This window comes from Allobosea sp. GW821-FHT03A12, assembly GCF_058986765.1.
In genome coordinates this window covers 1,014,811-1,071,015 of record NZ_JBYSVZ010000001.1, presented here as the reverse complement: position 1 = coordinate 1,071,015, position 56,205 = coordinate 1,014,811, and the positions used below count along the sequence as shown (strand labels likewise).

The 56,205-nt window shown below is 66.0% G+C and carries 50 protein-coding genes, 1 tRNA gene and 3 pseudogenes (1 of these 54 only partly in view); 16 read left to right on the top strand and 38 right to left on the bottom strand.

What is annotated here, in order from left to right; genetic code table 11:
- The first annotated feature begins 3 nt into the window (after positions 1–3).
- Positions 4–2,397 (top strand): thiamine pyrophosphate-binding protein, encoded by a 2,394-nt coding sequence (locus AC3WLC_RS05050; RefSeq protein ID WP_493682833.1) that lies wholly within the window; start codon positions 4–6, stop codon positions 2,395–2,397.
- 184 nt (positions 2,398–2,581) lie between these two features.
- Here AC3WLC_RS05050 and AC3WLC_RS05045 read toward each other — a convergent pair whose 3' ends face one another.
- The 4 genes from AC3WLC_RS05045 to AC3WLC_RS05030 all read right to left on the bottom strand — a co-directional run bounded on the left by AC3WLC_RS05045 (position 2,582) and on the right by AC3WLC_RS05030 (position 6,181).
- Complete coding sequence (locus AC3WLC_RS05045; protein WP_493682832.1) at positions 2,582–3,982, bottom strand: MFS transporter; 1,401 nt, start codon at positions 3,980–3,982, stop codon at positions 2,582–2,584.
- Positions 3,979–4,650, bottom strand: a complete 672-nt coding sequence (locus tag AC3WLC_RS05040; protein WP_346360186.1) for an LON peptidase substrate-binding domain-containing protein — start codon at positions 4,648–4,650, stop codon at positions 3,979–3,981. Before AC3WLC_RS05040 ends, AC3WLC_RS05045 begins: the two co-directional genes overlap by 4 nt.
- Before the next feature lie 16 nt (positions 4,651–4,666).
- Complete coding sequence (gene trxA / locus AC3WLC_RS05035; protein ID WP_493682831.1) at positions 4,667–5,566, bottom strand: thioredoxin; 900 nt, start codon at positions 5,564–5,566, stop codon at positions 4,667–4,669.
- An 87-nt stretch (positions 5,567–5,653) separates the two neighbouring features.
- Positions 5,654–6,181 (bottom strand): prolyl-tRNA synthetase associated domain-containing protein, encoded by a 528-nt coding sequence (locus AC3WLC_RS05030; protein ID WP_493682830.1) that lies wholly within the window; start codon positions 6,179–6,181, stop codon positions 5,654–5,656.
- A gap of 374 nt (positions 6,182–6,555) precedes the next feature.
- Between AC3WLC_RS05030 and AC3WLC_RS05025 the strand changes: the two genes are divergently transcribed.
- Positions 6,556–6,630: transfer RNA gene (locus AC3WLC_RS05025), tRNA-Gly, on the top strand.
- A 174-nt stretch (positions 6,631–6,804) separates the two neighbouring features.
- Here AC3WLC_RS05025 and AC3WLC_RS05020 read toward each other — a convergent pair.
- From AC3WLC_RS05020 to AC3WLC_RS04920, 21 genes and pseudogenes are all read right to left on the bottom strand, one after another.
- Positions 6,805–7,127: pseudogene (locus AC3WLC_RS05020) on the bottom strand (HNH endonuclease); the annotation flags it as partial.
- Between the two features lie 259 nt (positions 7,128–7,386).
- Positions 7,387–8,184, bottom strand: a complete 798-nt coding sequence (locus AC3WLC_RS05015; RefSeq protein ID WP_493682829.1) for a dienelactone hydrolase family protein — start codon at positions 8,182–8,184, stop codon at positions 7,387–7,389.
- 3 nt (positions 8,185–8,187) lie between these two features.
- A complete protein-coding gene (locus tag AC3WLC_RS05010; protein ID WP_493682828.1) occupies positions 8,188–9,069 on the bottom strand; it encodes an EamA family transporter in 882 nt (293 codons plus the stop codon).
- On the bottom strand, positions 9,066–9,680 hold the full coding sequence (locus AC3WLC_RS05005; RefSeq protein ID WP_493682827.1) for a nitroreductase family protein: 615 nt from the start codon (positions 9,678–9,680) through the stop codon (positions 9,066–9,068). The genes AC3WLC_RS05010 and AC3WLC_RS05005 overlap by 4 nt, the downstream gene beginning before the upstream one ends.
- Positions 9,681–9,886: 206 nt before the next feature.
- Positions 9,887–10,768 (bottom strand): LysR family transcriptional regulator, encoded by an 882-nt coding sequence (locus AC3WLC_RS05000; protein ID WP_493683131.1) that lies wholly within the window; start codon positions 10,766–10,768, stop codon positions 9,887–9,889.
- A gap of 145 nt (positions 10,769–10,913) precedes the next feature.
- Positions 10,914–12,224, bottom strand: coding sequence for an amidase (locus tag AC3WLC_RS04995; protein WP_493682826.1), 1,311 nt, complete (start codon positions 12,222–12,224; stop codon positions 10,914–10,916).
- A gap of 68 nt (positions 12,225–12,292) precedes the next feature.
- Positions 12,293–12,475, bottom strand: a complete 183-nt coding sequence (locus AC3WLC_RS04990) for a hypothetical protein (protein ID WP_493682825.1) — start codon at positions 12,473–12,475, stop codon at positions 12,293–12,295.
- Positions 12,476–12,503: 28 nt separating this feature from the next.
- Positions 12,504–13,760, bottom strand: a complete 1,257-nt coding sequence (locus AC3WLC_RS04985) for an ABC transporter substrate-binding protein (RefSeq protein WP_493682824.1) — start codon at positions 13,758–13,760, stop codon at positions 12,504–12,506.
- Entirely contained in the window at positions 13,709–14,659 is a 951-nt protein-coding gene (locus AC3WLC_RS04980) for a Bug family tripartite tricarboxylate transporter substrate binding protein (RefSeq protein WP_493682823.1), read from the bottom strand. Before AC3WLC_RS04980 ends, AC3WLC_RS04985 begins: the two co-directional genes overlap by 52 nt.
- A 59-nt stretch (positions 14,660–14,718) precedes the next feature.
- The gene (locus AC3WLC_RS04975; RefSeq protein WP_493682822.1) at positions 14,719–15,483 is read right to left on the bottom strand and encodes an ABC transporter substrate-binding protein; all 765 of its coding nucleotides are present in this window, start codon (positions 15,481–15,483) and stop codon (positions 14,719–14,721) included.
- Between the two features lie 131 nt (positions 15,484–15,614).
- A complete protein-coding gene (locus AC3WLC_RS04970) occupies positions 15,615–16,445 on the bottom strand; it encodes an MBL fold metallo-hydrolase (RefSeq protein ID WP_493682821.1) in 831 nt (276 codons plus the stop codon).
- 44 nt (positions 16,446–16,489) lie between these two features.
- A complete protein-coding gene (locus AC3WLC_RS04965) occupies positions 16,490–16,768 on the bottom strand; it encodes a tautomerase family protein (RefSeq protein WP_493682820.1) in 279 nt (92 codons plus the stop codon).
- A gap of 341 nt (positions 16,769–17,109) precedes the next feature.
- Entirely contained in the window at positions 17,110–18,504 is a 1,395-nt protein-coding gene (locus AC3WLC_RS04960) for an amidase (RefSeq protein WP_493682819.1), read from the bottom strand.
- Entirely contained in the window at positions 18,501–18,695 is a 195-nt protein-coding gene (locus AC3WLC_RS04955) for a hypothetical protein (RefSeq protein WP_493682818.1), read from the bottom strand. Before AC3WLC_RS04955 ends, AC3WLC_RS04960 begins: the two co-directional genes overlap by 4 nt.
- Before the next feature lie 2 nt (positions 18,696–18,697).
- Positions 18,698–20,866: a xanthine dehydrogenase family protein molybdopterin-binding subunit gene (locus AC3WLC_RS04950; protein WP_493682817.1), complete on the bottom strand. Its 2,169-nt coding sequence runs from the start codon at positions 20,864–20,866 to the stop codon at positions 18,698–18,700.
- 10 nt (positions 20,867–20,876) lie between these two features.
- The gene (locus tag AC3WLC_RS04945) at positions 20,877–21,323 is read right to left on the bottom strand and encodes a (2Fe-2S)-binding protein (protein ID WP_493683130.1); all 447 of its coding nucleotides are present in this window, start codon (positions 21,321–21,323) and stop codon (positions 20,877–20,879) included.
- A complete protein-coding gene (locus AC3WLC_RS04940) occupies positions 21,323–22,051 on the bottom strand; it encodes an isochorismatase family protein (protein ID WP_493682816.1) in 729 nt (242 codons plus the stop codon). Before AC3WLC_RS04940 ends, AC3WLC_RS04945 begins: the two co-directional genes overlap by 1 nt.
- 28 nt (positions 22,052–22,079) lie before the next feature.
- Entirely contained in the window at positions 22,080–23,696 is a 1,617-nt protein-coding gene (locus AC3WLC_RS04935; protein WP_493682815.1) for an OPT/YSL family transporter, read from the bottom strand.
- Positions 23,697–23,744: 48 nt separating this feature from the next.
- Entirely contained in the window at positions 23,745–24,080 is a 336-nt protein-coding gene (locus AC3WLC_RS04930; protein WP_493682814.1) for a tautomerase family protein, read from the bottom strand.
- A 113-nt stretch (positions 24,081–24,193) separates the two neighbouring features.
- Positions 24,194–24,874: a substrate binding domain-containing protein gene (locus AC3WLC_RS04925; RefSeq protein ID WP_493683129.1), complete on the bottom strand. Its 681-nt coding sequence runs from the start codon at positions 24,872–24,874 to the stop codon at positions 24,194–24,196.
- Between the two features lie 81 nt (positions 24,875–24,955).
- A pseudogene (locus tag AC3WLC_RS04920) lies at positions 24,956–25,081 on the bottom strand (helix-turn-helix domain-containing protein); the annotation flags it as partial.
- A gap of 112 nt (positions 25,082–25,193) precedes the next feature.
- On the opposite strand from AC3WLC_RS04920, the gene AC3WLC_RS04915 reads away from it, so the two are divergent.
- Both AC3WLC_RS04915 and AC3WLC_RS04910 read left to right on the top strand, forming a co-directional pair.
- Positions 25,194–26,027, top strand: coding sequence for an MBL fold metallo-hydrolase (locus tag AC3WLC_RS04915; RefSeq protein WP_493682813.1), 834 nt, complete (start codon positions 25,194–25,196; stop codon positions 26,025–26,027).
- Positions 26,028–26,044: 17 nt separating this feature from the next.
- On the top strand, positions 26,045–26,671 hold the full coding sequence (locus tag AC3WLC_RS04910) for a nitroreductase family protein (RefSeq protein ID WP_493683128.1): 627 nt from the start codon (positions 26,045–26,047) through the stop codon (positions 26,669–26,671).
- A 49-nt stretch (positions 26,672–26,720) separates the two neighbouring features.
- On the opposite strand, the pseudogene AC3WLC_RS04905 reads toward AC3WLC_RS04910, so the two are convergent.
- Together AC3WLC_RS04905 and AC3WLC_RS04900 are read right to left on the bottom strand one after the other, a co-directional pair.
- Positions 26,721–27,121: pseudogene (locus tag AC3WLC_RS04905) on the bottom strand (IS110 family RNA-guided transposase); the annotation flags it as partial.
- A gap of 159 nt (positions 27,122–27,280) precedes the next feature.
- Positions 27,281–27,940: a DUF1684 domain-containing protein gene (locus AC3WLC_RS04900; RefSeq protein WP_493682812.1), complete on the bottom strand. Its 660-nt coding sequence runs from the start codon at positions 27,938–27,940 to the stop codon at positions 27,281–27,283.
- Between the two features lie 402 nt (positions 27,941–28,342).
- Between AC3WLC_RS04900 and AC3WLC_RS04895 the strand changes: the two genes are divergently transcribed.
- From AC3WLC_RS04895 to AC3WLC_RS04870, 6 genes are all read left to right on the top strand, one after another.
- Positions 28,343–29,995 carry an ABC transporter substrate-binding protein gene (locus AC3WLC_RS04895; RefSeq protein WP_493682811.1) on the top strand — a complete coding sequence of 551 codons (1,653 nt, stop codon included), beginning with the start codon at positions 28,343–28,345 and terminating at the stop codon, positions 29,993–29,995.
- A gap of 208 nt (positions 29,996–30,203) precedes the next feature.
- Positions 30,204–31,802 carry an ABC transporter substrate-binding protein gene (locus AC3WLC_RS04890; protein ID WP_493682810.1) on the top strand — a complete coding sequence of 533 codons (1,599 nt, stop codon included), beginning with the start codon at positions 30,204–30,206 and terminating at the stop codon, positions 31,800–31,802.
- 24 nt (positions 31,803–31,826) lie between these two features.
- Positions 31,827–32,780: an ABC transporter permease gene (locus tag AC3WLC_RS04885; protein ID WP_493682809.1), complete on the top strand. Its 954-nt coding sequence runs from the start codon at positions 31,827–31,829 to the stop codon at positions 32,778–32,780.
- Position 32,781: 1 nt separating this feature from the next.
- A complete protein-coding gene (locus AC3WLC_RS04880) occupies positions 32,782–33,681 on the top strand; it encodes an ABC transporter permease (protein WP_493682808.1) in 900 nt (299 codons plus the stop codon).
- Between the two features lie 3 nt (positions 33,682–33,684).
- A complete protein-coding gene (locus tag AC3WLC_RS04875; protein WP_493682807.1) occupies positions 33,685–34,725 on the top strand; it encodes an ABC transporter ATP-binding protein in 1,041 nt (346 codons plus the stop codon).
- Entirely contained in the window at positions 34,722–35,702 is a 981-nt protein-coding gene (locus AC3WLC_RS04870) for an ABC transporter ATP-binding protein (RefSeq protein ID WP_493682806.1), read from the top strand. The genes AC3WLC_RS04875 and AC3WLC_RS04870 overlap by 4 nt, the downstream gene beginning before the upstream one ends.
- Positions 35,703–35,726: 24 nt before the next feature.
- Here AC3WLC_RS04870 and AC3WLC_RS04865 read toward each other — a convergent pair whose 3' ends face one another.
- The 3 genes from AC3WLC_RS04865 to AC3WLC_RS04855 all read right to left on the bottom strand — a co-directional run bounded on the left by AC3WLC_RS04865 (position 35,727) and on the right by AC3WLC_RS04855 (position 39,226).
- Positions 35,727–36,659 (bottom strand): LamG domain-containing protein, encoded by a 933-nt coding sequence (locus AC3WLC_RS04865; protein ID WP_493682805.1) that lies wholly within the window; start codon positions 36,657–36,659, stop codon positions 35,727–35,729.
- A gap of 46 nt (positions 36,660–36,705) precedes the next feature.
- Positions 36,706–37,800, bottom strand: coding sequence for a glycosyltransferase family 4 protein (locus AC3WLC_RS04860; RefSeq protein ID WP_493682804.1), 1,095 nt, complete (start codon positions 37,798–37,800; stop codon positions 36,706–36,708).
- Positions 37,801–37,876: 76 nt separating this feature from the next.
- Positions 37,877–39,226 (bottom strand): FAD-dependent oxidoreductase, encoded by a 1,350-nt coding sequence (locus AC3WLC_RS04855; RefSeq protein WP_493682803.1) that lies wholly within the window; start codon positions 39,224–39,226, stop codon positions 37,877–37,879.
- Positions 39,227–39,488: 262 nt separating this feature from the next.
- Between AC3WLC_RS04855 and AC3WLC_RS04850 the strand changes: the two genes are divergently transcribed.
- From AC3WLC_RS04850 to AC3WLC_RS04840, 3 genes are all read left to right on the top strand, one after another.
- Positions 39,489–41,465 (top strand): hydrolase, encoded by a 1,977-nt coding sequence (locus AC3WLC_RS04850; protein WP_493682802.1) that lies wholly within the window; start codon positions 39,489–39,491, stop codon positions 41,463–41,465.
- 94 nt (positions 41,466–41,559) lie between these two features.
- Positions 41,560–43,041 (top strand): oligosaccharide flippase family protein, encoded by a 1,482-nt coding sequence (locus AC3WLC_RS04845; protein WP_493682801.1) that lies wholly within the window; start codon positions 41,560–41,562, stop codon positions 43,039–43,041.
- Positions 43,038–44,180: an acyltransferase family protein gene (locus AC3WLC_RS04840; RefSeq protein WP_493682800.1), complete on the top strand. Its 1,143-nt coding sequence runs from the start codon at positions 43,038–43,040 to the stop codon at positions 44,178–44,180. The genes AC3WLC_RS04845 and AC3WLC_RS04840 overlap by 4 nt, the downstream gene beginning before the upstream one ends.
- A gap of 5 nt (positions 44,181–44,185) precedes the next feature.
- Here AC3WLC_RS04840 and AC3WLC_RS04835 read toward each other — a convergent pair whose 3' ends face one another.
- The 8 genes from AC3WLC_RS04835 to AC3WLC_RS04800 form a co-directional block, all read right to left on the bottom strand.
- The gene (locus AC3WLC_RS04835; protein WP_493682799.1) at positions 44,186–45,862 is read right to left on the bottom strand and encodes a Wzz/FepE/Etk N-terminal domain-containing protein; all 1,677 of its coding nucleotides are present in this window, start codon (positions 45,860–45,862) and stop codon (positions 44,186–44,188) included.
- The gene (locus AC3WLC_RS04830) at positions 45,859–47,862 is read right to left on the bottom strand and encodes a glycosyltransferase (RefSeq protein WP_493682798.1); all 2,004 of its coding nucleotides are present in this window, start codon (positions 47,860–47,862) and stop codon (positions 45,859–45,861) included. Before AC3WLC_RS04830 ends, AC3WLC_RS04835 begins: the two co-directional genes overlap by 4 nt.
- Entirely contained in the window at positions 47,859–49,262 is a 1,404-nt protein-coding gene (locus AC3WLC_RS04825; RefSeq protein WP_493682797.1) for a hypothetical protein, read from the bottom strand. The genes AC3WLC_RS04830 and AC3WLC_RS04825 overlap by 4 nt, the downstream gene beginning before the upstream one ends.
- 64 nt (positions 49,263–49,326) lie before the next feature.
- Positions 49,327–50,019, bottom strand: coding sequence for a class I SAM-dependent methyltransferase (locus tag AC3WLC_RS04820; RefSeq protein WP_493682796.1), 693 nt, complete (start codon positions 50,017–50,019; stop codon positions 49,327–49,329).
- 37 nt (positions 50,020–50,056) lie between these two features.
- A complete protein-coding gene (locus tag AC3WLC_RS04815; RefSeq protein WP_493682795.1) occupies positions 50,057–51,214 on the bottom strand; it encodes a glycosyltransferase in 1,158 nt (385 codons plus the stop codon).
- A 73-nt stretch (positions 51,215–51,287) separates the two neighbouring features.
- Positions 51,288–51,953, bottom strand: a complete 666-nt coding sequence (locus tag AC3WLC_RS04810; RefSeq protein WP_493682794.1) for a sugar transferase — start codon at positions 51,951–51,953, stop codon at positions 51,288–51,290.
- Between the two features lie 323 nt (positions 51,954–52,276).
- Positions 52,277–52,900, bottom strand: a complete 624-nt coding sequence (locus AC3WLC_RS04805; protein ID WP_493682793.1) for a LuxR C-terminal-related transcriptional regulator — start codon at positions 52,898–52,900, stop codon at positions 52,277–52,279.
- Positions 52,901–52,970: 70 nt separating this feature from the next.
- Positions 52,971–54,314, bottom strand: a complete 1,344-nt coding sequence (locus AC3WLC_RS04800) for a polysaccharide biosynthesis/export family protein (protein ID WP_493682792.1) — start codon at positions 54,312–54,314, stop codon at positions 52,971–52,973.
- Between the two features lie 190 nt (positions 54,315–54,504).
- Here AC3WLC_RS04800 and AC3WLC_RS04795 point away from each other — a divergent pair, with 190 nt between their 5' ends.
- The 3 genes from AC3WLC_RS04795 to AC3WLC_RS04785 all read left to right on the top strand — a co-directional run.
- Positions 54,505–54,732: a hypothetical protein gene (locus AC3WLC_RS04795; RefSeq protein ID WP_493682791.1), complete on the top strand. Its 228-nt coding sequence runs from the start codon at positions 54,505–54,507 to the stop codon at positions 54,730–54,732.
- A gap of 111 nt (positions 54,733–54,843) precedes the next feature.
- Complete coding sequence (locus AC3WLC_RS04790) at positions 54,844–55,608, top strand: hypothetical protein (protein ID WP_493682790.1); 765 nt, start codon at positions 54,844–54,846, stop codon at positions 55,606–55,608.
- An 11-nt stretch (positions 55,609–55,619) separates the two neighbouring features.
- Positions 55,620–56,205, top strand: the beginning of a protein-coding gene (locus AC3WLC_RS04785) for a mannose-1-phosphate guanylyltransferase/mannose-6-phosphate isomerase (RefSeq protein ID WP_493683127.1). 866 nt of this gene lie beyond the right edge of the window; only the first 586 of its 1,452 coding nucleotides appear in the window; it begins with the start codon at positions 55,620–55,622; its stop codon lies off the right edge, out of view.

Below are 56,205 nucleotides of genomic sequence, written 5' to 3'. Positions count from 1 at the left end.
ATCATGTCCGATCCCCGTCTGCCCATCCTCGCCGAGCTTGAGAAGAAGATCCTCTGGCTGGCTTCGTGGACGATCCACAACGCCAACCACATCCGCGCCAACGAGGACGGGATGAAGGTCGGCGGCCATCAGGCCTCGTCGGCCTCGCTGGCGACGATCATGACGGCGCTCTACATGGCCGCGCTGAAGCCGCAGGACCGGGTGGCGGTGAAGCCGCACGCCTCGCCGATCTTCCACGCCATCAACTATCTGATGGGCCTGCAGACGCAGGAGAAGCTCGAGAATTTCCGCGGCTACAAGGGCGCGCAGAGCTATCCCTCGCGCACCAAGGACATCGACGACGTCGATTTCTCGACCGGCTCGGTCGGCCTCGGCGTCGCCCAGACGCTCTTCTCCTCCCTGGTCCAGGACTATGTGAAGGCGCATGGCTGGGGCAGCGACACGCCGGAAGGGCGCATGGTCGCGCTGATCGGCGACGCCGAGCTCGACGAGGGCAACATCTTCGAAGCCCTGATGGAGGGCTGGAAGCACGGCGTGCGCAACACCTGGTGGGTGATCGACTATAACCGCCAGTCGCTCGACGCCGTCGTCCGCGAAGGCCTCTACGACCGGATCGAGCAGATGTTCCGCGCCTTCGGCTGGGACGTCGTCACCCTGAAATACGGCTCGCTCCAGCAGGCGGCGTTCAAGGAGAAGGGCGGCGAGCGCCTGAAGGCCTGGATCGATTCCTGCCCAAACCAGCTCTATTCGGCCCTGACATTCCAGGGCGGTGCCGCCTGGCGCAAGCGCCTGATGGACGATCTGGGCGATCAGGGCCCGGTCACCAAGCTGATCGAGAAGCGCTCCGACGCCGAGCTCTCGGCGCTGATGTGCAACCTCGGCGGCCACGATCTGCCCTCGCTGCTCGAAGCCTTCGAGGGCATCAGGCATGACCGGCCAGTCTGCTTCCTCGCCTATACCGTCAAGGGCTTCGGCCTGCCGCTCGCCGGCCACAAGGACAACCATGCCGGCCTGATGACCAAGGAGCAGATGGAAGGCTTCAAGGCCGCCAACAAGGTCCGCTCCGGCCATGAATGGGACCTGTTCGAGGGGCTGACGCTGCCGGAGAAGGACATCCGCGCCTTCCTCGACAAGGTGCCGTTCTTCGCCAAGGGACGCCGGCGCCATTCCGCCCCTGCTTTGCCGGTTCCGGCCAAGCTCGAGGCCGGCATCCAGGCGACGATGTCGACGCAGATGGGCTTCGGCAAGGTGCTCGACGAGCTCGCCAAGCTCGGCGGCCCGCTCGCCGACCGCATCGTCACCACGGCGCCCGACGTCACCGTCTCGACCAATCTCGGCCCCTGGGTCAACCGGCGCGGCCTGTTCGCGCGGGCCTCGATGGCCGACACCTTCAAGGACGAGCGCATCCCCTCGATGCAGAAATGGGAGTTCTCGCCGAAGGGCCAGCATATCGAGCTGGGCATCGCCGAGATGAACCTGTTCATCAACCTCTCGGCGCTCGGCCTGTCGCATTCGATCTTCGGCGAGCGGCTGATCCCGATCGGCACGCTCTACGATCCCTTCATCTCGCGCGGTCTCGATGCGCTGAACTATGCCTGCTACCAGGACGCCCGCTTCATGGTTGTTGCGACGCCGGCTGGCGTCACGCTGGCGCCCGAGGGCGGGGCGCACCAGTCGATTGCGACGCCCCTGATCGGCATGAGCCAGGACGGGCTCTGCGCCTTCGAGCCGGCCTTCGTCGACGAGCTCGCCGTGATGATGCGCTGGTCGTTCGAATACCTGCAGAAGGATGGCGAGGGCGATCCGGACGAGCGCACCTGGCTGCGCGACGAGACCGGCGGCTCGGTCTATCTGCGTCTCTCGACTCGCCAGGTCGAGCAGCCCAAGCGCGCCATGACGCCGGAGCTGGAACGCGACATCATCGACGGCGCCTATTGGCTGAGGAAACCCGGCCCGAACGCCTCCGTCGTCATCGCCTATACCGGCGCCGTCGCACCCGAAGCAATCGAGGCCGTCGGCCTGCTCGGCGAGGATCGCCGTGATGTCGGGCTGCTCGCGATCACCTCGGCCGACCGGCTCAATGCCGGCTGGCAGGCGGCCGAGCGGGCACGCCAGCGCGGCAACCATGCCGCGACGAGCCATGTCGAGCGCCTGCTCGGCGAGCTCTCGCGCGATTGCGGCATCGTCTCGGTTCTGGACGGGCATCCGGCGACTTTGGCCTGGCTCGGCAGCGTCCATGGCCACAGGCAGAAGGCGCTCGGCGTCGAGCATTTCGGCCAGACCGGCACGGTCGCCGACCTCTACCGCCATTTCGGCATCGACGCGAACGCGATCGTCCACGCGGCGAACGCCGCGGCGCCGGGCCGGCCGGTGCGGTATCTGAAAGCTCTGCCGTAGGGCGTCGGCTGAGCTGGAAAGGCGCGGGATCCCCTCTCCTGGAAGGAGAGGGGTAGGGGTGAGGTGTTTGGAGCGGAATCGTTGACCTGAACTCAACCTCGCGGTGAGCGCTCGCGGAACTGGTCGGGCGGCCTACACCTCACCCTACCCTCTCCTTCCAGGAGAGGGTTCCCCGTGCCTTGAATCAGCCGCCCCGCTTCGCCTTCACGCCCGCAATCAGCCACGCCCCGGTCAGGAAGAAGCCGATCAGCACCGCCAGGCCCGCACGCTGGCTAGCGAACAGGCTCGTCGCCAGCGCGACCAGCGTCGGCCCCATGAAGGACGTCACCTTTCCCGCCAGCGCGAACAGGCCGAAGAACTCGCCGATCCGTGCCGGCGGCGCGATGCGGGCGAGCAGGCTGCGCGAGGACGCCTGCAACGGCCCGGCGACGAGGCCGATCAGCAAGCCGAGGCCGAGATAGACCTTCTCCGGCAGCGAGGCGAAGAGGCCGTCGCCCGGCACTGCCGGCGCCGCCTCGATGAAAAAGGCGACCTGTCCCGGCCCGAGCGAGAGGATGCCGATGCAGGCGAAGAGCAGGCAGGCGATGGCGCCGAGGATCACCGGCTTGCCGCCGATCGCATCGTCGAGCTTGCCGCCGGCCCAGGCCCCGAGCGTGCCGGTGATGGTGAGCAGAATGCCGAAGACGCCGAGCTCGATCGTCTGCCAGCCGAAGACCCCGGCGCCGTAGATGCCGCCGAAGGCGAAGAGCGCGACCAGCCCGTCCTGATAGATCATGTTGGCGAGCAGGAAGCGGCCGAGCCCGGGCAGCGAGGGCAGTTCGGCGATCGTCGCCTTGAGATGCGAGAAGCCGCCGGCCGCCGCCTCCTTGAGCGGGATACCCGTCCGTGGCGAATCCGGCGTCAGCAGGAACATCGGGGTGACGAAGATCACAAACCAGAGCGCCGTCAGCGGCCCCGAAAAGCGGTCGCCCTCGCGCGCAGCCGCATCGAGCCCGAACAGCGGCGACAGGCCCGCCAGGGTCTTCCCGGTCTGCGGATCGGCAGCGAGGAAGCCGAGCGTCAATGCCAGCGAGATCAGCCCGCCGAGATAGCCGACCGCCCAACCGGTGCCGGAGAGCCGCCCGAGCCGCTCCGGCGGCACCAGCCGCGTCATCATCGCATTGTTGAAGATCGTCGCGAACTCGGCCCCGATCGTGCCGATGACGAAGCCGCAGAGCGCGATCGGCACCGCCCAGGGCGATCCCGGCTTGGCGTACCAGAGCATCGCCGAACCCGCGACGAGCATCGCGCCGAACACGGCGATCCATGGCTTGCGCGGTCCGGTCCGGTCGGCGATGCCGCCCAGCAGCGGCGAGAGCAGCGCGATGGCGAGCCCGGCAAGGCCCGTCGCATAGCCCCAGAGCGCTTGGCCTTCGGCCGGATCGCTCGCCAGCGCCGAGGCGAAGAAGGGCGCGAAGACGAAGGTGGTGACGAGGGTGAAGAAGGGCTGCGCCGCCCAGTCGAAGAAGATCCAGGCGACGACAGAGCGCCGCGGCGGATAGGTGGTGGGCCGGTCGCCGGCGGCAGGCAGGGAAGTGGCCGTCACTGCAGCGTCGTGTCCGGGTCGGAGCCGCCGCGCGCCAGCTCGATCTCGGTAATCGCGACCAGCACCTCGGCCCGGCTCTTCAGGCTGGGCGCTTCCAATAGCGCCTGCTTCTCGCGCGGCCCGAACGGGCACATCATCGAGAGCGCATTGACCAGCGCCTCGTTCGGCGCCTCGTTGACGCCCTTCCAGTCGATCTTGAGCTCGTTCGCCTTGGCGAAGCTGCGCAGCGCCTTGATGAGCCCGGCGCGGTCGACCTCGTCCTCGCCGGCACGCGCCTCGAAGTCGACGGCGAAATCGCCATAGGACACCCGGCCCTGGCGATAGGGCGTGGTGACCGAGAGCTCCTCCTCCAGCCGGAAGCGCGAGATGCCGGTCAGGGTGATGATATAGCGGTCGTCGCCCGTCTCGGCGAACTGGGTGATCCGGCCGATGCAGCCGACCTGGAGCAGCGGCGGCACCTGCGCCTGCCGTCCGTTCTCCGGCTCGGGCTGGATCATGCCGATGACGCGGTGCGTGCGCAGCGCGTCATCGATCATGGCGAGATAGCGCGGCTCGAAGATGTTGAGCGGCATCTGCCCGCGCGGCAGCAGCAGCGCGCCGGCGAGCGGGAAGAGCGGGATCACGGCCGGGCAATCGTCCGGCCCGGAATAGACCGCGTTCATGCCCATGCGCGCCCTCCCCTTCTCACGAGAACAAGAGGCCCGACAGTTTACGCCGCCCGGCGACGCTGTGCTCGTCCATCGGCCCCCAGGCCTCGAAGAACTGCAGCAGCTGCTTGCGGGCACCGTCATCGTTCCATGTGCGATCGGCCTTGATGATCGCGATCAGATGATCGACCGCCTCCTCGCGCTTGTCGCGGGCGTTCAGCGCCAGAGCGAGCTCGAAACGGGCCTGATGATCTTTCGGATTGGCCGTGACCTTGGCCTCGAGTTCGGCGGTGTCTCCGAGCGAGGCGGCCTGCTCGGCGAGATCGACCGCGGCCCGGACCGCAGCCACCGCCGGATCCTGCGCCTTCGCTTCCGGCACCATGGCCAGGAAGCCCTTGGCGCCCTCGATGTCGCCGGCGTCGAGATGCAGGCGCGCCATGCCGGCGATCGCCGTGATGTTTTCCGGCTCGGCCGCCAGCACCTCGGCATAGAGTTCGCTCGCGCCGGCGGCGTCGCCCGCCTCCAGCGCCTGTGCCGCCGCGGCCAGCACCTCCTCGACGGGCCCCGGCCCCATCGGCCCGACCAGGCGCTCGATGAAGGCCTTCACCTGGCTCTCCGGCTGCGCGCCCATGAAACCGTCGACCGGCTGGCCGCGCTGGAAGGCGATCACCGCGGGGATCGACTGGATGCCGAGCTGGCCGGGGATCGCCGGGTGCTCGTCGATGTTCATCTTGACCAGCTTGACCTTGCCGCCGGCCTCGTTGACGACCTTCTCGATCACCGGGGTCAATTGCTTGCATGGGCCGCACCAGGGCGCCCAGAAGTCGACCAGCACCGGCTGGTTCATCGATTCGGCGATGACGTCCTGGCGGAAGCCCTGCGTCGTCGTGTCCTTGATCGTCCCCTTGGCCGGGGCCGCATCGCCATTGACCAGCATGGCTCGTCCTTCACCTAGCAATCTGTCGACGTGAAATTCGGAAAACCGGATGCCCGCCATGGCGAGCCACCCCATAGATGGGTGGCTTCAGCCGTTCTGTCCATCGTCCGGCGGCGTCGGAAGGTCAATGATCATCGGCTCGTGTCCGACCGCGCGCAGGAAGGCGAGCATGTCGTCTCTGGAGATGCCGAGCGTCGCCGTGTTGACCAGCGGATGGAAATTCAGGCGCTCGCCATCCATCAGGGCGGCATCGAGCACCATGGTGACGTCGCCCGCGTGATCGTTGACCACGGCGAAGGCGGTGACCGAGCCTGGCGTGACGCCGAGCTTCTCCATCAGCAGCTCGGCGGAACCGAAGGAGAGCCGCCCGCTGGCGCCGAGCCGCTCGTGCAGCCGCTTCAGGTCGATCCGCGTGCTCTCCAGCGCCGAGACCAGGAAGATCCGTCCCTTCTTGTCCTTCAGGAACAGGTTCTTGGTGTGGTGCCCGGGAACCTTGCCGCGCAGTTCCTTCGATTCGGCGACGGTGAAGACCGCGACATGGTCGATGCGCTCGGTCTTGATGCCGAGCTCGTCGAGCTTGGCGATGAGATCGTCGGGAGAGAGCGGCGTGGGCATGATCGGCCAGCAAGGACTAGGGACGCTGCGCGATGCCTAAGGCCGCAGGCCGGCGCAGGCAAGCGACACGGAGGACGAGAGCAGCAGTTCGATCTCGTCACCGCGATACGCAGGCGGGACGCGATCGCCTTTTGCGGGCCTGTGCATGACCGCATGTCGCCCCTGCGATTGGCGATTCTCGTCCGCCGCATCGCCTGCCGGGACGATCCGGCTGCCGGCGCAGCCGAAACATCTCTCGAAAAGAGGCGGTTTTCCCAACGGTTTTGCCGGATTGTCACGTGACGATCAGAAAGTTGCAACAAGGCGCTTGCGCTTCCCGCCGCTTTGGGGCAATAACCCGGCCGCGCCGCCAACACGGCGCGACTGTCTCGGATGCGGGTGTAGCTCAGGGGTAGAGCACAACCTTGCCAAGGTTGGGGTCGAGGGTTCGAATCCCTTCGCCCGCTCCAGACAATCTCAAGGCTTGAGAAGCACGTAAGCGTCGGGTTTACCGGCGCTTTTTGCTTTTCTGGCCTGAGCATTTTGAGAGCATTTCCGAAGGGCCCCGAAAGCCCGTGGTTACCTCGCGGTTACAAGTCCGATCTGGAGCCGCGCAGGGCCTCTCGCCCCGCTCCCGCTAACCCTCACTGTTTGAAGCAATTTTCCCGATGCCACTGCAGGAAATGCGGATGCGGCGGTCGTGGGCTCGCAGCGGCGGTAGTGCTCGACCTGTCCTGTTGATGAAACTGCGTATCCCGTCCGCATCGTTGGCCCGCCGCGAGACCAGGATGTCGAGGTCGTCCGACAAGCTGATCAAGCCGCGATCGAACATCCAGTGAGCTGTGCCCGACAGGGCGATGCCGTTGTTGACGATGTCCGGCCCCTTCGCCTCGACGGGACGAATGTGGGCCGCAGCGACCTCGGCCCGGCCGCCACCATTGATCAGCTTGAGACCTGTGATTGCGCAGAGCAGCGGAAACATTTGCTGCAGCTGATCTCGGCGCAAGACGACACCGAAGTTCAGCGAGGAAGAAACATCCTGATGGCGGCGCTGGCAGCACTTAACAAGCTGGGCATCGATCACGGTGAGCTACAGCCCTAGCAACTCCGGCCAAGTCTCCTACGCGCCCGCGCGTAGTCGCCGCCGCTTCCTAGTTCACAGCAGGCGCAGCATGGCATGCACGTGACCGCATGGCAGCGGCGCCGCGAAGGCGTACAGATTGTGGTTACTGCCGCATGTTCTCGAAGCTCTCCTGAAGCCAGCCGCGCATCAAAGCGTATGCACGATCGGCGACCTTTGCATCGTAGCGGCAATTGCCTGCCGTGCTGGTCGCCTCGGTCTCGGTGAAGCAGTGCACCGCTCCGCCCATCTCGACGAACTGCCAATCCGCGCTGCTCGCCCGCATTTCGTCCTTGAAGCTCGGCACATCGGGCAGCGTGCCAACATCGTCTGCGCCGTTGATGACGAGTACGCGTGCCTTTATCGCCTTGGCGAGGTCGGGAGCATCGGTCTTGAGGCCGCCATGGAAGGCGATCACGGCTCTGACCTCCGAACCGCTGCGCGCCAGATCGAGCACGGCGCTGCCGCCGAAGCAGAAGCCGATGGCGGCCAGACGCGTCGGATCGATGGGAGCCACCGAGCCGGCTGCCTTGAGTTCGGCGAAAGCCTTGCCGATGCGTCGGCGCATCAGGCTGCGGTCGCTATAAAGTGGTGCAGTGGCGGCTCTCGCTTCGGCCTCGCTGAGCGGCCTCACAGCCTGCCCATACATATCGGCAAGCAGGATCACGTAATCCTTGCCCGCGATCGACTTCGCCTTCTCGATGGCGATGTCACTGATCCCGTACCAATTCGGGACCATGACGAGGCCCGGCCGCCTGGAGTTGGAGGCATCGTCGTAGACGAGCATGCTCCTGAAGGTGGTGCCGTCCAGTGTCCAGCCGAGGGGTTTGGCGACCATCTTGGCAGAAGCGATGGAGGCGGGCAGCAGGGCCAACAAGGCCAAGGCAAGATGGATCAATCGCATGGCTCATCCCTTCGGCTGTTGAGGCGGTGCGGCAGAATTCCGGAACGCGTACTGGCCGAGCCAGATGCTGCCGACCACAAGCAGACCTCCGACGATCTGAAGCGTCGTCAGCGTCTGCCCGAGGAAAAGCCAGCCGAGCAGGACAGCCGTTACAGGGCTGAGCAAGAGCAACGATGATGCGGCGGACGAGCCAAGGCGAGCGATCCCGCGCAGCCAGAGCACGAACGTCAAGGCCATGCCGATCAGACCGAGCCAGCCGAGCGCGAGAAGGTTGGAAAGACTCGGCAATGGGATGGCGGGCTCGAAGACGAGGCAGAGCGGGACCAGCAGCAAACCGCCGGCCGTCATCTGCCAGGCCGTGAAGGTCACCAGCGACACGGGCGGCGGCCATTTGCGAACGAGGACCGTTCCGCAGGCCATGGAACCGGCTGCAGTCAGGCCTGCGAGGATGCCGACGGGATCGAGCGTCGCGCTGGGTGCCAGGACCAGCAGGGCAACGCCGGCGATCCCGATGAGAGCGGCAGCGACCGACAGACGCCGGATCGGGATCGCAAGGACGAGATTGGCCAGCACGATCACGAACAGCGGCTGGATCGAGGCCACGGTACCAGCAACCCCGCCCGGCAACCGGTAGGCCGAGACGAAGAGCAGGCTCAGGAAGACCGAGAAGTTCAGGGCTCCCAGCAGAAGAACCCGGCCCCACCATAGGCCGCGGGGCAGTTCCCTCACGATCATAAGCAGCAGCAATCCGGCCGGCAGAGCGCGCAGCATTGCCACCGTGATCGGCGAGAAATTGGGCAGGAACTGAGTGGTGACGATGTAGGTCGTGCCCCAGACGATGGGTGCTACCGCCGTGAGCAGAAGATCGAAAGGACGCTGGCTCATGAGATCTGCAGGACCTCGGCGAGCGGGCGCCGCGGCTTCTGCGGCCAGTTCCCGGGCGCGGCGCGGCCGATCGTGACGAGCATCACCGGGATTTCGTTCGGCGCGAGCTCGAATTCGCGCACAACACCCTCGGCATCGAAGCCGACCATCGGACCGGACACCAGGCCCGACGCCTCGGCCGCAAACATCAGGGTCGCGGCGCCGAGGGTGGCTGATCGAAGGGCCTCGTCCCGTGCTGTCTGAGGATGAGCGTATTTCGTGCGGACGCTCTCCTGCCAGCCAGCCGCCATTGCGGCCGGCATGTACCCTGCCGCGACGCTTGGGCCCAGCCTGTCAGCAAGCGTCACATGATCGGGCAGCACACCGCAGACGATGAACGTGACCGCCGCATCCGAGACTTTGGCCTGGCCGAAGGCGACGTCGCGCAGCCGAGCCTTGGCCTCCGGCGACCGCACCGCGATGAACCGCCAGTTCTGCAGATTGTAAGCTGTCGGCGCCCGGGTCGCGAGGCGCGTCAGCTCCTCGATGTCGGCATCTGCGAGCCTATAGTCGGCATCGAACAGGCTTGCCGAAAAGCGCTGCTCGATCAGGTCCACCACGCTGATATTCATTGCTTAGCCCCACTCATAGGATTGCGAATGAGGTAGGGAGCTGATCGACGCAGAAAATGAGCGGAACTAGGAAGACACCGTTCACTCTCGGTGGATGGTGGCTTGCGTGGAAGTCTGCCCAAAAGAAAAACTGCCAAAAGCAGTGCGGAAGGCCATTGTAGCCCACATCGCTTCCGCTGCTTCGCTAGGCGAAGCGCCAGCTTCGATCATGTCGCTGACCAGCCTCGAAATTCATCCGAGAGGAAATCCAGGAAGGCCCGCACCTTCGGCACGAGATGCTGGCGCGAGGGATAGATGGCGTAGAGCGTGGTCACGACGGTGCCCCAGTCTTCAAGCGCGCGCTGCAGGCGCCCTTCCCGCAAATCGTTTTCGACGTAGGGGTACGGAATCAAGCTGAGACCGAAGCCTCCGAGGACCGCATCGCGCACCGCTAGGCTCGACGAGATCGAATACCTGGCGTGGATGGCGACGCGTTCTGTGCTTTCGCCTCGGCTGAATTCCCAGAAGTCTGCATGTCCCGACAGACTGAAGCGGATGCAGCTGTGCTGGGCCAGCTCGGAAGGCACTGTCGGCTTGCCGAAGGCCTCGAAATAGGACGGCGAAGCGCAGATGACATGCGGCATGACCGCGAGCTTCTTGGCGATGAGACTGGTGTCGCCAAGATTGTCGCTGGCGCGGATGACGAGGTCGAAACCCTCCTCGATGATGTTGACCCGTCGGTCATCGAGGTGAACGTCGAGGGCCAGCTTGGGGTGACGCGCGAGGAAGCGCGGAAGTGCTGCCGACAGCCGGATCAGCGTCACCGTCATCGGCGCACCGACCTTCAGGACCCCGCTCGGCTCGGCCTTGATCGAGCCGAGCGCCTGGTCCGCCTCCGACAGCGCATCCAGGCCGCGCACGATGTGCTCGAGATAGATCCGCCCCTCCTCCGTCAGCGCCATGCGCCTGGTAGTGCGGTTGATCAGGCGAGCGCCGAGATGGGCTTCCAATTCGGCGATGTTCTTGCTCACCGCAGCCGGCGACAGCCCGAGCCGGCGCCCGGCTTCGGCGAAGCTGTTGAGCTGCGCGACCTGGCGAAAGACCTGCATGGCTGTGAAGCGATCCATCGCGACCTCCTTCGCCGACGGCCCCGACAATTTCTGCCGCGGTCGCTAGGCTCGGCGGCACGCAGGCGGCACGTCAAGCCCACGCAGATCCGGCCATATCAGTATCCGGCTTACCAACTCCGACTGTTCAAACCCGGCTCGATCCTGCGAATACCTTAGGGCGCGCGACCGGCGCGAGTGCAGTCTCGATGGCATGTGCAACGCGCAGCAGGGTCCGCTCACGATAGGGAGCGGCGGCAAGCTGCACGCCGAGAGGCAATCCGTTGGACGACAGGCCGACCGGCAAGGACAGGGCCGGATCACCGGTTACATTGGACGGTGCCCGTGCATGGCGTTCGTAGGTCGCGGCAATCGCTGCGGGATCATCGAGCCGACATGGCAGGGTGAACGACGAGAGAGAGATGACGGCGTCGACATCCCTCGTTGCTTCGCGATAGCGCCGGATCAGGGCACGTCGCTCCTGTTGGGCGACGATATAGTCCGAAGCGCCTAAGAACGCCCCGGCGGCGAGCTTGCGCCGGCTGATCTCGCAATACTCGGCGGGTCGCTCCGCCAGCCAGCGACGATGCACCGTGTAGAATTCGGCCTGCTGGATCACCCGGCAGCAAGCCTGGAACTCGGCGAGGGATGGAGGGCTAACGGCTACCAGTTCCGCACCGAGCTCCGTCAGGACCTCCAGCGCACGCGCGAATCCGTCGAGGACATCGCTGTCGATCTGCTGGCCCTCGTGGAACCTGTCGAGCACGCCGATCCTGAGTCCTGCGCTGCCGTCGTCCAGCTCGGAAGCATAGCTTTGCTGCCCGGACACCCCTGCGATGACGTCGAGGACAAGGGCGCAGTCTTCCACCGAGCGGGTGAGCGGACCGACATGGTCGAGCGAGAACGCCAGCGGGAAGACCCCGTCGCGCGGAACGAGGTCATATGTCGGCTTCAGGCCGACGACGCCGCAGCAAGTCGCGGGATTGCGGATCGAGCCGACCGTGTCCGTGCCGATCGCCGCCATCGCAAGGCCGGCGGCCACTGCCGCCCCGCCACCGCTGCTTGAGCCGCCGGGATGGCGGTCCCGATCCCAGGGATTTCGTGCCGGCGGAAAGGGCAAATCGAATGCCGGACCGCCGACTGCGAATTCGTGCAGCGCATTCTTGCCGAGAAAGACGGCTCCTGCCTCAGACATTCGCGCGACGACGGCCGCGTCCGCCGAAGCAGGCTCACGGCTGGTCAATCTGGAATGACAGGTCGTCGCCAGCCCGGCGACATCGATGTTGTCCTTGACGGCGTAGGGAATGCCGAGCAGCGGGCTCTGGTCTTCGCCGCGGGCAAGCGCCGCATCGGCTTCCCTGGCGGCCTCCAATGCCTTGTCGGTAGCGACGTCGAGAAAGGCATCGATCGCGGGATTGAACTGCACGATGCGCTCGAGATGCGCCGTCGCCAGCTCCACGGCCGAAAAGCGCCGCTGGCGCAGCGCGCGCGCCGCCTCGGCGATCGAGAGATAGGCGAGATCGCCCGTCACCACGGACCGCCTGGAACGAAGCTGATCGCCGGTTCCTCGTCGACCGCGACATCAGCCGGGGCCGATCGGCGCTGCGCCACCACCCGCTCAATGATCGCCTGCCAGCTCTGCGGGCAGTCTCGCCGCAGCTTTGCCAGGGCGATTTCGGAGCGCTCGTCCGGGTCGCTGGAGATCTGCACGATCACATCCTGTGTCACGGCTCGCCCCTTAGTTCCGCCCTATGCCGGCAGCTCGCGCCTTGTCACGGAACCGGCCGATCGCCTCGTCGGAGCCTTCCGAATTCCAGTCGAACGGGATCACCCTGACGTCTTCGGCAGCCGGCATGAGCTCGGGATGCTTCAGCTTGATCCCGGGCCGGCCAAAGAACAGCAGCGCACCGGCCTGCGTTGCTATGGATTGCGCGCCCTGGGGTGAGCGCACGAAATCGATGAAGAGCCGTGCAGTGTTCGGGTGCGGCGCATCCTTGAGGATGATCGGCGTGAACGGGATCAGAACGACACCCTCGCTTGGGAAGACCTGCTTGACCTCGATCCCACGCGCAATCAGCGATATGGCATCCGCGGGCGTGCCGAGCATGGTCAACGCGATCTCGCCCGAGCCGACAGCATCCCTACCCTGCGCTCCCCTGACATGCAGCGCAGGCTTGTTGGCGCCAAGTTTGCTGAGCCAGCCGTCGCCCAGTGCCTTGGCGACTCCCGCCAGGACCGGCGCGGCTGACGCCGACACGAGGGGATCGATCATCGACGTGCTGCCGGCGAGGCGCGGATCGACGAAATCGGCCCAGCTCGTCGGCCGGAAATCCTTGATCCCACGCCGCTCCAGCGCCGCTGGATTGTAGAGCGGCGAGAAGGAGTAGGCATCAGAGACCCAATAGCCGGGCTCCGACATGCCGTTCCTCTCGGACAGGGTGTAGTCCCTGTAATGGGGTGACTCGTAGCGCAGGATTTCACCGCGCCTGAGCAGGTCCTTGTACCACGCCCAGGACGAAGACCAGACGATGTCGACGCTGTTGCGCTTCTCGCCGAGAAGCGTCTCGATCCGGTTCGTGATCTCGCCAGTCGGCGCGTAGACATAGCCCGCCCGAAGATTATCCAGCCCGTAATGGCGCTTGAATTCGGAGAGGATGATCTCGGCCCGGTTCGGCTCGAACTGCACCCCGATCCAGGACAGGGCGCCTTCCTTGCGGGCGCCTTCGATGAGCTCCCGAACACGCGCCTTCTCATCCAGATCGGTGATTGCGCCGAGCGCGGGAGGTTCCTGCGCCATCGCGGACATCGACGTCACCGTGCCGGCAGCAATCGCCAAGCCGGCCGATACGAATCCGAGCCATTTTGATCGCGCGCGTCTCACTGTCGCCCCCTCGGCAAATGCTGCTGGGACAGGCAGAACGATCTCCACCTGCGCAAAGCGGTTCATCTCAGCTTGATGTCGTGATCGCGGAGAACCTTCCCCCAGCGCTCCCATTCGGTCGCCAGCTTCCGCTCGAAATCCTGCGCACTACTGGGGACCGGCGGCAGCGACATCGCTTCGCCACGGGACTTGGCCAGCGGCTGCGCCAGAATCTCGGTGATCTCCTTGTTGAGCCTCGCGATGATCGCCGGAGGCGTGCCCGCAGGCGCCACCATGCCGAGCCAGAGATCGGCCGCGAGGGCCGGGTCGACGGTCTCGGACAGGAGCGCGACGTCGGGAAACAGTGGCGAGCGCCGGTCGCCGACCTGGGCGATGATGCGGGCCTTGCCGGCTTCGACGAGCGGCACTGCATTGCCGAGGTCCAGGATCATCACCTGGACATCGCCCCCGAGCAGGGCCGTCGTCAGTGTGCTGCCGCCGCTATGGGGGATGTGGACGATGTCGATGCCGGCAATGCCCTTGAACAGCTCGGTGGTCACATGGTTGAGCGAACCGATGCCATAGGAGCCGTAATTGAGCTTGCCGGGATTGGCCTTGGCATAGGCGATCAGCTCCTTGGCATCCTTGACCGGCAGGACCGGATCGACGATCAGCGCCTGCGGGCCGGAGAAGGTCGCGGTGATCGCCTTGAAGTCTTTCGGCGTCGTGTAGGTCGGAGGCTGACGCAGCTGCGGCGAGATGATCAGCCCACTGACATTGCCATGGAACAGGGTATAACCGTCCGGCTCTGCCCGCGCGGCTGCTCCTGCGCCGACGACCTGACCACCGCCCGGCCGGTTCTCGACCACCACCGGCTTTCCCAGTCTCATTTGGAGTTCGGCCGCGATCAACCTGGCGAACAGGTCGGTGGGGCTGCCCGGCGCCACCGCGACGATGATGGTGAGGTTGCGTGTCGGATAATCCGGCTGGGCCGAGGCCGAACCATTGGCCATGAGGGCCAGACCCGCGCTCATGAGCAGCCGCCTGGTCAGAGAGTTGCACGCCATGGCCATTTTTCCCCTTTTTGTGGCGATTAGCTCGCCTGCGTTTCGATGTCCGATCGCAGCGGCGCGATGAGCACGCCACGCTGGTTGCTGCGGGCCAGCGCCCTCTCGACGAAGCCGGACGCCTTCATCTCCTCGATGAATTCGGAAAGATGGGCCATCGCTTCGGTTCGGCGCTTCGGCATGCCCATGGCTTGCCGGATCTCCATGAAGCGGCCATCCATCACCCGCACCGTCGGATCGTTGTCCGCATAGGCCGCCAGCGCCTGTCTCACGCCCGCAACCGCTTCCAGCCGGTCCTGCAGGAAGAGATCGATCATGGCTCGTGCTCCGCCGGTCGCGGCGCGGACGATGGTGGCGTGTCGGAGAGCCCGCGTCAGGAAGAGGTCGTAGGCCGAGCCTCTTCCAACCGCGATCCGAACACCCGGCTGGTCGACATCCTCGACTACTCGCAGCGGTGAGGCGGCCGGCACCATGTAGGTGCCTTCGATCAACAAATAGGGTGCGGTAAAATCGACCTCCGCGGCGCGCTCCGGCTCGATGCCGAAGAACGCCACGTCCCAGATGCCGGACCTGCCGGCTTCGAAGACCTTGCCCGCCGCCTCGAAGGCGACGAGTTCGACCGGCACACCCAGGCGGTAGCCGAGCTCATAGGAGAGATCGACGGCGACGCCAGCCAGCGTTCCGGCCGCCCCGAGCCGCTGCGCGAGCACCGGATTGCCGAAATTGATCGCCGCACGCAGCGTACCGGTGGGCGCGAACTGCCTGACGACTGCAGATGAGATTGGCCTCACGACACGGCCTCCTGTGAGCGATCAGCACGAGCGCCGAGCTCGCGCGGAACCTGCCGTTGCCCGCGCTTTCCGCGGCCAACGTGAAATTGGTGACGATCTTATAGAAGCGCGACTGAGCCGATCGCCCTGCCCTACTCGCCGTCGACCCTCGCCGTTCCCGCGAGTGCCGCGAGATAGCGCTCGATCGAAGCCTCGAAGATTTGCTTCGCCTGGGTCGGAATGACCCGGTCAAAGAAATGCCCGTAGGCGGCATCGAACGGATAGGGCGCGAGCGCTGCGCCGATTGCCTCGACTTCGCGCGGCGAGAGCGGGATGAAGTTGGGATAGGCGCGCATGAACGTGAAATACTTCCGATCCAGCGTGATCGTCGCGGTATCCGCGGTCAGCAGCACACCGCGCCCATTGGCGCCCCCGGCCCAGTGCAAGACCGATGCCCCAGGAAAATGCCCGCCTGTCCGAACGAGCGTCACACCAGGCAGTACTTCCTGCGTATCGCCCTCCCAGAATGTGATCGACGACTCTGGCCGCATGATCCATTTGCGGTCGGCGCCGTGGAGATAGATCGGGATGTCGCCGAAAGCCCGGCTCCAGTCGCCCATGCTGCTATAGAAATGCGGATGGGAGATCGCGATCGCCTTGAGGCCGCCGAGCCCCTTGATCAGGGTGATGGTCGCGGCATCGAGCAGGGAAATGCAGTCCCACAGGACGTTGCCGTGAGGCGTACAGACGAGGAGCGCGCGCTGGCCGATACCGAACTGAGGTCGCGAGCCGATGCCGATGATGCCGGGCTCGTATTCGCGGAAAGCGTTCAGATGGCGAGCAGCGAGCCCTTGCGCGGTCGTCCAGCTCTGGCCGGCTTCCGGAACGAGCTGCCGCTCTTCTTCGCAGATTGGGCAATCGGCCGGCGGCTTTTCGCTCAGCGGATAAGAGGTTCCGCAGGCGGTGCAGATAAAGGAAGGCATGGCGAACTCCAGCGGCGCGCCGCAGCGCGGCAAGGTTATTGTCGTCAGCGTCCGAGATTGCTCTTTGGAACATCCGTGACGATCATCTTCACCTCGTCATCGGAGAAACCGAACGCCTGCAGTGATCGGCAGATGTTGGAACGCAATTGCCGCTTCTGATCATCGGATCGCCCGACGAGCATCTTGATTTCGATACGGCAGAAGCGCTCGGATTTACCCGGCGCAATCAGACGCGTGTTCTCGTCGCGGCAGTTGATGACGATGTCGTTGTGCTCGGCCCGTACGCCCAAGGGCTCGAATGTCGCCTCGTTCACGGCCAGCATCAGCTCGCGCTCGCGGCCGCGCAGCCAGGCGCCGGCCTCGATCCGAATACTTGGCATTTGCTTCCTCGCCTTGAGTATTCTTTGTCTTGACTGATTATTTCGTAGATTGACGGTCGCAGCCTGACAATAGGTGGATCCGAGAGAAACTCTTCACCGTTAGAGAACAATGGTCTTCAGCGGCATCGGCCACATGTTCGAAGCCTTGAGTTCGTCGTGGAGGCGTGTCCGTGCAACCGGCCAAGCATTTCCTGGTCGCGCAGCACCATGACGAGAAACGGCCAGGCCGGAGGCCGGAATAGGGAAGTCGAGGCGGGAAGGCTTGGGCGCCTTACGGAAACCAATCAGGCGTGGGCGGCTTCCGCCCCGACCGACATCGCAAGCCCGCGTTCAAGCGCGGCGCCTACCTGTAGGACCGATGCCTCCGCGAAAGGCGAGCCGACGATCTGGAGGCCGAGTGGCAAGCCGTTCTCCGCTCGCCCGCAGGGCAGCGTCAAGGCCGGCTGCCCGGTGACGCTGAACGGCATGGTGAGGAAGGGCCGCCCGAAAAACGGAAAAGTCTCAGTCGACTCGTCGAAGCGCTCGGCCGGCCCATACTGGTTCGCGGTCACCAGCACGTCGCAGGACCGCATGACCGCGGCCATCTCGGCGATGAGCCTGCGCCGCAGCCGCTGCGCCTGCACATAGTCAGCCGCCGGGATGAAGCCGCCGAGCCGCATGCGGTCGCGCGTGAAGGCGCCGTAGTCGCGCGGGCGCCGCGCCAGCATCGCCGCGTGCACGGCATAGCCTTCGCTTAACAAGATGATCCGCCCGCACGCATTCATCAGCGAAAGATCCGGCAGCGCCAGCTCGACGATCACCGCGCCCTGGTCGCGCAATATCGCGAGAGTGGTCTCGACCGCAGCGCTCATTTCGGCGCATGCCTGCCCCTCGTACCAACTGCGATCGATACCAATGCGCAGGCCGGCGATCGGACAATCGAGAGCCGTGAGGAAATCTGGGACCGGTTGGTCGACCGAGCCGGGGTCGCCATCGTCATTCGCCGCGATCGCCTGCAGCAGCGCGGCGCAATCACCGACCGTCCGCGCCATCGGCCCGACATGGTCGAGCGAGAAGCTGAGAGGATAGACGCCGCGGCGGCTGACCCGTCCATAGCTCGGTTTGAGGCCGACCACACCGCAATGGCCGGCTGGCATGCGGATCGAGCCGCTGGTATCGGTGCCCAGCGAGCCGGCGCAGAGCCCTGCCGCCAGCGCCGCGCCCGAACCGCTCGACGAGCCGCCGGTGACATGGTCGAGCGCGAGCGGATTGCGCGCCGCTGGGAACGGCAGATCGTGCGAGGGCCCGCCAAAGGCGAATTCGTGCGTGGCGAGCTTGCCGAGCAGGATGGCCCCGGCCTCTCGCAGCCGCCGATAGCTGACCGCGTCCTCGCTCGGAATATTGTCGAGCAGCAGGCGCGAATGGCAGGTGGTGCGGATGCCCGCGGTCGCGATGACGTCCTTGAGCGCAATCGGAATGCCATGCAACGGCCCGAGGAAACGGCCCGTTGCGGCGGCACGATCGGCTGCCTCGGCCTGAGCCAAGGCGGTCTCTCCGGTAACGGTGACATAGGCGTTGAGCGTCGCATTGGCGTCGGCGATGCGCGCCAGATAGGCCTGCGTCAGGTCGCGCGCCGTCAGTTCGCGGCGGCGCAGTAGCGTCGCCGCCTCAGCGATAGCGAGCTCATGAAGCGCTGTCATCGCCAGCACTCCCAAACGGAAAAGACCGTGGCCGGCTCCTCGAAGACATCGAGATCGCGCGGCAGCAGCGTCAGCATCCGGCGCAGGCCGAGATATCCCTCGCGCATCGTCACGCGATCTTCTGCTGCAATCGGCACGCCCATGGCTTCAGCCAGCGCGGCGAAGGCCTCGAGCGGAAGCTCCTCGTCCATCCTCACCGCTCCGCCCGCAGGAAAGCGGTACCGATCGGCAGCTTGCGGATGCGCTTGCCCGTCGCGGCGAAGATGGCATTGGTCACGGCAGGTGCGACGATGGCGGTCGCGACCTCGCCGATCCCGCCCGGCCCCGCTCCACTGTCGATCAGGTGCGTCTCGACGCGCGGAACCTCGTCGATCCGCAGGGCCGGGTAGTCGTCGAAGTTTCCCTGTTCGACGCGGCCATCCCGGAAGGTGATCGCACCGTGCAGGGCCGCCGTCAGGCCATAGACAGCGCCGCCCTCGATCTGTGCCGCGGTAGTGTCGGGGTTGATCGCAACCCCGCAATCGACGGCGCAGACGAGCCGCCTGACCTTGACCGCGCCATCGGCGGCAACCTCGACCTCCGCCACCATGGCGAGATAGCTGCCGAAGGCGAACTGCACGGCAATGCCGCGGCCCTGGTGCGCTGGCAGGGCTGCCCCCCAACCGGCCTTGGCGGCAGCAAGGTCGAGCACGGCGCGTGCCCGCGCGTGCTGGCCGGGGATGAGCTGCCTGCGATAGGCGAGAGGATCGATGCCCGCAGCGGCTGCCAATTCGTCGATGAAGCTCTCGACCACGAAGACGTTATGCGTCGCACCGACGCCCCGCCACCATGAGGTCGGGACGCCGCGCGGTTCGACCCGGACATAGTCGACGAACAGATTGGGCACGCCGTAGATCATGTCGGCCGCGCCCTCGACCGCATCAGGGTCGACACCATTTTTCACCGCCGGCGGGAAATAGCGCGACAGGATCGAGGAGCCGGCGATGCGATGCGTCCAGGCTGTCGGCCGGCCGCCGGCATCAAGCCCGGCGGAGATGCGGTCATAGTAATAGGGCCGGTACATATCGTGCCGGACATCCTCGGACCGGCTCCAGACCACCTTGACCGGCCCTTCGACTTGCCCAGCGATCTTCACAGCCTGGGCGATGCCATCGACCTCGAGGCGCCGGCCGAAGCTACCGCCGAGGAGCTGGTTGTGGATATGGACCGCGCTCTTGGGCAGGCCGGTGATCGCGGCTGCCACCGCCTGCGCGATCGTCGGAACCTGCGTGCCGACCCAGATGTCGCAGCGCTCCTTGCCGACTTCGACGGTGCAGTTCATCGGCTCCATCGCCGTGTGGGCGAGGAATGGCATTTCGTAGATGGCTTCGAGCCGGCGCGCGGCCCGGGCGAGTGCGGCCCGCGCATTGCCTTCCTTACGCGCAATCGCGCCGGGATGGCGCGAAGCCTGCTCGAGCTCCCTGACGAGCATCGCGCTGTCGACATCGCCATTCACGCCGTCGTCCCAGCGGACCGCAGCGGCCTCCAGGCCCTTGTAGGCGGCGCCCGTATGCGCGGCGACAACGGCGACAGCCTCATCCGTCACCACGACCTGGCTCACGTCCTTGACCGCAAGCGCGGCGGCCCGGTCGAGCCCGCTCGGCTTGCCGCCGGAGACCGGCGAGATCGCGATCGCGGCGACACGCAGACCGGGCGGGCGGACATCTAGGCCGAAGACGGCACTGCCATCGACCTTCGCCGCACCTTCGATACGGCGCAGCGGCTTGCCGATCAGGCGATAGCTGGAGCTATCCTTGGGCTTGCTGCCAGCAGCGGCGGAAAGCGGCAGCTGCGAAGCCGCTTCGGCAAGATCGCCGTAGCCGAGACGCTGCCCGCTGGATGGATCGATGACGGCGCCAAGGCCCGCATGCAGTGTGGCGGGCTCGACCTGCCAGCGCTTAGCCGCCGCCGCAATCAGCAGGCCCCGCGCCGTCGAGCCCGCCTGCCGCAAGGGTTGCCAGAAGGCGCGGATAGACGCGGAGTTTCCGGTCGATTGCACACCGCCGAGCACCGCGTTGCCATAGAGCGCATCGTCCGCCGGGGCCTGTTCGAGGCGCACTGTCTCGAGACCGATCTCGAGTTCCTCGGCGAGCAGCATGGAGAGAGCGGTGTGGATGCCCTGGCCCATCTCGGCCATCGGCATCACCAACGTCACAAGCCCCCGCCGGTCGATGCGGATGAAGGCGTTCGGCGCGAAACCGACTGTGCTTGCAACATGCTGCCCGTCGGCATGCATCGGCAAGGCGACGGCGACAACAAGACCGCCGGCCAGTTTCAGCAGGTCGCGGCGGCTCAGGGCCGCCTCGGGAACAACCATGGTCATGTGGGACATATCATCCGGCTGCACAGTGGATCGCGGCGCGAATGCGCTGATAGGTGCCGCAGCGACAGATATTGCCGGTCATCGCCGCATCGATTTCGGCATCGTTCGGTCGCGGTATAGCCGCCAGCAGCGCGGTCGCCGACATGATCTGGCCGGGTTGGCAATAGCCGCATTGCACCACGTCGAGGTCGAGCCAGGCCTGGCGCAGCGCCTTGCCCTGAGGGGTCGAGAACACGCCTTCGATCGTCGTGATCTGCCGGCCTTCGGCCTCCTCGGCTGCCGTGATGCAGGCGCGCACCGGATTACCGTCGATATGAACGGTGCATGCGCCGCAAAGCCCCGCACCACAGCCGAACTTTGTGCCGGTCAGGCCGAGGACATCGCGCAGCAGCCAGAGCAGCGGGGTGTCGCCATCGACATCGGCGGCATGGGCTGCCCCGTTCACGGTTAGCCTGATCACGAAGCAGCTCCAGCCGCAGCCGCATCGCCTTGCGGCACGGCGGCGAGCATGGCGAGCCCCTCCGCGACCGGGACGACGTCCGCATATTTGGCATTCATGTCGAAGAGGTTGACCGCATGCGAGGTCGGGCTGCGGTCGAAGACGCAATCCTGCGGTACGACGACCCGGAAATTATAGGAGAAGGCGTCGACCACCGAGGCGCGGACGCAGCCGCTGGTGCTGCAGCCGGTGACGAACAGCGTGTCGACCCCAAGGTCGATCAGGTGGCTGAGCAACGGCGTGCCGAAGAAGGCGCTGGGATGCTTCTTCGGCAGCAGCAGGTCGCCCGCTTGCGGCGCGATCTCCGCGACGAAGTCGTAGCCTCGCGCATCGACCCCGAACATCGCCGGCACCTTGGCGGCGAGGCGGCCGGCATCGGTCTGCGCATCCTTGGGCGCGACATGGGGGTAGAGCACCGGCAGGCCGAGCCGGCGGAAGGCGCCAAGCAGCGGCTGGATCTGCCCGACCGCGTTCCAGGCGGCATCGCCGCAGGCGGTCGGGTATTCGCGCACCGCCTCATCGTAAGGCATCGGCACACTGCCGGTGGTGCGGTACTGCACGTCGATCACCAGCAGCGCTGGCTTGCGACCACAGCCGCCGCGCTGGCCAAAGCCGGCGGCGGCGTAGCGCCGCTCCTCCTCGGGGGGAACGACGCCCTGCCAGGGCAAGGCGGGTTGCTGAGTCATCGCAGATATCTCCGATCGTGCGGGCCACTCAACGCCGGAAGGCTTTGAGCAGCGCGTCGCAGAAGTTGAACAGGACGTCGCCGGCGATCGCGCCCGCGGCGAAGACCTGCATGTCGGCTTCGCTGCCCGGCCCACGCAGTCGGCCCCAGATCACGCGCAAGGCGATCGCGACCGCCACGGCCCAGCCGGCGAGCGGCGAGTTGATCAGGAGGCCCGTGGCGAGCAGCACGCCGAGCTGGCGCTTGGGCCCGCCGAGCAGTTGCAAGATCGCGCCGGGGATCGCCCAGATCAGCAGCGACCAGGCGACGCTCGCCGAGGCGCCGGCCTGAATCGTCGCGGCATAGACCTTATCGACCGGTGGGACGAGATTCTGGGCAAAGAAGCTCGGATAGAGCAGCGCGACGCAGGCGCCTGCGACGAGGAAGCCGAGCATGCCGGCAAAGAGCTGCTGGCGGCGGCCTTCCAGCTCGAAGGCCGGATCCTGGCCCTCGCCGCGCAGGATGTAGCCCGCCTTCAGGTTGAAGCCCATATCGGCGAAGGCCGGGCCGGTGGCAACCGAGAAGCCGGCGAGCAGCGCCAGGGCCGGCAGCGGAAAGCCGATCAGGATGCCGACGATCAGCGTGACAAGCGCCACCGCGAAAGCCGGGAAATAGCCGGAATGCATCGCCGCCAGGCCAACGATCAGCTCATGCACATAGGCGGCGAACGCGGCGTAGACGAGGAAAAGCAGCAGCATGCCGAGCGACATCTCGCTGATCAGGCCGCCGGCGAGCGCGATGATGAGCGCGATGACGAGATAGCAGGCGGTGCCAAAACCGAGCGAATGCTTCAGCGCCGTTGGCGAGACCTCAGTGGCGTCGACGACCCTGGCCGGCTCGCGCCGCAGCATCAGCCGGCTGATCTCGACGATGACGACGAGGCTCGCACCGATCAGCACGCCATGCGGCACATAGGCCGCCATCAGGTCGCCCTTGGGCACGATCGCCGACAGGCCCGGCAGATCGAAGATCACGCCGGCATAGCCACGAAGCAGCAGGCCGATGCCGAACATCGACAACGCCCAGATATTGCCGAGAAAGGCGAAGCCGAAGGCAGACATCGGCACCTTGAACAGCGCCCCAACGATACCGACGGCAAGGCCGACACCCATCAAGACGAGCTTGCTGCCGCCCTGATCGCCGGCCCTGATCGTCTCGGCAATGGCAACACCGAGCGGCCAGGCTCCGGAGGCGGGAAACAGGCGCGAATTGAACAGGCGATAGAGCAGATAGGCGTCGAGCAGCATCGCCAGGAAGGCGCCCGCCAGCATTGCCGGGATGAGATCGGGCCGGCCGAGCACGAAGGGCACGCCGATCGGCACCAGCAAGCAATTGGCGGCGCCGAAGGTCGCGGCCGCCGTGGCGCTCTGGGCTAGGTTCTGCACATGGACCGAGCGATAGCGCAGGAACAGGCCGACCGGCACGCGCGCCAGCGCCATCGCGACGAGTACGCCAATCAGGGAGGTGTTCGGGGTGACGCCTAGTGTGACGATCAGTTGCAGGCCGATCAACGCGCCGAAAAGGCTCAGCAGCAGGATCAGGATCAATGTCGACGGCGTCAGAACGCTCGGATGTCGCTCGGTCGCGACCTGGGTCCTGTCATGCATGCGCTTCCCCCGGATTTGTTGGTTTGTTGATCTGGCGCGCCGCGGTCGTCAGCGGCCGAGATTGGCCGGCGGGACGTCGGTCACGATGAGTTTGAGGTCGTCGTCGGCAATGCCGAATGGCGCCAGGCTCTGGACGATGGCGGAGCGCAGCTCGGTCTTTTGGGCCGAGTTACGGCCGGCCAGCATGTAGATCTCAATGCGGCAGAAGCTCTCGGAACGACCTTCGCCGACGAGACGTTCGCCGGGGCCATGACAAGTCATCACGACGTCGTTCTGGCCCGCATGAACGCCGAGCGGCGAAAGGCAGGCCTCGCTCACCGCCAGCATGACCGCCGAGCGCTGCGCCTGCAGCCCGGCCCCGGCTTCGATTCTGATACTGGGCATCGCACACTCCCGGAACACGTCACGGGAGTGTCATTCACGGGTCAACAAGCAACAATATCGCTGCTGGAAGCAGAACTAATTACTATTGGTAGCGAATGTGCACGTCGACCGGTCTAGTCGGCCAGCTCCCCGACGACGAAGTCGAGGAAGGCGCGCACTTTTCCCGGCACGTGACGGCGCGAAGGATAGACGGCGTAGACCGAGGATTGCACCGCGGTCCAATCGTCGAGCGTGGTCTGCAGGAGGCCCTGTTCGAGATCGTCGCGGATATAGATGCTCGGGAGCAGGGTCAGGCCGAAGCCGGCGCGGACCGCGTCGCGCACGGCGAGGCTGGAGGTCGCGCGATAGCGACCCGACACTGGCACGCGCACGTGGTCCGCTCCCTTACGAAACTCCCAATCGTCGACGTGGCCGGACAGCGAGAACTTGAGGCAGTTGTGTTTTTGCAGATCTGCCGGCCGTTCCGGCCGGCCATTGCGAGCAAAATAGGCCGGCGCGCCACAGACTACCTGCTGCATCGTCATCAGCTTGCGAGCGATCAGGCTGGAATCGAGGAGATTGTCGCTGGCCCGGATCGCGATGTCGAAGCCTTCCTCGACCAGGTTGATCCGGCGGCTGTCCATATGCAGATCGACGGATAGATCGGGATACTGCTCGAGGAAGCGCGGCATCGCCGCCGACAGCCGGATCAAGGTCAGCGTCGCCGGCGCGGCGACCCGCAGCAAGCCGCTCGGTCGGTGTTGCAGCGGTCCCAGCGCGGCGTCGGCTTCGGAGAGTTCGTCGAGGATGCGCACCACGGAGTCGTAGTAGTGCGAGCCAGCCTCGGTGCGACTGAGACGCCGTGTGGTTCGATTGAACAGGCGGGCCCCGAGATGCGCCTCGAGCTCGCCGATATTCTTGCTGATCGCAGCTGGCGAAAGACCGAGCTGGCGCGACGCCGCCGCGAAGCTGCCGGCTTCGACGACCTGGCGGAAAACCTTGAGTGCGGTAAAACGATCCACTTTGGACACCCAGAGTAATGAGTGATGCTTCCGAGGCAGGCATTCCCTACGGAATCAAAATAGATGACGGTTTGGGCTCACGGGCAATGCCTGTCACTCACGAGAGCCGACCATGCCGCACTATTTCTGCAAGGCCTGCGGAATCCGCTATCCAGACAGTGCCGCCCCGCCGAGCCACTGCCTGATCTGCGAGGACGACCGCCAGTTCGTCCCGAAAGCCGGCCAGGAATGGGTCACGCCGGCTGAGCTCGCCGTCGGCCGCTTCAACGCGTTTCGCGAGGTTTCGCCCGGCCTCTTCGGCCTCTGGACCATGCCGCAATTTTCCATCGGCCAGCGTGCCTTCCTGGTGATCACACCGGCCGGCAACGTGTTGTGGGACTGTGTCAGCTACCTCGATGCCGCGACGGTCGCGATCATCAATTCATTCGGCGGCCTGAAGGCGGTCGCCATGTCGCATCCGCACTTCTACAGCGCCATGGCGCAATGGGGCGCGGCCTTCAACTGTCCCGTCTTCGTCCATGAATCCGACCGGCAATGGGTGGTCGATCCCGATCCGCGCCTGACCTTCTGGCAAGGCGACAGGCATGAGCTTCTACCCGGCGCGAATCTGCATCGCTTCGGCGGGCATTTCCCGGGCAACAGCGTGCTGCATCTGCCCGAGCGCAGGACTTTGCTGGTGGGCGACACCGTCCTCGTCACCTGGGATCGCCGGCACGTCTCGTTCATGTGGTCCTACCCGAATTACGTACCGCTCCCGGCCGCCGAGGTCAGGCGCTTGGGCGCACGCTTCGACGAACTAGAGTTCGATTCGCTCCATTCGGCGTTCTGGGGCCGCGGCGACATCGAAACCGATGCCAAGGCGGCGGTCGCCCGCTCGGTAGAGCGACACATCCATGGGCCAGGAGTCGAGATGAACATCAGCACCGCTCAGGAAACCGCCCAATGACGAACGCTGCCGTGCAGATGCACAGTCCGACCACCACCCCTGCCCTGCCCGTCGCAAGCAACGGCCGTATTGCCGACCATGCCATCGACCCGCTGTTCCTGGAGCGGTGGTCGCCCCGGGCCTTTACGCCAGATGAGATCAGTGAAGCCGAATTGATGCGGTGTTTTGAGGCGGCGCGCTGGGCGCCCTCCTCCTACAATTCGCAGCCTTGGCGCTTCGTCTATGCCCGCCGCGGCAGCGAGGACTGGACGAACTTCCTCGCGCCGCTCAGCGAGTTCAACCAGAGTTGGGCCGGCGAGGCGGCTGCGCTCGTCACAGTCTTGTCGAAGACCAAGATGCTCCGCCCCGGCTCTACGGAGGAAACGCCCGCCTATAACCACTCCTTCGACGCAGGCGCGGCCTGGGCAAGCTTTGCGCTGCAGGCGGCGATGAATGGCTGGAACACACACTGCATGGCGATAACCGATCGCGATCTCTGCATTCAAAGACTGATGGTTCCCGAAGGTTACCGTGTCGAGGCGACGATCGCGATCGGAAGGATAGGAGACAAGGCGTCGCTGCCAGCAGCATTGCAGGCGCGGGAAACGCCAAGTTCTCGCGATCCCGTCTCGAAATTCGTATCGGCGGGGCGTTTCGGCGACTGACAGGCCACCGCCGGCCACGCCGCGTACTCCCCCGCCGCGTTTCATAAGCGGTTACCTCGCGGTTGAGCATCAGGCGAACCCGATGCAGCACCATGATGCTCTGCTGCTCGACGCTCTTCACCTCGACGAAGCGCATGGTCGGGCGGGTCACGGCCTCACAGATCGCCTCGGCATCGGCTGCGTCGTTCTTCTGCCGCTTGACGTAGGGCTTCACATAGCTCGGCGGCATCAGCCGGACCTGGTGGCCGAGGTTGGTCAACTCGCGCGCCCATGATGTCCCGTGGCGCAAGCTTCGATACCGACCAGGCAAGCCGGCAGCTTGGCGAAGAACGCAAGCAGCTGCACTCGCCGAAGCTGCCGCCGGACGACGACAACGCCACTCCGGTCGACCCCATGAACCTGAAAGACCGACTTCGCGATGTCCAACCCGATCGTGACTGCCTGATCCATGCTCTCCTCCATCTCTGCGAGAGCTTACGCTCCCGCGGGGCTGGAGAGCCGTCCACAGCATCAGAAGCCGACATTCCTTCTCAGCCGGAGAGCGGACGTCTCGATTTGTCATGGGCCCGCATCCGCCCTGGCGCCGAACAGAAGTTTGATCCTGAGAATTTATGGGGTGCGTTCGCCAGCGCGGATCGCAACCGGCAATCGGTTTTCGGGAGGCGAGAGTGGACATACCCACGCCTCCGAATAGGCGCAGGAAGGGTAATAGGCGAAATTGAAATCCAGGATCATTCGGCCGTCATCGGATGCGCCGAGATCCGCGCCCTTGATCGTGTCCAGCAAATAGCGTCCGCCGGGAAATGTCTCGTTCCTGTTCGTCGCATCGCCGAAAGGTAGGAATACCCCACCCCCATAACCCTCGATCCAATAGAGCGTCAGTTCGGCGCCGAGCGCCTCGCCGAGCCCGCGGGTCAAGGCATACGGCACAATCCTCATTCGGCCATCGTTGCCGACTTCGATATCGATCGTCTCGCGATGAGAAGCTGGCTCCAGCGTGACGGCGAAGCGCTGCGCCGGATCATAGGCGAAATAGTCCAGCGCCCGAAACGATGCGCGACGGTCCGACGTTAAAGGCGACTGCGCGTGCTCACGAAACAAGCCGTCCCGCACATTTCGCCAATGAGCCCAAGCTTGCTGGGCTGGCATTGTCCTCACCGATGCATAGAGATCAGCAATGCGTCGCCGCCAGTCATGCAGGCTCGATATTGCGCCGAGCCATTTTTCCGGCGAAGGCGTATCGGCAGATGGAAGAACGTCTTCGGTCATCAATGGCGCTCCGGGCTCCTGCTAGAACGGGAAACCTGTCGGCTGGTTCATGGGATTGAACGGATAATTTGCTGCGCTTGGGCTGATCAGAACCCAGAACGCCTTCTGAGCGCGAGCCTCAGCGTTTCGACGGAGCGAAACGAGCGAACAGTTGATACGAACCTCCAGAATGGGTGATCGCCACAGATGAACGCCGCAAGCCCGGACGCTGTTGCGGACAAGATGCGCCAGTAGCTGACTTCGGCACCACTCCAGATAGCGGAGATTCCGGAGAGGCGCTTCAAGCCGGTGTGGTGCTGCGGCAGATGCCTTCTCTTCGGCGGCCCGAGCTAATGGCATGTCCGTTGCTAGCTCACCCGCGATCCGCGCGAACCAACGCCGGGCTTCGAGGGGAGCACTGTCATGTCGTCCACACCCATCACTCGTGCCGCCGTGCTGGCGGTCGGCTTCTCGACCGCGCTCGCGGGCGCCGCGCTTGCGCAGGAGAAAGTCCTGCGCATCGGCATGACCGCCGCCGATATCCCGCGCACGCACGGCCAGCCCGACCAGGGTTTCGAAGGCAATCGCTTCACCGGCATCCCGATGTATGACGGGCTGACCAATTGGGACCTGTCCTCTGCCGACAAGGCCAGCGTCGTCATCCCCGGCCTCGCCACCGAATGGGCGGTCGACGCCAGCGATAAGACCAGATGGGTGTTCAAGCTGCGCCCGGGCGTCAAGTTCCAGGACGGTTCGGCCTTCGATGCCGCCGCGGTGGTCTGGAATGTCGAGAAAGTGCTCAACAAAGAGGCGGCTCACTTTGCTGCCGACCAAGTAGGCGTCACCGTCTCGCGCATGCCGACCTTGAAGTCGGCCAAGGCAATCGACCCGCTCACCGTCGAGCTGGCGACATCCGAGCCTGATGCTTTCCTGCCGATCAACCTGACCAATCTCTACATGGCCTCGCCCACGCATTGGGCCGCCAAGCTCGCTGCTGTCCCCGCGTCGGTGACCGACGCCGCCGAACGTTCGAAGCAGGCCTGGGCCTCCTTCTCGGCCGATCCGTCGGGCACCGGCCCGTTCAAGGGCGTGCGGCTCGTCCCACGCGAACGCTTCGAGATGGTCGCCAACAAGGCCTATTGGGATGAGAAGCGGATTCCGAAGGTCGACCGGGTCGTGCTGCTGCCGCTGCCGGAGGCGAACGCCCGCACCGCCGCCCTGCTCTCCGGCCAGGTCGACTGGATCGAGGCGCCGGCGCCCGACGCCGTGCCGCAGATCAAGCAGCGCGGGTTCTCGCTCTATACTAATGCCCAGCCGCATGTTTGGCCCTGGCAGCTCTCCTTCGCCGACGGCTCGGTCTGGCTCGACAAGAAGGTGCGTCACGCCGCCAATCTTTGCGTCAACCGCGAGGAGCTGAAGACGCTGCTCGGCGGACTGATGGAGGTGCCGAAGGGCACGGTGCCGCCCGGCCACCCCTGGTGGGGCAATCCGAAATTCGAGATCAAATACGACCTCGACGCCGCCAAGAAGCTGATGACCGAGGCCGGCTTCTCGGCGTCGAAGCCGGCGAAGGTGAAGGTGCTGACCTCGGCCTCGGGCTCCGGCCAGATGCAGCCATTGCCGATGAACGAGTTCATGCAGCAAGCGCTGAAGGACTGCTATTTTGACGTTGCGCTCGAGGTCGGCGAGTGGAACGCCGTCTTCACCAACTGGCGCGAAGGCGCCAAGCACGCCAATGCGCGCGGCGCCAACGCCACCAATGTCACCTATGCGGCGATGGATCCGTTCTTCGCCATGGTCCGCTTCGTCTCGACCAAGACCTTCCCGCCGGTCTCCAACAACTGGGGCTATTTCGGCAATGACGAGTTCGACAAGCTGATCGCCGACGCCCGCACTTCCTTCGACGGCACGGCGCGCGACGCGGCGCTCGCCAAGCTCCACGCCCGCATCGTCGAGGAGGCGCCCTTCGTCTGGGTGGCGCACGATGTCGGCCCGCGCGCGATGAGCGCCAAGGTCAAGGGCGTGGTCCAGCCCAAGAGCTGGTTCATCGACCTCGCGCCGATGTCGATGGAGTGAGGAGGCTATCTCTCGCTACGCCCTGACGGCAGCGGGTCGATCCCGACACTTCTGCCGTCATTGCGAGCAAAGCGAAGCAATCCAGACCGTCGCGCTCGGCTGTACCTGGATTGCTTCGTCGGCTGACGCCTCCCCGCAATGACGAGGGGCGCATATGGCACGGCCCTTGCTGAGCCGGTTCAGAACCCTTCCAGATCAAAGGTGCCCGATGCTCCGCTCAGCCCTGGCCCTCTCGCTCGCCGCCGGCGTCGCGCTCCTCGCCCAGAGTGCGTTCGCGCAAGGCACGCTGCGCATCGGCATGACCGCCTCCGACATTCCACTGACTACCGGCCAGACCGACCAGGGCGGCGAGGGCATGAGGTTCATGGGCTATACGGTCTATGACGCGCTGATCAACTGGGACCTCTCCAGCGCCGACAAGCCCTCCGACCTCAAGCCCGGCCTCGCCACCGCCTGGGCCGTCGACGCGGCCGACAAGACCAAATGGAGCTTCACCCTGCGCGAGGGCGTGAAGTTCCATGACGGCTCCGAATTCACGGCCGAGGCGGTGGTTTGGAATCTCGACAAGCTGCTCAAGAACGACAGCCCGCAATTCGACCAGCGCCAGGCGGCGCAGGGACGCTCGCGCATCCCGGCGGTCGCCGCGTACAAGGTGATCGACAAGTACAAGGTCGAGATCACCACGAAATCTCCCGATGCGACGCTGCCCTATCAACTCGCCTGGGTGATGATGTCCTCGCCGGCGCAGTGGGAGAAGCTCGGCAAGAACTGGGAAGCCTTCGCCAAAACGCCGTCCGGCACCGGCCCCTGGCAGCTCACGGCGTTCCAGCCGCGCGAGCGGGCCGAGCTCTCGCCGTTCAAGGACTACTGGGACAAGGCGCGGGTGCCCAAGCTTGACAAGCTCGTGCTACTGCCGCTGCCGGAGCCGAATGCACGCGCCGCCGCGCTGCGCTCCGGCCAGGTCGACTGGATCGAGGCACCGGCGCCCGATCTCGTCGAGTCTCTGAAAGGTGCCGGCTACAAGATCGTCACCAATGCCTATCCGCACAACTGGACCTGGCATCTCTCGCGCGTCGAGGGCTCGCCCTGGAACGACATCCGCGTGCGCAAGGCGGCCAATCTCGCCATCGACCGCGACGGGCTGAAGGAGTTGCTCGGCGGCATGATGATCCCGGCCGAAGGCTTCTATCCGCCCGGACATCAATGGTTCGGCAAGCCGAGCTTCAAGCTGAAATACGATCCCGCGGCGGCCAAGAAGCTGCTCGCCGAGGCCGGCTACTCTCCGGCCAAACCGCTCCAGACCCGGATCCTGATCTCGCCCTCCGGCTCGGGCCAGATGCAGCCCCTGCCGATGAACGAGTTCGTCCAGCAGAATCTCGCCGAGGTGGGCATCAAGGTCGATTTCGAGGTGGTCGAGTGGAACACGCTCATCAACATCTGGCGCGCCGGCGCAAACCATGAATCGTCGCGCAAGGCGACGGGAATGAACTACACCTATTTCATCCAGGACCCGTTCACCGGCTTCATCCGCCATCTGCAATGCGATCTGAAGCCGCCGGCGGGCACCAATTGGGGCATCTATTGCGACCCCGAGATGGACAAGCTCTTCGACCAGATCCGCACCACCTTCGATCCGGTCGAGCAGACGAAGATCCTCCAGAAGACGCATGAGAAATACGTCGACGACGCGCTCTTTCTGATGGTGACCCACGACGTCAATCCGCGCGCCCTGTCGGCCAAGGTCAGGGGCTTCGTCCAGGCGCAGAACTGGTTCCAGGACTTCTCGCCGATCTCGATGGACAAGTGAGCAGCGAATGACGCGAGGCCGGCCATGCTGACCTATCTCGCCAAGCGCATCCTCTACGTGCTGCCGGTGGCGCTCGGCGTCAGCCTGTTCTGCTTCCTGCTCGTCCATATCGCGCCCGGCGACCCGCTGACCTCGGTGCTGCCGCCGGACGCCTCGCAGCAGATGCAGGAGGAGATCAGGAAGCTCTACGGCTTCGACCGGCCGCTGCCGGTGCAGTTCGGGCTCTGGCTCTGGAAGGCGCTGCAAGGCGATCTCGGCACCTCGATCGCGACGGGACGCCCGGTCGCCGCCGAGGTCTGGCGCGCTGTCGGCAACACCTTGATGATCGCCTGCCTCGCTACGGTGATCGGCTTCGTGCTCGGGTGCTTCTTCGGCTTCGTCGCCGGCTATTTCCGCGGCTCCTTCCTCGACAAGTTCGCCTCCCTGCTCGCCGTGCTCGGTGTCTCCGTCCCGCATTACTGGCTCGGCATGGTGCTGGTGATCGTGTTCTCGGTGCAGCTCGGCTGGCTGCCGCCCGGCGGCGCCGGCCCCGGCGGCTCGGCCGCCTGGAAATGGGACTGGGAGCATGTCAGCCACATGATCCTGCCGGCGGTCACCATGTCGGCGATCCCGATGGGCATCATCTCGCGCACGGTCCGCGCGCTGGTCGCCGACATCCTGAACCAGGAGTTCGTGCCGGCGCTGCGCGCCAAGGGCCTGATGGATTTCGGCGTCTTCCGCCATGTCGTGAAGAACGCCGCGCCGACCGCGCTCGCGGTGATGGGCTTGCAGCTCGGCTATCTGCTGGGGGGATCGATCCTGATCGAGACGGTGTTCTCCTGGCCAGGCACCGGCTTCCTGCTCGGCAACGCCATCTTCCAGCGCGACCTGCCGCTGCTGCAGGGCACGATCCTGGTGCTGGCGATGTTCTTCGTCGGACTCAACGTCCTCGTTGACATCGTGCAGGGCCTGCTCGATCCCCGCGTGAGGAGGCGTTGAGATGAGCGCGGTATCCTCTCCGGCGGCAGTGCCGGCAACGGTGCTGCCGCAGCCGATGCGCTCTCCCGGCTACTGGTCCGGCGTCTTCAGGCGCTTCCGCAAGGACAAGGTCGCGGTCGGCGCCGGCATCGTCGTGCTGCTGATCATCCTGATGGCTGTCTTCGCCGATTATATCGCCCCCGCCGACCCGACCCGCTCCTCAATGCTGCGGCGCCTGCGTCCGATCGGCACGCCGGGCTATCCGCTCGGCGCCGACGAGCTCGGCCGCGACATGCTCTCGCGCCTGATCCACGGCGCCCGGCTCTCGCTGTTCATGGGTGTGGTGCCGGTCTTCATCGCCTTCGGCTTCGGCTCGCTGATCGGGGTCGCCGCCGGCTTCTTCGGCGGAAAGTTCAACACGATCACGATGCGCACCATCGACATCTTCTACGCCTTCCCCTCGGTGCTACTGGCGATCGCGCTCTCGGGCGCGCTCGGCGCCGGTGTCTTCAACTCGCTGCTGTCGCTGACCATCGTCTTCATCCCGCCGATCGCGCGCATTGCCGAGAGCGTGACGACGCAGGTCCGGGCGATGGATTATGTCGAGGCGGCGCGCGCCTCCGGGGCCGGCTCCGGCACGATCATCCGCGTCCATGTGCTCGGCAACGTGCTTGGGCCGATCTTCGTCTATGCCACCAGCCTGATCTCGGTCTCGATGATCCTGGCCTCCGGCCTCTCCTTCCTCGGCCTAGGCACCAAGCCGCCGACGCCGGAATGGGGCCTGATGCTGAACACGCTGCGCACTGCGATCTATGTCCAGCCCTGGGTCGCCGCACTGCCGGGCGTCGCAATCTTCATCACCTCGATCTCCTTCAACCTGCTGTCGGACGGGCTGCGCTCGGCCATGGACGTGAAAGGCTGACCGATGTCGCTCTCGCTCCATGCCGAAGACGGACTCGACCGCGGCGGCGCCGGCACTCCACTGCTCGAGGCACGGACGCTGACCAAGCACTTCCCGCTCGGCCGCGGCGCGGTGGTGCGCGCGGTCGACGGCGTCGACTTCACGGTGATGAAGGGTGAGACGCTCGGCGTCGTCGGCGAGTCCGGCTGCGGCAAGTCGACGACGGCGCGCGTCGTCATGCAGCTGATCCCGCAGGACGAGGGCCAGATGCTGTTCGACGGCGAGGCCGTCGGCAGCAGGGCGCTGTCGCTGAAGGATTATCGCCGCCAGGCGCAGATGGTCTTCCAGGATTCATTCGCCTCGCTGAACCCGCGCCTCACCATCGAGGATTCGATCGCCTTCGGCCCGATCGTGCATGGGGTCCCGGAGTCCGGCGCGATCCTGCGGGCTCGCGACCTGCTCGCCCGCGTCGGGCTTGATCCCGCCCGCTTCGCCGCGCGCTATCCGCACGAGCTCTCCGGCGGCCAGCGCCAGCGCGTCAATATCGCCCGCGCGCTAGCGCTGGGGCCACGCCTCGTCATCCTCGACGAAGCCGTCTCGGCGCTCGATAAATCGGTCGAGGCGCAGGTGCTCAACCTGCTGATGGACCTGCGCGAGGAGTTCGGGCTGACCTACATCTTCATCAGCCACGACCTCAACGTCGTCCGCTTCATCAGCGACCGCGTCATGGTGATGTATCTTGGCGAGGTCGTCGAAATCGGCCCGGTCGAGGAGCTCTACGACGATCCGCGCCATCCCTATACGCGCGCGCTGCTTTCAGCGATGCCGTCGATGGACCCGGACAACCGGACGATGGAGGCCCCGCTCGCCGGCGATCCGCCGAACCCGATCAACCCGCCTGAGGGCTGCCGCTTCCACCCGCGCTGTCCGCATGCCCAGACGGTCTGTTCCAAGGCCAAGCCGGCGCTGACACCGGTCGGCAGCGGTGCGCGGCTCGCCGCCTGCCATATGGAAATCCCCGGCTCCGGCCACAGCCGCGCTCCCGCGCTGGAGGGTGCCGCATGACGACGCCTCTCGTCGCGATGGAGAACGTCACCGTGCGCTTCAAGGGCGCGCAGACGGTCCATGCCGTCAACGGTGTCTCGTTGACGCTGGAGCCCGGCAAAGTGCTCGGCATCCTCGGCGAATCCGGTTCGGGCAAGAGCGTGACGCTGAAGACGCTGCTACGCCTCCTGCCGGAAAGCCGGACCGAGATTGGCGGCCAAGTCATGGTCGACGGCCGCGACGTGCTGGCGATGACCCCAGCCGATCTCTCCGACTATCGCGGTGCCGTCACCTCGATGATCTTCCAGGACCCGGCCCTCGCGCTCGACCCGGTCTATACCGTCGGTGAGCAGATTGCCGAGGCGATCATGCGGCATGAGAAGATCGGCGCGAAGGCGGCGATGAAGCGCGCGCTCGAGCTGCTAGAGCTTGTTCGGATTCCCTCGCCGGAGCGGCGGCTCAAGGCCTATCCGCACGAGATGTCGGGCGGCATGCGCCAGCGCGCCATGATCGCGCTGGCGCTCGCGGCCCGCCCGAAGCTCCTGCTCGCCGATGAGCCGACGACGGCGCTCGACGCGACCGTTCAGATCCAGATCCTCTTGCTGTTGCGCCAGCTCCAGCGCGATCTCGGCATGGGCGTGATCTTCGTCACCCACGACATTGGTGTCGCCGTCGAAGTCTCCGACCGGCTCGCGGTGATGTATGCCGGCCAGATCGTCGAGACCGGAACGGTGCGCGAGCTGCTGAGGGATCCACGCCATCCCTATACGCGCGGTCTCCTCGCGGCGAACCTGCATGGCGCGAGGAAGGGGGAGCGGCTGGAGGCCATCCCCGGCGCACCACCGCCGCTGAACGAGGTTCCTTCCTCCTGCTCATTCGCGCCACGCTGCAAGCAGGCACAGGATGCGTGCCGGACGAGCTTGCCTCCGGCGATAGCATTCGGCGAAGGGCGGCTCGTGCGCTGCGTTCAAGCCGAAGCGGCGCTTCAGCCCGCATGAGCGCCCGGTCATCCAGCTCTCCGGCTAGCTGCCATAGACGCGGACATAATCGACACGCAGCCGGGCCTCACGATCTTCCGCTCTGAGCGGCTGCGGAAAGGGCACGTCGGACCGTAAGGCGAGCGTGATCAGCGGCCAGAAGACATCGCTTTGCGCATCGAGCTCGCTCGCGCGGCCGATGCGCCAGTCGATCGCGCGGCCGGTCTTCGGATCGCGGATCGGCCTGCGCTCGAAATAGAGCACGCAGCGATCGCCCTCGATCAGCCCGCCATAGCGGAAATAGCCGCTAGTCAGGTCAACTTCCGTGGGAACGCCGACACCCTCGTGGCGCTCGCCCGGCTGTCCCCATTCGTGCAGATAGGCGCCGTAGAGCCGGTGCTCCCAGCCCTTGTGCTCAACGATGTCGATCTCGACGCTGGTCTTGGGGAACAGGATGCTGCGGCCATTCATCAGCCAGAAGGCCGGAAAGCTCAGCGGATGGGCCGGGAACCGCATCCGCGCCTCGAAATAGCCGCTGCGCCAGCCTTTCAGGATCGTGCCGTCGCGGCGCGCCGTCTGGAGATTGCCGGAGACCCACTGAAACTCCGGGAGTGCGTTGCCGTAATAGGCGGGCACGTTCATCTGCCTGCCGAGATAACGAGCCGAGATCTCGAGTGCGTGACCGCCCGAAGCCAGCGGGTCGGCGACGATGGCGTAGGGGTCGAAGCCCTCCTCGCCGCCGCGGCGGCTGAAGGCCGAGCGGCCGTAGAAGCCGGGCTCGTGGGTCGTCGCCTTCGGACCGGCCTGCCAGATCGCCGGATCGATGTTGGCGAAGGACTCATCGAAGACGAGCCTGCGACCGAGCGTCGGGTCCACGGCATCCTGCTGTGCGGCCGCTTCCGTCGGGCGTACGCTTGCCGCTGTCGCGAGGGCTGCGGCGGCGCGCAGGAGCGTTCGGCGGGACGGCTTGGTCGGCATGGCTCGTCTCCATCTGGTGGGAAGGATCGAGGCGGCTGCGGCCCTTTCACCCCGTACGGGGCAAGGCCGATCCGACTTTGCGACCCAGCTGCAGGGCTGCCTCGTCGTAGAGATCAAGCGTCTCGCGGGCGACGCGCGCGATCCTGAGATGGTCGACCCGGTACTGGCTGCGCGCCCGCCAATGGCTGATCGCATCGGGCTCCGCGATCAGCCTCGACAGGGCGGCGGCAAGCGCATCGGAGTCGCGGGGCGGGACCAGCACGCCGGCCTCGCCAGCTTCGAGCAGTTCGGGAATGCCGTCGACACGGGTCGCGACGATGGCGCAGCCCGCCTCCCGCGCTTCCGGCAGGACGAGCGGCGCAGGGTCGGCATGGGAAGGCAGCACGAAGATGTCGGCCCCGCGCATCCAGGGAAAAGGGTCCGCTTTGCTGCCTTCGAAGCGCACGGCCTCATGGCAGGAGAGACCGGCAACCATATCGCGATAGGTCTGCGCGAAAGGCCCGTCGCCGACGATGTGCAGGCGTGCCTGCGGGTGCTGGCGGTGGACCTGATCAAAGGCGGCAAAGAGATCGGCCAGGCCCTTGCGCGGATGCAGCCCGCCGACGAAGAGGAGGCTCGGCGAAGCGAGCGTGACCGGGGTAGTCTCGCGGTTCGCCAGGCGGGCGGAGCCGATGGTTCCGTTGAGGATGACGCGCAGTTTGCCGGCTGGGATGCCGCGCCGGCGCATCGAGGCGCCGACCGCGGCGCTGACCGCGATGACGCGCGTGCCGAGGCCCATCAGAATGGCGCTCTTCTCGAACTCATTGTGAACAGTCGTGATCAGCGGGATGCCGGCGAGCTTGCAGACCGGCCAGGCGAGGACCGCGCTGGTCATCATATGGGCATGGACGATGTCGGCGCTGAAATTGCCCACGACCTGCCGGAGGGCCCAGGCCGACCCCAGGAGCGTCGTTGCCTTGCGCTGATGGTCGATCGTGAAGAGCTTGACGCCGTTGCGGACAAGCAGGCGATCGAAATCGCCGCCACCGCTGGCGACGGCGACGACATGGCCGAGCCGGCTCTGCTCGCAGGCAAGGTCGACTGCAGCGTGGACATGGCCGTTCGACTGCGTCGTGTGATTCAGCAAATGGAGGATACGCATGGGCCCATCACGATGCTCGGACCGCAACTCGCCTGCGCTCGCGCCTCTGCGCCGCTGGGCCCCGCGAGCCTTGCATTTACCGTGCCGGGATCGTCGCGGCGGTCCGCAGTGCCGCCTCGGCCTCGATCGTCGAGACCCGTGCCGTCGGCTGGTAATTGAAGCCGCCTTGCCGCCCGAAGGACTCGATTCCGAATTCCTTCAGCGCCTTGACCGCCTCGGCGGCGCTCTCGTCGGCGCCATTGCGGTAGATCGGGTAGGCATTGTCGAGGAACTGGCCACCTTCGAGCCTGAGATCGCCGCGGAACAGCCCATTCGCCGCGACATGGCTGCGGAAATCCGCCTCGGCCCGGGCGATCGACTTGCCGACATGGTTGGCAATGACCTCGACACCGAAATATTCGCGTCCCCGCACGCGGCCGTAGAAATCGGAATACATCGTCAGGCGCTTCCAAGCGCCATCATAAGAGAAATTGTAGATGATCTCCTCGTCGAAGCCGCGCGTGCCGTCGAAGCTGAAATAGAGTGCCAGCAGCGTGATCGTCTCGAGTTCCTGTGAAACGGGCAGGTTGCAGAGCGCCTGCAGGCGCTGGATCGGAATGGTCGAGACGATGCGATCGGCGACGATCGCCTGCCCCTCGCGGAACAGCACGAAGCGATTGCCGAGTTTTTCGATCCGATCCATCTTTGCGCCCAGCAGGAAGCTGGCACCGCGCGCCGTCAGCGATGCGGCCGCCGCAGCGTAGAGGGTGGCGAAGCCTTCGCGTGGTCGCGCCATCTGCCGGTTGGCCGGGGCCTGCGGCTTCGTCCGGCGCAGGCGGCCGAGGATGGCGCGCAGCGAGGCGTGCTCGCTGATCCACTGCATGCGCTTGCGGGCCAGTTCGATACCGATCCGGTCGGAGGCGATGCCATAGAACCGGGTCATATAGGCATCGAGGCCCGAGCGGTGCAGCAGCCTCGCCCCGATCCAGTGACGGGCGAATTCGCGAGCGTTGCGCATGCGCCGCTTGAACAGGCGGGCATAGGCCGCCGACGCCAGGATCCGGGCAATCTCGGCCGGCCCGGCGCGCAGGATGTCGTCCTTCACCGAGATCGGATAGGCGGTGATCAGCCCTTGCGGATTCAGCCTGGCCCAACGCGGCTGGATCGGCACGTAGAGCGGCAGCAGCTCGGGGAAATGCTGCAGCAGCGGCGAGTCGTCCTGGAAGATCAGGCTGCCTATGTCGAAGGTGTAATCGCCGGACGACCAATCGATATGGTTCCCTCCGAGATGCGCGTATTCGTCGACGACGATGATCCGCCTGCAGCCTTGATTGGCGAGCACCGAGGCCGAGACCAGGCCCGAGACGCCCGCTCCAAGGACGATCGCATCGCAGTGTCGGGCGGCCGTGCTGTCGGGATCATCGATCCGCTGGACCGTCTCTTCCATCCCCGAGCCCCATCGATCGGACATGCAACAAGGCTAGTCGCCTGCAAGATCAGCTGAAAGCAAGACTCGTCACCACGGCGATAATTTTCCTGCTCATTCGCGCGGCGATTGCGATTCGAATGAGCAATTGACCTGCATTTTAACAAGATGCCCGCCCTGAACTGGCACGGTCCCTGCTTTCATCTACGTAAGGCGTGCCGTGCGCATGCCGCCGTCGTTGTCGCGACGGTCTCCACTCTTGCGTCTGAGCACGGAGCGTATGATGCCGGGCTTGCCACATCCTGACGATACAACGCTGCTGGACGGGGTCGCGCTGGTCTCGACCGACCTGTTCGACACCTTGCTACTGCGTACCATCCGCTCCGAGCGCGCGCGGATCATCGCCGGCGAGCGACGCTTCGCTCGCAAGCTGGCCGAACAAGGCCTGACGGTTGCGGAGAGCTCGCTGGTCGAAGCGCGCCTGGCAGCGCAGCGCCTTGCCTATCGCGCACTCGACATGGGCGAGCAAGACGGCGAGGTCGCATTGCATGACGTCGTCCGGCGCCAGCTCGTCATGCTCGGACTGCCCAGCGCTCGAGTGGAAGAGCTGTGCAAGATCCGTCTTGCGATCGAGCTCGCGATCGAAAAGGAGTCACTGCGGCCGAACCATGAACTTGCGGCGCTCCTGCGCCGCTGCCGCGGCGAGGGCCGCCGCGTCGTCGCGATCAGCGATATCGGGCTACCGACCGCGGCGCTTGAGGCGCTGGTCACGCATGTCCACGGTCCCGGCCTGCTCGACAGGATCTACTCCAGCGCCGATCTCGGCCTGACCAAACGGCGCGGCGATCTCTTTCACGCAGTGCTCGCCGCCGAAGGGATCGATGCCCGGCGGACCCTGCATGTCGGCGACGACCAGTTCGCCGACCACATCGTGCCGTCGGCGCTCGGCCTGCGGACCCTCCATCTGCCGCGCCCCAAGCTGCGCCGCCGCCTGTCGCGCCTGCACGGTGCGGCGAGCGAATTCGGCCGCCTCGTGCGCCAAAGGCCGCCGCGTGGACGCAGGCCGGCGGAACAGGTCCGCGATCCCCATGACTTCGGGCGCGAGGTGCTCGGGCCGATCGTGGCCGAGTTCTGCCTGGCGATCTGGCTCTACGCCGACGAAGCCGGCAAGCGCGGAGATACGGCCCTGCTGTTCTGCGCGCGCGGTGGCCTGGGCATACGCGCAGCATTCGAGCGCGCGGCGGAGCGCCTGAGCCTGCCGCTTACATTGCCGCGCGAAAACCTGATGGTTTCGCGGCTGGTTGCGGCTCGGGCTGCCATCATGGCCCGCAGCGGAGCGGCACTCGACGAGCTCGGCCGCGAATTCCGCGGCGCCAGCTTCGCCGATGTGGCAGCCGCGCTGGGCGGCAAGCGCTATGAGCTTCTCCAGTCATGGGACGAGCCGTTCGCACCCGAGCGCTTCTTCGCCATGCTCGGGCGGCCTGCGGGCGAAGACATCCTGGCCGACATCGATCGACAGAACGCGCTCTTCCGACGTCATCTTACCTCGGCCTGCGCTGGCGCGAAGCGGATCATCCTGTGCGATACGGGACTGTACGGCAGCACGCAGCGCCTGCTCGCAGCCGGCCTGCCCGATCTGAGCTTCGAAACCATCCAGCTGGCGCGCTGCAACTACAAGGGCCTAAGCGAGGACCACTTTCCGCGAGTCGTCGGGCTCGCGGTCGAACGCAATCGCTACAGCCCCTTAGCGGTCCGTTCCACGGTGCTGCGCTATTGGCAGCTGATCGAGAGCCTGTTCGAACCGGCTATCCCGTCGGTGCGTTCCTTCGCAGAAGGCACCAACGGCAACGTCACCTGCAATGCCGGCGACATCGCATTCGGCACGGTCGATCCCAGCATCGGCAACCCGCTGCTGGCCGGCGCACTCGCCTATATCGACGGCGTCGGCAGTGGCGCAGCGATCATGGCCGATGCGGCTCGGGCCTGGCCCTGGCTCCGGCGGGCAGTCACCCGTCCGATCGAGGCCGATCTCTCGGCACTGGCGATCGGCGAGCGTTCCGTCGACTTCGGTCGACCCGGCGTCGTCGGGGATCACGAGGCCTTGTCTGGTGGCGCGCTGTCCCGTCTCGCATCGATCCGCAGCCAGCTCTGGCGCGAGGGCGCGATCGCGCGCGCCTTCCCCCGCGCGCGCCTGCCATTGCTGACGGCGCTCGAAGCCTTTCATGCCCTGCGCGGGCTCTCCGCCGGATTCCATCGCTGATGCGGAACGGCATGAGCCAGGCGATGTCGACGGCGGGTGCCGAAGCGCGAGCCAGATACCGGCACGCGCGCGCTGAAGCCACGGACGGACTGCCATGCTGGCGATGAAAGCCCTCCGGGGCGCCGGCTGGCTGGTCGCCTCGCGTTTTCTCGGCCGGTTCATCGATTTCTTCACGCTACTGATCATGGCGCGGCTGCTGACGCCGGCCGATTTCGGCCTGACGGCGCTGGCCATGTCCTGCGTCGCGATCGTCGACATGGTGCTCGAGATCCCGGTGACGCAGGCCTTGGTCCGCCTCCCCCATGTCGACAAGGCCCATCTCGACACCGGTTTCACCCTCGGCGCGCTGCGGGGCCTCGCAATCGCGCTGCTGCTACTTGCCGTCGCCTGGCCATTCTCCTGGATCAATGGCGACCCGCAGCTCGTACCGGTGATCCTCGCGCTCGCCTTCGCGCCAATCGCGCGCGGCCTCGCCAGTCCTGGCCTCATCCTGTTCATCCGCGAGCTCGGCTTCTTGCGTAACTTCCTGCTGGAGACCGGCGGCAAGCTCGCCGCCTTCTGCCTGGCCGTTGCGACGCTCCTGCTCGGCGGTGGCTACTGGGCGCTCGTCGTCAACTTCATCGCGGCGCCCATCTTCGGCTGCGCCATCTCCTATCGTCTCGCGCCCTACCGCCCGGCCCTGTCGCTGTCCCGCCTGTCGGATTTCGCGAGCTTCGTCGGCTGGTTCACCTGCGCGCAGCTCGTCTCCGCGGTGAACTGGCAGTTCGATCGCATCCTGCTCGGGCTCGGCGGCAGCAAGGAGGTGCTCGGGCGCTATGCCGTTGCGGCCGATCTCTCGGTGATGCCGACCCAGAGCCTGATCGGGCCGGCGCTGCAGCCGATCATGGCCGCCTTCGCCAGGATCAAGGGCGAGGATCAGCGCTTGCGACTCGCCTTCCTCAAGGCCGCGCGCTTCAGCATGCTCGCCTCGGTGCCGTGCAGCCTGGGGATCGCCCTGACTTCAGACCTGATCGTCGAGGTCCTACTCGGCCCGAAATGGCATGGCGCCGACTGGCTGCTCAGCCTGCTCTCGCTCTCGGTGATGGCGACGCCCTATTTCCAGACGCTGTACTCGCTGAGCCTGGCACTCGGCCGCCCCGAGGTCATCTTCCGGCTCAATCTCTACGACCTCGCCATTCGTGTTCCCGCCGTCGCCATCGGCTTCCTGCAATGGGGCGCGGTCGGCATGGCCGCCGGTCGCCTGGTCGCGGCCGCGATCATGGCGGTCTTCTTCCTGCGCTGGCTCCGCAGCCTGCTTGCGATCGGCATCGCCGAGCAGCTGCTCAATCTCTGGAAGATCGCCGTCGCGGGCGCGGTGATGACGGCCGGAGTGCTCGCACTGCGCGGCGCCATCGCCGCCTGGCACCTGCCTGCCCTGGTCGAACTCGTCGCCATCGCAGCGCTGGGTGCCCTGCTGTACGGGCTGGGCCTCCTCGCCTGCGGCATGCGGCTCGCAATCGGTGCCGGGCGCCTTGATCTATCCGATCGCTGGTGGCGACCGCGGGTCGGGGCTGCCAAGACCGGGGAAGGCTGGTGAGCCAGAGGTTAGACCATCTTGACGGGCTCCGCGGTGTCGCGGCGGTCGCGGTTGTGATCTTCCATCTAATGTCGGCCCTGGTGCCGTGGCTCGTGGCGGAGCAGCAGCCAGGCGCGCATTGGCTCGCCTATACGCCCGTCGCCGTGCTCTGGAACGGGACCTTTGCGGTCTCGGTATTCTTCGTGCTGAGCGGCTTCGTTGTGACCAATGCGACGCTGCGCAAATCCGATCCGATCTGGATCGACGTCGTCATCCGCCATCTGCGGCTGGCGATTCCGGCAACCGCCAGCACGCTCGCGGCCTGGTCGTTGCTCAGCCTGTTTCCAAGCTCCGCCACGGATCTCGCCGCGCTCACCGGCAGCCGCTGGCTCGGCTGGACCTATCAGGAGGCCATCCCGGGTCCGGCGGCCGCGATCTACAACGGCATGGCCGGGATCTTCCTCAGCGGCGGCTCGTTCTTCAACAACGTTCTGTGGACGATGCGGCCCGAGCTGCTCGGTTCGATCCTGTGCTTTGTCGCTTGCGCTTTTGCTGGCCCCCGGTCGAGACTGGCGATCGCGATCGGCAGCGCCATGATCTTCATCGCCCTGCGGCGCTACGACTATGTCTGCTTCCCGCTCGGCATCATCCTGCGCGAGGCCTGGGCAACGGGGCACCTGCCCTCGGCCCTGCCGATCCCTGCAGTACTACTCGGCCTCCTCATCGGCTCGCAAAGTGGCGATGCGGCGCGCCAGCTTGGTCTCGACTGGCTGCCGGAGGCGTTGACACTGGAGAAAAAGGGCGGCCTGCTCTACCCGCTCGGCGCGCTGTTCGTCGTCTATGGCTGCATGCGGTCCGGCCTACTCGTCGCCTGGCTATCGGGCCGGACCGGGCGCTTCCTCGGCGCAATCTCGTTCCCGCTCTACCTCGTCCATGTTCCGCTGATCTATACGGTCGTGGCGGAAGCCTATCTGCGTGCAAGCGACAACGCGCTGGTGCTAGCCGGCCTCATCGCCGGTTGCCTCCTGCTCATGGTCGCCATCGCCTACGCCGCAGAGCGCTGGCTCGAGCGGCCGTTCCTCGGCCTGCTCGGTCGCTTGCGCCGGCGGTTGCGGGCAATGGCGATCGGGCGCCGCGACATGCGCGGCGCCGCCGGCTGAGCACGTCAGGGCCTGCTGCGATTGATCACGGCGCCGATGACGGTGATGCCCGCGCGCTGAAGAGTGCCGAGCGCCTCGTTCAGCTCGTCATGGGTCGTCGTGCCTTCGGCCGCGACCAGGACGACGATGTCGGCATGGGTCGCGAGCGCGACGGCATCGGAGGATTCCCCGAGCGGCGGCAGGTCGATCAGCACCTCGCCGCGTTGCCTCGCCTGGGCGACGACGAGCGCTGCGCGCGGGTCCCGGAAATCGACGAACCGGTTGAGCTGCGGCGTCTCCGAGCGGATCGGCAGCATGTCAACCCCCTCGACATTGGTGTAGGCCGCCGGCGCCGCGCTGTCCGAAGCGATCACATCGGTCAGCGATGCCCCCTCATTGCCGTGGTCGGCTTGCGTGCGGGCGGCATCCGGGCTGATGACGCTGACCTGACGACCGCGATGATTGATCAGCTGCGCGAGGTTCATCGTCAGCAGCGTCGCGCCGACACCTGCCCGCCAGGACCCGATCGCGACGACCGGGCTGCCCTGGGAGCGGCTCGCGACCCAGGCGATCTCGATCGCGGTTTGCAGGTCACGTATCGCCACCGCGAATGGGCCGGCATCCGCACGCGTGACCAGCATCGACTTGTCCGCGCTGGAAGCACGTGACTGCCCACGCCAGCCACCTACCTGGGGGACGACGGCGAGGCAGGGCAGCCCCGTTTCGCGCGGGATGTCCTGCGGGAGGCGAACCCGGCGATCGAAGACTGAAGCGAGGACGGCGACGAACAGGCCGCCGAGCAGGCTGAAGACGCCGGCGAACGCCATGATCAGACTGCCGCGCGGCGCCGAAGGCCCGAGCGGCGTCTGGGCGGCGCCGATGACCCTGGCATCCGCATCGGGGATCGGCTGCGCCGGCAGCGTGCCACTGCGGACAGCCGCCTCCGCGGTTCTGACCTGGGTCGCGAGCGTATCGAGCCTGCCCTGCAGGAACTCCGCGCCGCTGCGGGCGGCGTCGGCCTTGAAGGCGACGGACTGGAGCAGATAGGCGGATGCGGCCGCATTGGCGACGCGTGCCGGAAGGTCGGGATCAGCCGAGGAATAGGCGATCTCCAGCACATAGGACTGGCCGACGCGCCGTGCCGAGAAGCGCCGTGCGAAATTCTCGAAGGCATTGCGGCGCGGATCGACACGCAGCGACGCTTCAGTGCTCTGGCTCGCCGGTTGGGACATGCCGAATGCCGCCAGGGCACCGCGAAGCGTAGCCGTGATACGACCGCTCAACGCCTGCAGCGGGCCCGGCGACTGTGGCCCGAGCTCAGGATGGTTGCCCAAAGCCAGCGCGTCGAAAACGGTGCTCAGCAGCCGCTCGGAGCGGATCACCTGCAGCTCGCTGTCGGCGGCGTTCAGGTCGAGCGAACTCGGCGCGGCGATCTCGCGTGCCGAACTGGGAGCCTGCCGGCGTGGCTCGAGCAGCACGGTCGCGGCGGCGCTATAGGTCGGCGGCGTGGTTCGTACATAAGCAAAGCCTGCCGCCAGGCAGAGCGCGACCCAGACGGCCAGCTTGCCCTTGTGCCGGAGCCCGACGGCACCGATCGTCCGCAGCAGGGCGACCGGGCCATCGCTCACCGGCGCCATGGCCGGGTCCGGCAACGGCAGGATACGGAATGGCGCGCCGGATGCGCCCGGCTTTCCCAGCATCATCTGAACTTCCCCCTCGGCTGCAAGGCGGCGGCGCGCTCGGGCTGCATGCGCCCGCGCAGGATGTCGGCAATCCCGAGCAGATTGCCCCAGAGACGGCCGCGTCGATCGATGAAAGGCTCAGGGCGCAGCGAACGACCGAGATTGGCGGACATATTGCGGAAGAGATGATCGGCGACCTGGCCGAACGTCATCGTGCCCTTGCGCAGCATGTAGAGCGGATTGACGATCTGCGAATAGCCGAAGCGCTCGCCGGCCATGCGTCCGCCCTTAACGCCCATATGGACGCCGATCGCATCGGCGGATTTGACCAGGCGGCCGCCGCGCCGGGCCAGCGCTCCCGCAAAGTCGCGGTCCTCCAGCCAGCCATACAGCACGAGCCGCTCGTCGAAGCGAAGGTCGCCGATGCTGGCGAGGCGAAAGGCCATGTTGCACCCGTAAGGGCTGTAGGGCTCGATCCAGGACCAGTCGCTCGCCGGGGGCGCCGCGACCAGCTTCATCGCCTCTGCAAGCGCGATGCCGGGACCGCCCACCCCGTCGGCCAGGACCCGGCCGGTGAAGGCGACGATGCTGGCCTCATCGCGGAAGGTCCGGGCGGCCGTGGACAGCCAGTCCTCATGGGCGACGAAGTCGTCGTCGAAGAAGGCGACGATCTCGGTGCCGGTCGGCAGATGCGCGAGCGCCGTGTTGCGCTGCGCTGCGAGCCCGGCCGGTCCGGTCAGCACGACGACGTCATTGCGCCCCTGCAGATCGCCGGCATCGGCCGGATCGATGCATGAGACGATGACGCTGTCTGGTTTCAGGCTCTGCCGGGCGAGCAGATGCAGCACAGTCTGCGTCATCACCTCCGGCCGGCCGCGTGTGGCGATGACAGCGGCGATGCGCGGTGCCGGGACTGCCGGCGCCGCCGGAGCAGGGCGACGCACGTTCGGCGACTGCGCCAAGTCCAGATAGCCCTCGGCGGTGCTGCGCCAGGAGAACAGCGGCAGGCGCTCGCGGCCAAGCCCGCTCAGCTCCTGCCGCAGTGTTGCCGAACCCGCCAGTGTTCTGATGTGTTCGACCCACGCTGCCGGATCCGCAGGTGATGCGAGCAACGCGGCATCACCACAGACCTCCGGCATGCTGGCACAGTTCGAGGAGACGACCGGGCAGCCGCGGGCCATCGCCTCGATGATCGGCAGGCCGAACCCTTCGGTCCAGGACGGGAAAGCCAGGCACAGCGCCCGCTCGAGCAGAAAGGCGAGGTCATCGTCGCTGACCCGCCCCAGCAAGGTGACGTTGGCGGCTTGCGCCAGCTGCTCCGAAGCGAAGATGCCGTTGCCGCCTCCGGCGATGACGACGTCGATGCCGAGCGCCGCAAGGGCCGGCGCGATCATGGTGAGAAGGGCGAGGTTCTTGTGGCGCGCCTGCGAACCGAATGCCAGGACGAAAGGCCGTTCGGCAGCGCCGCGCGCCGCCAGCAATGCCGGAGCCTGCTCGGCCTTGGCCGGATCCCAGGCAAGGGCGTGCTCATGGCCGTTCGGGAGCACGGCGATATCGGCGGCGCGCAGCGGCAGGTGTCGTGCCAGCTGCCGGGCAGAGGCCTGCGAGACGGTGGCGATCCGGGCGCTGCGGCGCGCCAGCAGCGGCTGCAGCGTCCTGTATGCGGTGCGAAAGCCGCGGCTGTAGCTCTCCGGTGCCGTGAAGACATTGGCATCGTGGATGCAGACGATCTGGTCGCCCTTCATCGCCGGCGCCGTATTGGAGAGATTGAGGAGCCGCCCGCCCCAGAGCCGCGGCAATTCGAGCTGCTCCCAGCCATGCCCCGCCAGTCGCCCGCCTTGGATCGTCTCGATCGCCTGCAGGGCCATGGCATCGGTGCCCCGTGGCGCGAGCAGGATGGCTTTCCGGCCAGCCGCGGCGAGACGCTCGTCGAGGGCCGAGACGACGTTGCGCGTATAGCGCTGCACGCCGGTGATGGCCTGCGACAGGAAGCGGCCGTTCACCGCGAAGGTCTCGGTCATATCCTCGCTCCGGTGAACGCAGGGAGAGGCCTGGGAACGCTCGAGGTTCGTGGCCTGATCGCGGCCGCGAGCGCGGCCAGCATGCAGAAGAAGAAGCCCTGGTCGATGATCGGGCCGACGAGCAGATCGCCGATTAGCAGGCCGGCATAGCCATTGCGCGTGGCGACTGCGACATCGGCCTCCAGGCTGCCCGGCTGGCCGCGCGGGCGCAGGAAGCATTCGAAGACGAAGACCGCGTAGAAGAGCGCGCCGGGAACCCCGACGCTCGCGAGCAACGCGACGGCAAAGCTCGAGGCACGCGCGGTCCCCAGCCCGACGCCCAGCCCCCAGCTGTCGAGGAAGTTCTGGAAGGAGATGACGTTCCAGGAACTGCGTTCGATGCCCGAATCGGAGCTCGCCTTATTGAGCACGACAAGGTCGACATAGCCGTAGACTTTAGCGGTCGCGTCGGGATCGAGCAGGAGCAACACGACGGCCAACAGCCCGACGACCGGCGCACCGAGGGCGAAGATGGTCGCCTGCCGCGCCGCATTGCCCAGCACGAGCCGGGCGATGGCGAAGGCATAGAGCAGGAGCAGCATCACCGGGGCCCCTGCCAGCCCGGTCGAGGAGGTCGACAGGACGATCAAGGCGAGCGAGAGTCCGGCGATCGTGCCGGTAAGGCCGGGGCGCACGCCGCAGAGCCACAAGGTGCCGGTGAAGCCGAGCACGCCGAGAGTCGAACGCGCGAAGACCGAGGCCTCCGTATACGAGCCGACGATCCGTTTCATCCCGGCGATCTCGGAGTCGGTGTGCAGCGTGTAGCGGGCGTTGCGGATGAAGCCGAGCAGCTCTTGCGTGCCGGTGGCATAGGTCGCGATGTCGAGGACGGCGAAGACGGTGTTGGCGACGCAGCAGGCGAGCAGTGCCTTGAAGACGGCCGAGAAGCCCTCGCGTGTCGCGGCGATGGCGGTCAGCGTGATCAGGCAGAGCAGCGTGGTAGAAAGATAGAGGCTCTGCGTGACATTGCTCGAGACCGGCGCCAGCGGCACCGTCGAGCCCGTATCGTCGAAGGCTGTGGTTCCGAGCGGGATGATCTCGGTGATGCCGGCGAACATGCGCGGCATCAGGAAGGCGCTGGCGACGCCATAGGCGACGAGGCAGGTGAACCAGAAGCCGGGCTCGTTCGGATGCAGGGCTCGAAGGGCGGCCGCGGCCTCGCGGCGGCGGCTCAGCACCCCGAAAGCCAGGAAAACCAGCATCACATGCCCAGGCTGGATGTTGGCGGCGCCGATTAGCATGGCCGCAGCGGCGCCGAGCACCGCCATGATCGCGAGCCCGTAGACGAGCGCGCCCGTGCCGAGCATCAGGCAGATCAGGCCGATCAGGATGGTCAGCACGCCGATTGGCTCGATGCTCATGGCAGCCGAGCCTTCCGCGGTGGTGACTGCCCGCCTTCGCCCCGATCGTACCGGCACGCCATGGTCATTCGGCCAGCACCATCAGCGAGTAGCCGCCCAGCATGCGGACTGTCAGGTCAGGGTTGAGCGAGAAGCAGAGCCGGCGCGGCAGGCGCATCAGCCGGCTGCTCAGCGCCTGGTTGGGCAGCTCCAGCCGGCTCGCGGTGTAGGCATGGTCGATGACCCGGTAGCCGCAATCGGCCAGCGTCGCGAGCGCGGTTTCCTTGAAGAAGTAATGCAGGTGACCGACGTTCTCGCGCAGCTTGGTGATCGGCCAGCCGCGCAGCAGCGACTGGACGGACAGATCCAGCGGAATGTGAAAGACCTTGTAGCGGCCCTTGCTTCGCAAGGCCTTGATGAAGGCGATGTAGTCCTCGACATGCTCGACCACGTCGGCGATCACGAGCAGGTCGTAATCTGACGGGCCTTCGGTCGTGAAATCGCCGAGCGAGAATGTGACCTTGTCGGTCTCCTTGTACTTGGCGCGCTGAAATGCGTGCGGCGAGATCTCGTAGCCGTGGAAGCGTGCCTGCGGGAAGGCCTTCGCCAGGTTGAACAGGATCTCGCCGGTGCCGCAGCCGACCTCGCAGGCCTTTTCGAAGGTGATCGCGTTCTTGCGCAGGATCGCCTCGACCTGCCGTGCCTTCCACGGCGAATCCTCCTCGTGCCAGGTCGGGTTAAGGTCGGCATACACTTCGCTCTGATAGATCGTCTGCATCAGGTTCTTCCTCGATATCGCGGAGGGCCGGCCTCGATCACGCCAGGCTCTGGACCAGAGCCGGGCGCGGCTGCGCCGGCGGCATGGCCATCGAGATCGTCCCGGCGAGTGGCTTGAGCAGCTGGTTGATGTGGAGCGCCATCTGCTTCTCGAAGACGGCGGCCGAGAAATTCCGGGCATAGGCCGCGATCTCGCGCGGCTGCCAGGCGATCGCCCGGGCCCGCTCTTCAGCGGCGATCAGCGCATCGACGCTCTGCTCGTCGAAGAAGACGCCACTCATGCCGTCGACCACAGTCTCGGTCGCGCCGCCGCGGCGAAAGGCGATCACCGGCCGCCCGCTCGCCATGGCTTCGACCGGCACGATCCCGAAATCCTCCTCCCCGGGGAAGATCAGAGCGCGGCAGCGCGAGTAGTGGTAGCGCAGGACGCTGAAGGGCTGTGGCCCGAGCACCTGGACATTCGGCTTGGCGATGCGGCGCAGCTCGGCCAGCATCTCGCCTCCGCCGATCACAACGAGGCGCCGGCCGGTGCGATTGAAGGCTTCGACGGCGAGTTCCGGCCGCTTGTAGCCGACGAGCTCGCCGACCATCAGGCAGTAATCCTCGACGAGCCCGCTCGGCAGAACCTCGAAGGCGTCGACATCGACGGGCGGATGGATCACCGTCGAGGCGCGGCGGTAATAGCGATGCAGCCGGGTCGCGACCGTCTCGGAATTGGCGACGAAGTGATCGACGCGATTGGCCGAGACGCTGTCCCAATTGCGGATGTAATGGGCCAGCATCGGCATGGCCAGACGCGTGATCGGTCCGGAACGTTCCCTGTATTCGTGGAACATGTTCCAAATGTAGCGCATCGGCGAATGGCAATAGCAGATGTGCATCGCGCCCGGCGGCGGCACGATGCCCTTGGCCGGACCGGACTCGCTGGAAATGATCAGGTCGTAGCCGCGCAGGTCGAGCTGCTCGAGCGCGAGCGGCATCAGCGGTAGATAGCGCTGGTAGAGTTTCGCCGCCCGCGGCAGCCTGCCGATGAAGCTCGTCGTCACCTTGTGGCGCCGGATCTCGTCGGAGACCGCTTCGGGCACGTAGACATGGGTGAAGACGTCCGCACCCGGATACATCCGGCACAGCGCCTCGATCACCTTCTCGCCGCCGCGCATGCCGACGAGCCAGTAATGGACGATCGCGATTTTCATGGGCCGAGGAACTCCATCGAACTCATCTGGTCCGGGCTTGGCGTGCCCAACGTGTTCATCGTCTGCGGCTGCCTTACCGACTGCCGCGCTGCATCAGCACCGCCGGCACCGTCTTCACCAGGATCTTGGCATCGAGCAGGAGGTGCCACTCCGAGGCGTACTGGCTGTCCAGCGAGACGCGGGTGGCATAGGAGCAGTCGCTGCGGCCGCTGATCTGCCAGAGGCCGGTGAGGCCTGGCGGCACCGAGAAGCAATGGGTGAAGGCCTCGCCATAGCGTTCGCGCTCGGCTGCCACGATGGGGCGTGGCCCGACGAAGCTCATCTCGCCGGCAATGATGTTGAAGAGTTGCGGCAGCTCGTCGAGGCTCGAGCGCCGCAGGAATGCGCCCACTGGCGTGATCCGTGGGTCGTGCGTCAGCTTCTGGCTTTCGGCCCATTCCTGCGCGGCGGCCGGATCGGAGGCGAGCAGCTGCTGCAGTGCATCGTCGGCATTGGTGGCCATGGTGCGAAACTTCCAGCAGCGGAAGCTTTTGCCGCTGCGGCCGATCCGCGCCTGTTTGAAGATGGCCGGGCCACCATCGCCTGCCCGGATCAAGGCAGCGATGAGCAGCATCAAGGGCGCAAGCAGGAGGAGAAGAACGACGCCTGCCGCAAGGTCGATGCCACGCTTTACTACAATTCGGGCCGAGTTGTATTCATCCCGCGTTACACGTACGGGTAAAGAGAAGGAGGCCGGCAATTCCTGCGAGTCCGGAAAACGGCTCATTGCAGCACCTTACTCATAAACCGCATCTTAATAGATTATTAACGCTCAACGAATACATCGCAATAGGCTTTTGTGCGCTGCAGCATATTTGATCAGAGCAGGTGATAGCTGATTGAAGCCTAGGCGTTGTCGGGAAAATTCCTGACAGATTCGATGAAAATTCGACCCTTTTGGCGGCATTCCGCCAAGCGAGCCTCGGCGGCAAGCCGAAATCGCACTGCGTCGCGGTGACGCAGCGTGAGGAACGACATGAAATGTTCGGAGCGATCGAGGGTGAACTAAATTATTTAATCGCGTTACTGAAACCATCCGCGGGTGATGGCGTATTGCACGATCTGCTGTCGACTATCGATGCTGAGCTTGTTACTGGCGCGCGCCTTATAGGTTTCAGCGGACTTCGTGGTAATTCCGATGCGCTCGGCCGCTTCACGAATACTGAAGCCAAGGGCGATCAGGCGCAGGATTTCCTGCTCCCGGTCCGTCAGGATCGACCCGCGGCGCGCGCCTGCGGGCGTCAAGACGGACTCCGCCGAATCGAGGAAGCAGCCGCCGCGGAGAACTGTCGCGATCGCCTTGCAGACGACCGAGCCGGGCGATTGCTTCAGGACATAGCCGCGCACCCCGACTGCAAGCAGGCGATGGGCGCGGGCATTGTCCAGCTCCTCCGCCACGACAAGAATTCGCTGCGTCGGAAGATCGTTCAGCAGGCCTTCGGCGACTGAAATCCCGTTGAAATTCTCGCCGATGACCGCGACGTCCGGAGCCGCCTTCTCGATGACCTTTGCAAGGTCGGCCGACGAGTGGACCTCGCCGACAACGACCATACTTGGTTGCTCGGCGAGGCAGAACCGCAGTCCTGCCAGGAAGATCGGATGTTCGTCTGCGAGAAAAATACGAGCGGGGCGCTCGAATGACAGCATAGGCCAACCTCCGCATGGACGGGAGCCCGGTTCAGCCGATCGCAAATCGGCTTGGATTTGCCCGCGATATCTAGTTCTGCGCCCCGGCCGTGCCGGGAGGGGGCAGCGAGGAGATGATCGATTGCAACGAGGCGCGCTCGACCCTAACGATGTCTCCGGGCAGGATCGGCGACCCCTCTTCGATCGCGATCTCGTTGACCATGTCGCCCTGGCGGCGCTGCACGCTGAAGCGCATGCGCGAGAGCTGCTTTTCCTGCTGGCTCTGCAGCCTGGGCGCGAGCGCGGTCGATTCATGGATGAGCGCGCGCAGCGCCGCGATCCGGTCCTCCGACTGCTTGAGCGAAAGCTGCGTCTCGCGCAGCTCGCGCCCGGTATCGATCTCACGCTGGTTCTGGAGGTCGGCCAGCGTGCGGTCGATGCGGCTGATCTCCTGCTTCGCGCGCGCCGTGGCGAGCATCAGGTCGAGCGCCTGGCTCTCGGATTGCGCCAGATTCTGCTCGACCGCGAGCTGGCGGGGGCTCACGGCCAGTCCCTTGCTAATCAAGCTATTGATATTGTTGAGCTCCCGCCGGATCAAATCCTGCTGGCGCTGCTGGGTCACCGCCTTGGCGCCGAGCGTGCGCAACTCCTCATCCAGAAGCCCGCGCGATTGCTGCAGGAGATCGATTTGCGAACGGACGGCCTTGCGACGCGAGGCAAACAGCGCGCTCTCCTCGCGCATCGCCTGGGCGGCGCCATCGTCGATGTTCCTGCGGACATCATCGGAGAAACTGATCGATTCTGCCTGGCGCGCTTCGGCCAGCAGCCTGTCGCGGCGCACCTGCAGGGCCAGCAACTGCGTCTGCTGGACGCGGATCTCTCCCTCGGCGACGATCGTCTCGCGCTCGAAACGGCCCAGAGCCAGTTCCATGCGCTGGAACCCGCCTGCGATCGCGACCGCCTGCAATGCGGTCATCGTCGGGCGGAAGGCGTATTCGCCGGGCTTTTCGACGACGCCGACGATGTAGATCGGCCGATATTGCGCGATCTCGACGGCTGCCGCGGGCGCATTGACGAGCCCGGCAGTGCCCTTCAGCCGTTCCGAGATCAGCGCCGCGATCTCCGCCGGCGCCTTGCCATCGACAGAGAACGTACCGACCACCGGCAGCGAGAGCATGCCCGTCGAGCTAACGGTGAACTCGCCGCTGAGCGCCGACCACTCGAACAGCTCGCGCGAATTCGGCCGCCATTCCGATACCTTGATCTTGAGCCGGTCCTGCGCGGCGACACGGTATTCGAAGTCATTTGCCCAGGCCTGCCCGGCGCCGGTCCCCGCAAACATCAGAGACAACGCCGTCAGCAGGCGGGCGAGCGCCCCGGCCTGGGTACGCATACGCCTCGGGAAAACATGGTCGAGGAGGGTGAGACGTCTCACGAAACTCTCCGCTGCGGACTGCTCCGACAGCTCCCAAGCAAATCCGTTGCCAGCCCCTCACGTGCCGTTAGCACGCCCTTAACCATGACGGCCCAGGCTGGTGGACATCCCTCGCGTCCGTGAAGCCTTTCTCGGACCGGCGAGCAAAGCTATAGTCACAGGCCGATAGCGAGCCGCGAAAGCACGAGCGATGCTGATCGTTTTCTTCCTGGCTGCCATCGCCAGCGGCGCACTGACCCTCTGGCTGATGTGGCCGCATGGCCTGCTGGTCGCGTTGATCGCCGCCGCCGTGGCCGCCAGCGCGGTCGTTGCCGTCTTCGCCGTGCTCGTGACCGCCCTCAGGTCCCGAAACGCGAGCGACGAAGAGCGACGCTCTCGCGGCGTCCTCGACATCCTCGGGCCGCGCCAGCCTCGCTGACCGTTCGCTGCACCGGCCTTCTGGCACATGAATTGCTGATCTTCCCCGCAACAGTGCCTGGCGCCATCGCGCGCCGTGCCACTGCCTGCCATTGCGAGGGGAGACGGGGCAATGACGGTGCCTGCCCGGTTTCGTAGTTCGGACCGAGACCGCGACACGGATCTCGACAGGCTCGGACCGCTCTACGGACAGCTCGAGCAGGCGCTCGCGGGTATCGAGCGCGAAAGCGCCGGGTTGTCGCGCCGGCTCGACGAGGCCCGCACCCGCGCGGCAACGCTACTCGGCAATGAGGACGGGATCTATTTCGAGCGCGAGCCGGCCGACGAAGTCCGGCTGGTCGAGGCGGAGGCGCAGATGATGGCCGCCTTCCGCCGGCTCGAGCAGCTGCGGGCGCAAAGGTCGATGCTCGCCGCCTGGCGCACCGAGATCGAAGACACCGGCATCGGCCGCATACTGCGTGGCGGAACCAGAGCGAGCAGATGGTTCTCCCGCCTCCTGCGCCTGGTGCGGTCGCGCATAGCCGCCATCCGGCGCCTTTCCCGCTTCTCCGGCTGGGCGCTGATGCTCGTGATCGTCTATGCCACGCTGTCGGGCATCGAGCAGCGGCCATCCGTAGCCTGGCTGATGCCGGATTTCGAACGCGGCCTTGCCTTTCTCGCCACGGCCACCGCCTTCGCGATCGGCTATCCGCGGCAGCGCTTTCTCATCTTCGCCGCTGGTCTTGCTGCGGTAATCTCGCTCGAGCTCGCCCAGAACTGGTCGCCGACGCGGCACGGCACCATCCACGACGCCTGGATCAAAGCCGTCGGCCTTGGGCTGGGCTTTGCGCTCGTTTCCGGCGTGGAGCGGCTCAAACCATCTGCGAGGAGCTCGTGAAAATCGACCCGATGACGCAGGCTTCGGCGATCGCCGCCGCACCCTCTCCTCAGGGTTCCGCCGCCACGATCATCCCCATCGTGCTGTGCGGCGGCGCTGGATCGCGGCTCTGGCCGGCCTCACGCGAAGCGTTCCCGAAGCAGTTCATTTCCCTGCTCGGCGAGACATCGATGTTCCAGCAGACGCTGGGCCGGATCCGGCACCCGCTGTTCGGCGCTCCGGTGATCGTCACCCATGAGGATTTCCGCTTCCTGGTGCTGAGCCAGATGAAGCAGGTCCAGACCGAAGGCGAGATCCTGCTCGAGCCGGCGCGCCGTGATTCCGCCCCTGCCATCGCCGCCGCCGTGAGCTTCATCCAGAAGCGCGATCCAAAGGCGCTCGTGCTCGTGCTCGCCTCCGACCATCTGATCGGCGACCTGCCGGCCTTCCGCAGCGCCGTCGAGACCGCGGCAGCCGCTGCCGCCCAGGGCCAGCTGGTCACCTTCGGCATCGTCCCGGACAAGCCCGCGACTGGCTATGGCTACATCAGGCCTGCCGTCGGCATGGAAGATGCCCGAAAGGTGCTGAGCTTCGTCGAAAAGCCCGATGCGCCGACTG

What these genes read in the sequence shown, in the direction of transcription:
- AC3WLC_RS04795 (WP_493682791.1), top strand. Translation starts at nt 54,505, where the DNA reads ATGCTGATCGTTTTCTTCCTGGCTGCCATCGCCAGCGGCGCACTGACC.
- AC3WLC_RS04980 (WP_493682823.1), bottom strand. Translation starts at nt 14,659, where the DNA reads ATGAGCGCGGGTCTGGCCCTCATGGCCAATGGTTCGGCCTCGGCCCAG.
- AC3WLC_RS04935 (WP_493682815.1), bottom strand. Translation starts at nt 23,696, where the DNA reads ATGCATGACAGGACCCAGGTCGCGACCGAGCGACATCCGAGCGTTCTG.
- AC3WLC_RS05015 (WP_493682829.1), bottom strand. Translation starts at nt 8,184, where the DNA reads ATGCGATTGATCCATCTTGCCTTGGCCTTGTTGGCCCTGCTGCCCGCC.
- AC3WLC_RS04835 (WP_493682799.1), bottom strand. Translation starts at nt 45,862, where the DNA reads ATGATGCTGGGAAAGCCGGGCGCATCCGGCGCGCCATTCCGTATCCTG.
- AC3WLC_RS04955 (WP_493682818.1), bottom strand. Translation starts at nt 18,695, where the DNA reads ATGGACGAGGAGCTTCCGCTCGAGGCCTTCGCCGCGCTGGCTGAAGCC.
- AC3WLC_RS05030 (WP_493682830.1), bottom strand. Translation starts at nt 6,181, where the DNA reads ATGCCCACGCCGCTCTCTCCCGACGATCTCATCGCCAAGCTCGACGAG.
- AC3WLC_RS04910 (WP_493683128.1), top strand. Translation starts at nt 26,045, where the DNA reads ATGCACAGTCCGACCACCACCCCTGCCCTGCCCGTCGCAAGCAACGGC.
- AC3WLC_RS04815 (WP_493682795.1), bottom strand. Translation starts at nt 51,214, where the DNA reads ATGAAAATCGCGATCGTCCATTACTGGCTCGTCGGCATGCGCGGCGGC.
- AC3WLC_RS04860 (WP_493682804.1), bottom strand. Translation starts at nt 37,800, where the DNA reads ATGCGTATCCTCCATTTGCTGAATCACACGACGCAGTCGAACGGCCAT.
- AC3WLC_RS04965 (WP_493682820.1), bottom strand. Translation starts at nt 16,768, where the DNA reads ATGCTGGCCGTGAACGAGGCGACATTCGAGCCCTTGGGCGTACGGGCC.
- AC3WLC_RS04970 (WP_493682821.1), bottom strand. Translation starts at nt 16,445, where the DNA reads ATGCCTTCCTTTATCTGCACCGCCTGCGGAACCTCTTATCCGCTGAGC.
- AC3WLC_RS05050 (WP_493682833.1), top strand. Translation starts at nt 4, where the DNA reads ATGTCCGATCCCCGTCTGCCCATCCTCGCCGAGCTTGAGAAGAAGATC.
- AC3WLC_RS05010 (WP_493682828.1), bottom strand. Translation starts at nt 9,069, where the DNA reads ATGAGCCAGCGTCCTTTCGATCTTCTGCTCACGGCGGTAGCACCCATC.
- AC3WLC_RS04915 (WP_493682813.1), top strand. Translation starts at nt 25,194, where the DNA reads ATGCCGCACTATTTCTGCAAGGCCTGCGGAATCCGCTATCCAGACAGT.
- AC3WLC_RS04855 (WP_493682803.1), bottom strand. Translation starts at nt 39,226, where the DNA reads ATGGAAGAGACGGTCCAGCGGATCGATGATCCCGACAGCACGGCCGCC.
- AC3WLC_RS04885 (WP_493682809.1), top strand. Translation starts at nt 31,827, where the DNA reads ATGCTGACCTATCTCGCCAAGCGCATCCTCTACGTGCTGCCGGTGGCG.
- AC3WLC_RS04830 (WP_493682798.1), bottom strand. Translation starts at nt 47,862, where the DNA reads ATGACCGAGACCTTCGCGGTGAACGGCCGCTTCCTGTCGCAGGCCATC.
- AC3WLC_RS04880 (WP_493682808.1), top strand. Translation starts at nt 32,782, where the DNA reads ATGAGCGCGGTATCCTCTCCGGCGGCAGTGCCGGCAACGGTGCTGCCG.
- AC3WLC_RS04805 (WP_493682793.1), bottom strand. Translation starts at nt 52,900, where the DNA reads ATGCTGTCATTCGAGCGCCCCGCTCGTATTTTTCTCGCAGACGAACAT.
- AC3WLC_RS04790 (WP_493682790.1), top strand. Translation starts at nt 54,844, where the DNA reads ATGACGGTGCCTGCCCGGTTTCGTAGTTCGGACCGAGACCGCGACACG.
- AC3WLC_RS04875 (WP_493682807.1), top strand. Translation starts at nt 33,685, where the DNA reads ATGTCGCTCTCGCTCCATGCCGAAGACGGACTCGACCGCGGCGGCGCC.
- AC3WLC_RS04870 (WP_493682806.1), top strand. Translation starts at nt 34,722, where the DNA reads ATGACGACGCCTCTCGTCGCGATGGAGAACGTCACCGTGCGCTTCAAG.
- AC3WLC_RS04890 (WP_493682810.1), top strand. Translation starts at nt 30,204, where the DNA reads ATGCTCCGCTCAGCCCTGGCCCTCTCGCTCGCCGCCGGCGTCGCGCTC.
- AC3WLC_RS05005 (WP_493682827.1), bottom strand. Translation starts at nt 9,680, where the DNA reads ATGAATATCAGCGTGGTGGACCTGATCGAGCAGCGCTTTTCGGCAAGC.
- AC3WLC_RS04820 (WP_493682796.1), bottom strand. Translation starts at nt 50,019, where the DNA reads ATGCAGACGATCTATCAGAGCGAAGTGTATGCCGACCTTAACCCGACC.
- AC3WLC_RS04895 (WP_493682811.1), top strand. Translation starts at nt 28,343, where the DNA reads ATGTCGTCCACACCCATCACTCGTGCCGCCGTGCTGGCGGTCGGCTTC.
- AC3WLC_RS04845 (WP_493682801.1), top strand. Translation starts at nt 41,560, where the DNA reads ATGCTGGCGATGAAAGCCCTCCGGGGCGCCGGCTGGCTGGTCGCCTCG.
- AC3WLC_RS05000 (WP_493683131.1), bottom strand. Translation starts at nt 10,768, where the DNA reads ATGCAGGTCTTTCGCCAGGTCGCGCAGCTCAACAGCTTCGCCGAAGCC.
- trxA (WP_493682831.1), bottom strand. Translation starts at nt 5,566, where the DNA reads ATGCTGGTCAATGGCGATGCGGCCCCGGCCAAGGGGACGATCAAGGAC.
- AC3WLC_RS04850 (WP_493682802.1), top strand. Translation starts at nt 39,489, where the DNA reads ATGCCGGGCTTGCCACATCCTGACGATACAACGCTGCTGGACGGGGTC.
- AC3WLC_RS05040 (WP_346360186.1), bottom strand. Translation starts at nt 4,650, where the DNA reads ATGGGCATGAACGCGGTCTATTCCGGGCCGGACGATTGCCCGGCCGTG.
- AC3WLC_RS04900 (WP_493682812.1), bottom strand. Translation starts at nt 27,940, where the DNA reads ATGACCGAAGACGTTCTTCCATCTGCCGATACGCCTTCGCCGGAAAAA.
- AC3WLC_RS04985 (WP_493682824.1), bottom strand. Translation starts at nt 13,760, where the DNA reads ATGGGAGCGCTGGGGGAAGGTTCTCCGCGATCACGACATCAAGCTGAG.
- AC3WLC_RS04930 (WP_493682814.1), bottom strand. Translation starts at nt 24,080, where the DNA reads ATGCCCAGTATCAGAATCGAAGCCGGGGCCGGGCTGCAGGCGCAGCGC.
- AC3WLC_RS04865 (WP_493682805.1), bottom strand. Translation starts at nt 36,659, where the DNA reads ATGCCGACCAAGCCGTCCCGCCGAACGCTCCTGCGCGCCGCCGCAGCC.
- AC3WLC_RS04825 (WP_493682797.1), bottom strand. Translation starts at nt 49,262, where the DNA reads ATGAGCATCGAGCCAATCGGCGTGCTGACCATCCTGATCGGCCTGATC.
- AC3WLC_RS04960 (WP_493682819.1), bottom strand. Translation starts at nt 18,504, where the DNA reads ATGACAGCGCTTCATGAGCTCGCTATCGCTGAGGCGGCGACGCTACTG.
- AC3WLC_RS04940 (WP_493682816.1), bottom strand. Translation starts at nt 22,051, where the DNA reads ATGACTCAGCAACCCGCCTTGCCCTGGCAGGGCGTCGTTCCCCCCGAG.
- AC3WLC_RS04950 (WP_493682817.1), bottom strand. Translation starts at nt 20,866, where the DNA reads ATGACCATGGTTGTTCCCGAGGCGGCCCTGAGCCGCCGCGACCTGCTG.